The organism is Streptomyces sp. NPDC039480 (assembly GCF_055597165.1).
In genome coordinates this window covers 986,866-1,044,536 of sequence record NZ_JBVITX010000002.1, presented here as the reverse complement: position 1 = coordinate 1,044,536, position 57,671 = coordinate 986,866, and the positions used below count along the sequence as shown (strand labels likewise).

Below are 57,671 nucleotides of genomic sequence, written 5' to 3'. Positions count from 1 at the left end.
GGTGCGGGAAGGCGTTGGTGAGTCCGGCGTCGACGCCGTTCATGTACGTCTTGCGGCCTTCGAGGACCGTGTCGAAGTGGTCCCCGTCCGCGGTGATGCCGAGGGCCTGCCTCGCGGGGGCCGGCAGGGTCTCGGGATAGGCCTGGGCCAGGTGCTGCACGTAGTCCTGGCCGATCGGCCAGAAGCCGTCGGGGCCGGTGGGGTCGGAGCCGTCGGGGCCCGCGATGAAACCGTCGATGCTGACGGCGATGAAGTAGACGAGCTTTCGCATGCGGCTCCTTGGAAGCGGGGATCAGGCCACGTCGTTCGATGTACTGCAAGTGAAGTGGTCAGAACGTAGTACTTCACTTGGAGTGGTGTCAACGGTTTTCCGAAGATTGATTTTCGGAGACGGGCACTCGGACCCGCTGGGCCTGGCACGGCACGCACAAAGGCCGGGCCACCCCCGAGGGGCGGCCCGGCCTTCATGGCTTCATGGCTTCATGACTTCATGGCGTCCGAGGGATCAGCTCTGCGGCTGCCGCTCCCGGGACGACTTCTCCGCGTCGGACTCCGGCGCGTCCTGCCCGGACTCCGACGGGGCGCCCTCGCCCCGGCCCTTGCGCGGCAGCAGCGCCGCCACCAGCACCGTCCCCGCGCCGAGGATCACCGCGCCGATCAGGCTCGTGTGGGCGACCGCGTCCGAGAACGCGGAGCCGACCGCGTCCGCCATCTTGCCCGCGCCCTGGGCGAGCTGCTCGGCCTGGCCCTTCAGCTGGGCCGCCTGCTGCTGGGAGCCGGCGTGGGCCGCCTTCTCGCCCACCGCGCGGGCCTGCTCGCCGATGCCCTGGGCGACCGCGTAGCCCGCGCCGACCGAGTCCTGCGCGGTGTCCAGCGTGCCGTCGGGCAGCTTCGTGCCGGAGGCAGCGGCCGCGTCGCTCAGCTTCGAGGAGTACGAGCTGGCGAGCACCGAGCCGAGGATGGCGATGCCGAGCGAGCCGCCGAGCTCCAGCGACGTGTCGTTGACCGCGCCGCCGACGCCCAGTTCGGACTCGGGGAACGCGCCCATGATCGCGTCGGTGCAGGGCGACAGGGCGAGGCCGATGGCCAGGCCCAGGATGATCAGCGGGGCGACGAAGTCCCCGTACGAGGAGGACGCGTCCACCCGCGTGAGGAGCGCGAGCGCCGCCGTGCCCGCGACCATGCCCGCCGACACGGTGATCTTCATACCGATGCGCGGGGTCAAGTAGCCCGTCAGCGCCGAGCCGACGAAGACCGCGCCGGCGAGCGGCAGCATGCGCACGCCCGTCTCCAGCGGGTTGTAGCCGAGGACGAACTGCAGGTGCTGCGTGAGGTAGTAGAACGCGCCGAAGACCGCGAGGAAGAAGAGCGCCACCGCGAGGTTCGAGCCCGCGAAGCGGCGGTCGAGGAAGCGGCGGACGTTCAGGATCGGGTGCGGGTGGCGCAGCTCCCAGGCCACGAAGGCGAGCAGGCCGACGCCCGCGACGACCGCCGCCGAGATCGCCTTGGCGTCCCAGCCGAAGTGCGGGCCCTGGATGATCATGTAGATCAGCGCGCCGGTCCAGACGACGGAGAGCAGGCCGCCGACGTAGTCGATGCGGTTGGAGTGCCCGGCCTTGGACGGCGGGATGAGCACGAAGGCGCCGACGATCGCGAGGGCGGCCACCGGCACGTTGATCAGGAAGGTCGAGGCCCAGCCGTGGTCCTCGAGGAGCGCGCCGGCGACCAGCGGCCCGGCCGCGATCGCGAGGCCCGCCGTGGCGGTCCACAGCACGATGGCCTTGGCCCGCTCCGCGCGCGGGAACGTCGCGGCGAGCAGCGACAGCGTGGCCGGCATGATCATCGCCGCGCCGAAGCCCATCACCGCGCGGGCCGCGATGACCCCGCCCGAGCTGTCGACGAGCGAGCCCGCGACCGATCCGGCGCCGAAAACGACGAGACCGAGGACGAGCGCGCCGCGCCGGCTGTACTTGTCGCCTATCGCACCGAGCAGCAGCATCAGGGCGGCGTACGGAACGGTGTAGCCGTCGATGACCCACTGCAGGTCGGAGCTGGAGAGCCCGAGGTCCTTGGTCATGTCGGGGGCGGCCACGGTCAGCGCCGTGTTCGCCATCACGATGATCAGCAGGCTCAGGCAGAGCACCAGCAGCGCCCACCACCGGCGCGCGTACGGCCCCTTCATCTCGTCGACCGGTTGCTTCATGAGCAGAGCCACCGAAGCCTCACCCTTCCTTGTCCACATAAGTCCGTGCTCGTCGCGCCTGTCCGGTGACCTCGCACAGCACCGCCGGCTCGCACAGCACTACTGGTTACGCAGCACTACTGGTTGCACAGCACTGTGCAATTACACACGACTGTGCAACTTACGCCACTGCACACTGGTGTGCAAAACGGGCGCGTGCACAATGGAGCCCATGAGCCGAGCCGACGCCAACCGCCGCCGCATCCTGGAGGTGGCGCTCGCCGAGCTGCTGCGCGATCCGGACGCGTCCATGGACCAGATCGCCCGCGCGGCAGGCGTCGTCCGCAGGACCGTGTACGGCCACTTCCCCAGCCGGGAGGCGCTGATCGGCGCGCTCATCGACGGCGCCGTGGAGGCGGTCGCCGCGGCCCACGCCTCGGGGCGCGCCCGCTCGGACGACCCCGCCGAGTCGCTCGCTCACTCGATGGTGGCCGTCTGGGAGATCGCTGACGGCTACCGCCTGCTCGTCGCCCTCGCCCAGCGCAGCGTCGCGATGGAGGGCATCAGACAGCGCCTCGCCCCGGTCCGCGAGGAGTGCGTGAACGTCCTCCGACTCGGCCTCGGCCAGGGCGCGTTCACCTCCCCCCTGCCCCCGGCCGCCCTCGCGTACGTCCACGAACAGCAGCTCTTCGGCCTGATGGAGGCCGTCAACGACGGCCTCCTCGCCCCCGAGGCCGCAGGCCGCGCCGCCGCGTCGACGGCGCTCATGTCGGCGGGGGTTCCGGTGACACGGGTACGGGAGATCATCGCGGCGCTGCCCGAGGGCCGGTCGACCCTGCCGACTCAGTCGACGTAGAGGCGCTCCGGTGGGAAGAGGTCGAGCCCGGTGACCTGGGGGCAGTTGTAGAGCTCGATGTTGATGCTCTCGTGATGCGCCAGAGGCGTCAGGTCGAGGGGCCCGCAGTTCCCGAACGCGACTGCCGTCAGCAGCGGCAGCTCGGCGAGCGCTGCGACCCGCTCGACCTGGCGGGCGTGCCCCACGTACAGCGTGGTGAGGCCCTGGTGCGCGGAGAGCGTGGACAGATCGACGCAGGGGACGTCGAGGATCTGCAGCGTGGACAAGGGGGAGAAGTCCCCCGCCGCCAGGAAACTGCGCCACTGGTGGTCTTCGTTGACGGTGAGCCAGCGCAGGGAGGTCAGGGCCTCCAGCCCGGACAGCCTCATGTGTGCGGCTTGGCGGAAGAACCCGAGACCGCTGAGCTGCGGTGCGAAGGGGAGCTCGTCCAAGGACTTCTCCACCGGAGTGAAGTCGAACACCAGATGGCGGAGCGTGTGCAGATCTTCCAGGGGGGCCAGCGACATGGGAGCTGCCGGCCCGTACACATGAAGTCGCCGCAGGGGCAGGCTCGTCAAGGGACGCAGATCGGCGATGGCCGGACAGCGGGCGATCCCCAGGGACGTCAGGTGCGGCAGCCGACTGAGAGCCGCCGGCTCGGCGAGCGAGTGGTTGTCCGAGAACTGCAGGAACTCCAAGGCGTCGTGTTGCAGCACGACCTCGGGAAGACCGTGATCGCCCAAGAGGTTGAGGTGGGTCAGTCCCGGTAGGCGGGGCAGGCACGCCAGCTCTTCCGCACGGCTCATCGACACGACTTCGTCAGCCATCACAGTGCCCTCGAGGACGGCTTCGAAGTACTTCCGGACGTCGAAGGACGACCATGCCCGGGCGAGCGCGGAGCGCACCCTGATGCGTCGGTCGGAGCGGAAGCGGGAGATCACAGTCAGTGCCGCCGCGCCCTCGACCAGCGCGGCCGTTCTCACCACAGCTGCGGCTTCCCGGTCGGACAGCCCCTCGGGACCCGGCAGCAGTTCCAGCACCAGCTCCCCCGCTCGGGCCAGTGCTTCGGCCTGCGCGTCGGTCCGCGGTGGCATCAGCTGCTCCGTACGTTGCTCCACTTCCCGCCGCACCTGCGGATCCAGCTCCGGCGCATGCTCCAGGCTCGCCGCCGCCAGCAGTACCAGTCGCTCGCGGTGGCCACGTGTTCTGTCCGCGCGCCGCAGCAACTGCCGAAGCAGCCGGGTGCGTTCCTCCACCCTCGCGTGTCCCACGGCCATGCGCACCACGTCGTCCCACTGGTCGTCATGTGCATTGCGCACCAGTACGCCGAAGTCGCGGGCCTCGACCGCCGCCTTCGCGCCCAGATAGTCCTGGAAGGTGCGGTGCACGAAGTCGACCGAGCCGGGGACGGGCTCGCGGAGCAGGCCGCTGCGGATGAGCAGGTGGGTGAAGATCTGCTCGGCGTCGCCCTGCGCGCGCACCTGTGGCATCGCCGCGAGCCACTCGTCCAGCATGGCGATGACGTCCCGCCGGTCCGCCTCGACCTGCGCGTTGCGGATCATCCAGTACGCCAGTCGTTGCAGCAGAGCGGTCTGCTCGTCGAGCGAGAGGGACACGCCCTCGACCGAAGTGACCTCGCGCTCGGTGTCCCGTCGGATGAGCAGTAAGTCCAGGGCCGCGTCGTAGAGCTCCTTGCGGGCCCGGGGCAGATGCATGCGCCGGTCACGGTTCAGGGCGCACAGAAGCGCACACATCAGCGGGTTGGTCGCGAGTCGCCCGAGGTCGCGCCGGGTCGTCACCGCTTCGGCCAGACTCGCTTCGTACCGGGCCAGGAGTTCCCGCCCTTCGGGCTCCGCGCACTCTCGCCGGGCCGCGTCGTGCCAGTGTGCGAGGAAGGCGCGCACCTCGTCCTGTTCCATGGGCAGCAGCGTGAACGCCGTGAAGCCCTGCCCCATCGGCCAGTCCTCCGGCACCGCGGACGGGCGGGTGGTCACCACGTACCGTGCGCGGGGGAAGGCAGCGATCAAGGACTTCAGCCAGCTCTCCGTACGACCGCGGAGCTTGGCCGGCACCTCGTCGACGCCATCAACCAGCACCAGCGCCCGCCCGCTGACCAGCAGGTCCTCCACCCAGCCTGCGGGTGCCCGCAGCGGCACACCGGCCGCGGCGAGGAAGTCCTCGGGCAGCGGAAGGCCCTCGGGGAGGCGGACGGATCGGAGCCGCAGGACGAACGGCACACAGCGATTCCAGTCGGCCAGCTCCGCACCGAAGCTCTGCCGGGCGGCATTCAGCGCGAGCCACTGCACGAGAGTCGACTTGCCCGCCCCCGCCGCCCCGCGCAACACCAGCCGATCGCAGTCCGCCAGCGCCCGCTCCACCCGGACGGCGGCCTGCGCCACGCCGCCGGGCATGCCCTCACTGTCGGCATGCGGGCCGTGCTGCCGGTCCCCGCTCACCGCCAGGCTCAAGTACGCCGTGTCCAACGACCACTCGGCGCGCGCACGGCCGCCCATGGTGACGCCGAACAGTTCCAGACGGCTGTGCGTCTCGGCGACGAAGTGCGCGTACCGCTGCTCGAAGCCACACGGGGCCGCCGCGTCGGGGTGCCGGCCGCGCAACAGCTCACCTGTGCGCCGCGTCTGCTCCACCGCCGCTCGCGCCGCGAAGGACGGGTGGGCCGTCAGCTCCTCGACCACATGGGCGCAGCACAGTTCCAACAGCTCGGCATAGAGCGTCTGGGCCCGTTCGGCGAGATCCGTCACCGGACGGCGCAGACCGGCCGCCAGCCGCCGCGGATCCAGATCCACGGCGAACAGCCGCTCCGCGTCCAGTGTCCCGGCCGCCGCGAAGCCGTCCTGCACGGCGGCGACCGCTGCGAGCCGCTCGTGCCCGGGCACCTGCGCGTACTTCTCCTCGATCCGCCCGGCCAGCACTCGGGCAAGCTTCTCCGGGCCCGCGGGCCTCGGCACGGGGCGAACCCGCGCCGTGACCAGGCCGGCCCCGGGCCGGGGTGTCACCACCGCCTTGGCGACCGCCCCCAGAACCGTCGCCGCCAGCCGAACCAGAACCGTTTCGAGTCCGTGCATCCCCACCCACCGTCCGTCCTCGCTCCCTGAGACACGCTAGGGCGACGCGAGCGCCGGGGAAGCCGGTAACGGGAACAAAGCGCCGCCCGCGGCGTACGAGGAGGAATCTCCCGTACGCCGTGGGCGGCGCCCAGATTTTTTACGCCTGCACCCTTTACACCTTCACCGGCTGCTTGCCGTCGTCGCGCGGCTCAGGCACGGCGTCCGCGTCGCGGGCGTCGTCGGCGGGGGAAGGACCATGGCCGTCGTCCACCAACGTACGTTCGTCGAAGGGGAGTTGCCCGGCGAGTACCGCCGTGACCCGCTCCTTGTCGACCTCCTTGGTCCAGGTGCCGATCAGGAGCGTGGCGACCGCGTTGCCCGCGAAGTTGGTGAGGGCGCGGGCCTCGCTCATGAAGCGGTCGACGCCGATGATCAGGCCGACGCCGTCGACCAGCGCGGGCTTGTGCGACTGGAGGCCGCTCGCGAGGACCGCGATGCCCGAACCGGAGACGCCCGCGGCGCCCTTGGACGCGATCATCATGAAGAGCAGCAGCGAGATCTGTTCGCCGATGCCGAGCGGCTGGTCCATCGCGTCGGCGATGAAGAGGGAGGCCATGGTCAGGTAGATCATGGTGCCGTCGAGGTTGAAGGAGTAGCCGGTCGGGACCGTGATGCCGACGACCGGGCGGCTGACCCCCAGGTGCTCCATCTTCGCGATGAGCCGCGGCAGCGCGGACTCGGAGGAGGAGGTGGAGAGGATGAGCAGGAACTCGCGGCCCAGGTACTTGAGCAGCTTGAAGAGGTTGACCCCGGTCACGAGGCGCATCAGCGTGCCGAGCACGATCACGATGAACAGCGCGCAGGTGACGTAGAACCCGATCATGATCGTGGCGAGCGCCTTGAGCGCGTCGGCGCCGGTCTCGCCGATGACGGCCGCCATCGCGCCGAACGCGCCGATCGGCGCGGCCCACATGATCATGCCGAGCACCCGGAAGACCAGCCGCTGGATGTGCTCGATGCCGCGCAGCACCGGTTCGCCGGAGCGGCCCATGGCCTGCAGGGAGAAGCCCACGAGCAGGGCGACGAGGAGGGTCTGGAGCACCTCGCCCTGAGTGAAGGCGGAGACCAGCGTCTTCGGGATGATCCCGAGCGCGAAGTCGACGAGCCCCTTGTCGGCCTCGTCGGCCGCGTCGTGGCCCGCGCCCTTCTCGGACTCGGTGATGTCCATGCCCGAACCCGGGTGCAGGATGTTGCCGACGAGCAGGCCGATCGCGAGCGCGACGACGGACATCGCCATGAAGTAGGCGAGCGCGAGACCGCCCACCTTGCCGACCTTGGCGGCCTTGCGCACCGAACCGACGCCGAGGACGATCGTGCAGAAGATGATCGGCGAGATCATCATCTTGATCAGGTTCACGAAGCCGGTGCCGACGGGCTTCAGTTCCTTGGCGAAGTCGGGCCAGATGAAGCCGACGGCGATGCCGAGCAGCACGGCACCGATGACGGCGATGTAGAGGTAGTGCGTGCGGTCCCGCTTGGCTGCGGGCTGCGCCTGTGGGTCGGCCGTGCTGGTCACGGGGCCCTCCTTGAACGACGACGTCGGCGTTGCGGTGCCTGCGGTGCGTGCGGCTCACGTCCCGGTGATCGGCTCCCGTCCCGGGAGCTTTCACCGGCCGCGTCTGCGCAGCGGCTCTCCGTCCCGGGCGATCCCGGTGACTATCTCCCGGTCTGTGAGGGCGGTCACCCTTGCGTTCATTTAGTTCGCACTTATACGACCGCTTGTACGAGGAGGCAGACTGGCAGCATGTCCCGCACCCCTCAGGCCCGCCCGCGCCGGCTGCCGCGCAGCCTGGCGGGCCAGCTCTTCGCGATGCAGATCGTGCTGGTCACCGTGGTGGTCGCCGGGTGCGCGCTCTTCACGTATCTGAGCGACAAGCACCAGGCGGAGGAGGGCGCGCGCCACCAGGCGACCGCGGCGGCGCGGGCGGTCGCGGACTCCCCTTCGGTACGGGAGGCCATCCGCGGCAGCGACCCGTCGAGGGAGCTCCAGCCGTACGCGGCACGGGTGCAGCGGGACACCGGCGTCGACTTCGTCACGATCATGGACCCGCGCGGCATCCGCTGGACGCACCCCGACGAGCGCCGCATCGGCGAACGCTTCCTCGGCCACCGGGCGGACGCCCTGCGCGGCAGGACGTTCGCGGAGACGTACACGGGGACGCTGGGTCCTTCGGTACGGGTGGTCACGCCGATCTGGAGCGGTCCCGAGAACGGGGACGGCCGCATCGTCGGCCTGGTCAGCGCCGGCATCACCATCGAGGAGATCACCGAGAAGGCGCGCGGCCAGCTGCTCGCGCTGCTCGGGGTCGCGGCGGCGGCCCTCGTGCTGGGCGGCATCGGTACGTACGTCATCAACGCGCGCCTGCGCCGCAGCACCCACGGCATGAACGCCGCCGAGCTGAGCCGCATGCACGACTACCACGAGGCGGCGCTGCACGCCGTGCGCGAGGGGCTGCTGATGCTCGACGGGCAGCGGCGCATCGCCCTCATCAACGACGGCGGCCGCGAGCTGCTCGGGGTGGCGGACGACCCGGTGATCGGCCGCAACGTCGCCGAGCTCGGGCTCCCCGCACCGCTGACGGGGGCCCTCCTCGCGGCGGAGCCCCGGGTCGACGAACTGCACCTGACCGCCGACCGCGTCGTGGTCGTGAACACCTCTCCGGTGACGGGAGGCGAGCGCCGCGGGACAGTGGTCACCCTCCGCGACCACACAGAACTCCAGGCCCTGACTGGCGAGTTGGATTCCGAACGCGGCTTCACCCAGGCGCTGCGCTCGCAGGCCCACGAGGCCGCGAACCGTCTCCACACGGTGGTGTCCCTCATCGAACTGGGCCGCGCGGACGAGGCGGTCGACTTCGCCACCGCCGAACTGGAGCTGGCGCAGGCGCTCACCGACCAGGTGGTGGCCGCCGTCAGCGAACCCGTCCTCGCGGCCCTGCTGCTCGGCAAGGCGGCGCAGGCCAACGAGCACGGGGTGGAGCTGGTCGTCTCGGCCGACAGCAGCATCGACGACGGCATGCTTCCGTCGGCCCTGCCCGCCCGTGACCTGGTGACGGTCCTCGGCAATCTCATCGACAACGCGGTCGACGCGGCGCAGGGCTCGCCCGCCGCGCGCGTCACCGTGACAGCACGGGCCGACGAGGCGGGCCTACTCCTCCGCGTCCGCGACACGGGCCCCGGAGTCGACCCCGCACAACGCACCGCGGTCTTCGAACGCGGCTGGTCCACAAAGGCCCCCACAGGCCGCGGCCTCGGCCTGGCCCTGGTCCACCAAACGGTAACGAGAAACGGCGGCACACTGACGGTCCGGGAGTCCCCGGAGGGCGGCGCAGATTTCGAGGTGACCTTGCCACCACCAACGTCCCCCAACCCCGCTGCCCCCACTCCACCCGCTACCCCCGCTACCCCTGCCACGCCGACGGCCCCCGCTGCCCCTGCCGCACCCGCCGCACCCGCCGCACCCGCCGCACCCGCCGCACCCGCCGCACCCGCCGCACCCGCCGAGGGCTATCGCACCGCGGGCGCTCCCGTTACGGGCGGCTGTTCCGCAGGTGCTCCCACTGCGGGCGCACCCTCCGCAGGCACTCCCGCCGCGGGCACACGCCCCGCAGCCACTCCCGCCACGTACAAACACCCCACGGCCACCCCCACTTCGGGCACACGCCCCGCGGGCGCTCCCGCCGCGGGCAAACATCCCGCGGGCACTTCCGGTACAGCCGCACGCTCCGCAGGTACTCCCGCCACGGACGAACACCCCACGACCACCCCCGCCACAGGCACAGGTTCCGCGGGCACTCCCGCCACGGACAAACACCTCGCGGCCGCCCCCGCCACGGACGCACGCCCCGCAGGCGCCCCCGCCACAGGCGCACGCCCCGAAGCCACTCCCCCTGCGGACAAACACCCCACGGGCGCGCGTTCCGCGAACGCCTCTGCTGCGGGCCCACTCTCCGCAGGCACGCCCGCCACAGGCCCACTCTCCGCAGCCACCCCCGCCGCGAGACCACACCCGACAGGCGCCGCCCCCGCTGTGGGCAAACGTTCCGCATGGCGGAACGGGTGGGCACAGCCCCCGGTGCCGGGCCGGCATGGCGGGGGCGCCGACGAGGACACGGTGGGCCAACCCCCGGTGCCGGGCGCGCACGACGGAGGCGCCCGCGAGGACACGGTGAGCCAGGACCCGGTGCCGAGCACGTACGGCGGAGGCGCCGGTGAGGGCGCGGTGGGTCAACCCCCGGTGCCGGGCGCGCACGACGAGGGCGTCGGTGAGGGTCCGACGGGTCAGCCCCGGGGTGACGGAAGTGAAGACAGGAGCACCCAGTGATCCGCGTACTCGTGGTCGAAGACGACCCCGTCGCCGCCGACGCCCACGTCCTCTACGTCAACCGTGTCCCGGGTTTCGAGGCCATCGACCGCCCCGCCCACTCCGCCGCCGAGGCCCGCCGCACGCTCGACCGCACCCAGGTCGACCTGATCCTCCTGGACCTGCACCTCCCCGACGGCCACGGCCTCCAGCTGGCCCGCTCGCTCCGCGCGGCCGGGCATCCGACCGACGTCATCGCGGTGACGTCGGCCCGTGACCTGGCGGTCGTCCGCGAGGGCGTCTCCCTCGGCGTCGTCCAGTACGTCCTGAAGCCCTTCACCTTCGCCACCCTCCGCGACCGCCTCACCCGGTACGCGGAGTTCCGCACCGCCGCCGCGGAGGGCGAGGCCACCGGCCAGGACGAGGTGGACCGCGCCCTCGCCACCCTGCGCGCGCCGGGCCCCGTAGCCCTGCCGAAGGGCCTCAGCGGCCCCACCCTCGAACGCGTCATCCGCACCCTGCGGAACGCCCCGGACGGCCTCACCGCCACCGCCGCCGCCCAGTCGGCCGGCCTCTCCCGCATCACCGCACGCCGCTACCTGGAACACCTGGTCGACACGGCTCGCGCCGCCCGCAGCCCCCAGTACGGTCACGTCGGCCGCCCGGAACTGGTCTACCGCTGGCTCACCGCGGCGGAATGACCCGGAGCGACGCCCCTCCCCTCCGGGCGCCCCCCTCTGGGCGCCCCCTCGGGGCACCCCCGACACCGTACGTCCTATAACAACGTTGTCACGTTGATGACAAGCGTCAACGCCCATCCGTGGCACGGGCATTGACCTTGTTCCGAGCACGCCCTTACGTTCACCGGGCAGCCCCGCGCTGCACCCCCGCGCTGTAGGAGGTCGTGCCCGTGCGTCCCACCACCACCCCGCTGCTCCTCACCGCCACCGCCCTGCTGGCCGCCGGCACCCTCACCGCGTGCGGCGGCGGCTCGGGCGACGATCCCGACACCGTGAGGATCTCCTTCAAACAGTCCACGGACAACCAGATCAGGGTCATGGACACCTTCCTGGAGGGCGTCAAGAAGCAGTTCGAGAAGGCGAACCCCGGCAAGAAGGTCAAGCTGGTGCCGATCAAGGCGCCGGACTCCGAGTACTACACCAAGCTGCAACAGATGATGCGCTCCCCGAAGACCGCCCCCGACCTGGTCTACGAGGACACCTTCCTCATCAACTCGGACATCACCAGCGGCTATCTGAAACCGCTCGACCCCTACCTGGAGAAGTGGAAGGACTGGGACCAGTTCATCGGCACGGCCAAGACGGCGGCGAAGGCGGCCGACGGCAAGACGTACGGCGTACCGGACGGCACGGACACCCGCGGCCTCTGGTTCAGCAAGGCGATCTTCAAGAAGGCCGGCCTGCCCGCGGACTGGCAGCCGAAGACCTGGGACGACGTCCTCGACGCGGCGAGGACCATCAAGAAGAAGGTCCCGGGCGTCACCCCCCTCAACGTCTACACGGGCAAGCCCGCCGGCGAGGCGGCCTCCATGCAGGGCTTCCAGATGCTCGCGTACGGCACGGGCAAGGACCCCCTGTACGACCCGAAGTCGAAGAAGTGGGTCACGGGCAGCAAGGGCTTCAAGGACTCCCTGCGGTTCGTGGAGACCGTCTACAAGGAAAAGCTCGGCCCCGACGTCTCGGACGCGCTCGACCCCAACTTCGCCACCCGCGTACGCGGTGAGCTGCTGCCCGAGGGCAAGCTGGCGATCGACCTCGACGGTTCGTGGCTGCCGCAGGACTGGGGCGAGGGCGCGGGCCACGAGTGGCCCGAGTGGTCGCAGAAGCTGGGCCTCGCGGCCATGCCGACGCAGCACGGCCAGGCGCCCGGCAAGGTGTCCATGTCCGGCGGCTGGACCTGGTCGATCCCGGCGAAGGCGAGCAACCCCGACCTGGCCTTCAAGTTCATCGAGACGATGCAGACGAAGGCCAACGCCAAGAAGTGGTACATCGCCAACTCCGGCATCGCGGTCCGCGAGGACGTCGCGGCCGACCCGTCGTACGTGAAGGCGCAGCCCGGCCTCAAGTTCTTCACGGACCTGGTCTCCTCGACGCACTACCGGCCCGCGTACCCCGCGTACCCGAAGGTCTCCACGGCGATCCAGGAGGCGATGGAGTCGGTGACGACGGGCGACGCGTCGGTGGAGGAGGCGGCGAGCGGCTACGACGAGGAGGTCGAGTCGGCGACGGACGGCGAGGTAGTGAAGAAGTAGCGCGGAGGGTAAGGCTGGGGGGGCGGGTACGGAACATCTGCCAGTACCGGCGCATACATCCGCACCCTCCCCCCCCCCCGCTACCGCTACCGCCGCACCGTCACCGCCGCCACCAGAGAGTGAGTGCCGTACGTGACCACCGCATCCTCCGCGCCCTCCGCGGGCCCCGGCGGCGGCGCCAAGACGGCGCCGGGGCCGGGCACCCCACCCCCGCACACCCGCCGCGCAGGCGCCCACGCCCGCCGGGGCCTGCTCAGGGCCCTGCCCGTCTCCCCCGCCGTCGTCCTCCTCGCGCTCTTCCTCGCGGGCCCGATCGGCTACTGCGCGTACATCGCCTTCACCGACCTCCAGCTCACCGGCCAGGCCGAGTCGAGCTTCGTGGGTCTGGACAACTTCCGTGAGGCGTTCGGCGACGAGCGCTTCCTGAACGCGGTCTGGCTCACCCTCGTCTTCACGCTCCTCTCCTCGATCATCGGCCAGAACACGCTCGGCCTGGCCCTCGCCACTCTCATGCAGCGCGCGTCGAAGCCGGTCCGCACGCTCACGGGCGCGATCGTCGTCACGGCGTGGGTGCTGCCGGAGGTCGTCGCGGGGTTCCTCCTCTACGCCTTCTTCCGCCGCGAGGGCACCCTCAACGCCGTCCTCGACCTCCTCCATCTCCCGTCCCAGAACTGGCTGTTCACACTCCCGATCCTGGCGGTGTCGTTCGCGAACGTATGGCGCGGCACGGCTTTCTCGATGCTCGTCTACTCCGCCGCGCTCAACGAGATCCCCAAGGAGATCACCGAGGCGGCGGAGGTCGACGGCGCGGGCGGCTGGCGCCGCATGTGGCACATCACGCTGCCGATGATCCGCCGCTCGATCGGCACGAACCTCATGCTCAACACCCTGCAGACGCTGTCCGTCTTCGGCCTGATCTGGGTGATGACACGCGGCGGCCCGGGAAACGACAGCCAGACGCTGCCGCTCTTCATGTACGAGCAGGCCTTCCAGAAGAGCATGATCGGCTACGGCACGGCCGTGGCCCTGCTGCTCCTCCTGGTCGGCTCGCTGTTCTCCGTCGTCTACATGCGCCTGCTGCGTACGGAGGCCTGAGTGCCCATCAAGAGCCTTGTCGGCCGCGCCGGTTCACGCCGTACGAAACACCGCCTCGCCGCCGACGCGGGACTGCTGATCGTGGCGGCGGCGTTCGTACTGCCCCTCGCCTGGGTGGTCCTGTCCTCCTTCGACCCGAAGGCGGACCTGAGGGTGCGGCTCCCCGACGGCCTCACCCTGGACAACTACGACCAGGTCCTCACCCCCGAGATCACCTTCACCCCGCTCCTCAACAGCCTGCTGCTCTGCGGCGGCGGCACTCTGCTCACGGTCGTCTGCGCGGCCCTCGCGGCGTACCCCCTCTCCCGCTACACGTCGCGCCTCAACCGCCCCTTCATGCTGACGATCCTCTTCGCGACGTGCCTGCCGATCACCGCGATCATGGTTCCGGTCTACGCCCTGTTCGTCCAGGTCGACCTGATCGACACGATGCACGGCACGATCTTCTTCTTCGCGGCGTCCCAACTCCCGTTCGCCATTTGGCTGATGAAGAACTTCATGGACGGCGTCCCGAAGGAACTGGAGGAGGCGGCATGGACGGACGGCGCCTCATCCTTCCAGTCCCTGCTCCGGATCGTCCTCCCTCTGATGGGTCCCGGCGTGGCCGTGGTGACCGTCTTCTCCTTCGTCATGATGTGGGGCAACTTCTTCGTCCCCTTCATGCTCCTGCTCACCCCGGAACAGCTGCCGGCGTCGGTCAGCATCAACGACTTCTTCGGCAACAAGGGGACGGTGGTCTACGGCCAGCTGGCCGCGTTCTCCATCATCTACTCGACGCCGGTGATCCTCTTGTACGTCCTGGTGTCGAGGAAGCTGGGCGGGGGCTTCGCGCTGGGCGGAGCAGTGAAGGGCTGAGCCGACAACATCTGCTCGGTGGACACAGAACTGTGACATGACTTCGGCCCGATACATCCCGCCCGCCCCATTCATACCCACACATCTCCCTGGTATCGCCCCCGGGACCGCACTAGCGTGCTGAACCCGCGCCATGCCCCCCACCAGCCAGGAGCCGACAGTGACCCGCCCCTTCCGCCTCGCGACGGCCGCGCTCACCGCGTCCGCAGCCCTGCTCCTGACGGCCTGCGGCAGCGACGACGACAAGCCCAAGAACGACGACAAGATCGCGGGGGCAGAACAGGGCGACAAGGAGACCTCGGCATCGCCGAGCGAATCTCCTGCGGAGAACTCCGGCCGCCCCAAGATCAAGCTCCCGTCAGACCTCACCATGACCTTCGAGTCACCGCAGACCAGTGACCCGGTGAAGAAGGCCGTGCTCGCCGACAACGCCGAACGCATGCGCGCGGTGAATGCGGCCATCGCGGGGACGGATCCCAAGAGCGAGGGCATCGATTTCTACAACACCGGAAAGGCCCTGGAAGCCTCGGCGACGTGGGTCGCGAAGTTCAAGGACGGCGGCCTCGGTCTCACCGGAGAGATCCGTTACTACGACCGACAGGTGACACTCAAGGACCAGAAGACGGCCACGCTCTCCTTCTGCGCCGATGAGGGCGAGGGCTACACCGTGAAGAAGTCGACCAAAAAGGTCAACAAGACACCGGTGACGAAGAACAGCTACGTCGCGTACAACACACAGCTGATCAAGAACTCCGAGGGGACATGGCAGACCGCGCAGATCTTCTCCACGAGGGGGGCGGCTCAGTGCCAGCCATAAGAAGAGCTCCAGCCTTCGCCGCCGTACTGGCGGGCGCGGGCCTGCTGCTTGCCGCGAGCAGTTCACCCGCCTGGGCCGACATCGACCCGGGAGGTGGCGAGTCCGAGACGCAGGTGGGCGCGGACACCGACCAGCAGACGGTGTCCACTGTCGCGGGCGGCATCGTCTACGACCGTTCGAAGAACGGCAAGGGCGGCAACGCGGGGCCCGTCACACCGGCGACCAACTGGACACCGCCTGCCTGCTATTACGCTCCCGCCTACTCACCCGCTCAGCTGAAGAAGAAGCTCGAGCCGATCTGGGCGGTCGATTCCACCGGGCCGGAGTGGGACCTCTCGCAACGCAACCGGTACGTCAACGGAAAGCCCTACAAGGACTTCAACAAGAAGAAGGCCGGCAAGGGTTACTGGTGGGACAGCTTCATTCCCGAAGGCCGGGAGAGCGCACCGGGAGCTTTCGACTGCGACAAGCCGTATTTCTGGGTCGACGAGGGTGACCCGCCCCCGGCGGACACGCCCGAGGCCGTCACCCCTGAGCTCCTCGCACACCTCGCCTACGCGGAAATCCGGGTCCCCGACACTGAGGTCTCCCTGGCCCCCGAAGAGGCGACGAAGGTGAACCTGCCGACGTGGGCCTGGCTGGACAAGGCGGAGTTCAAGCCCGTCTCGGTCACGGCCTCGGTGCCGGTCCTCAATATTCACGCAACGGCAACTGCCGAACCCGTCTCCCTCAAGATCGACCCAGGAACGTCGGACGCCGAGACATACCCCGCATCCGGCGTCTGCGAGATCGTCGACGGCAAGATCGGCGCACCCTACGCCAAGGGCAAGGCCAAGGAGACCCCACCCTGCGGCGTGAAGTACCTCCGCTCCTCGGGCGACGGCTCGTACCCGCTGAAGGCCACGGTCACGTGGAAGATCCACTGGACGGGCACCGGCGTAACCCAGGAACGACAACTCCCCGACGGCGAGTTCGGGGCGGAGCAGGACGTAGTCGTCGAGGAGGTCCAGTCCATCAACCGCTAGGACGGCCCGAGCCGGAGAGGACGACCATGGGAGGTCCCGAACCCAGTCCGGGCACCACCACCGGCGACGCCTCTCCCTCCCCCGTGGACCTCATCCTCTTCGCCGACGAAGAGGGCAACAGCGTCCGCGTCACCGTCCTCGGCGCGTACCCGGGCCAACCGCACATGCGCTCGGCGGAGATCTCCGTCGAGACACCCTTCGTCCGCGGCCGCCTCGACCTCGCCCTGTGGCCGTCCAGGTTGACGCAGGGGCACGTCCTGGACCGGCTGGAAGCCGGAGAGGACGCCGCGTGGATGAACGCCGAACGCGGACCCACGCTCTCCGTACGGCTCCGGGGCGAACGCGACTGTCCCGAGGTGGTCGTCGAGGACGTCACCACATCCATGGTGACGGTGCGGGTTCCAGTCGACCTACCGGACGACTGGCTCGCACACCACCGAAAGCAACTGGCAAAACTGCTCACCTCATGGAACGAACGCCTAGTGATGGCTCCGGTTCTTCTGAACGGAACTGACCGGCTGATCGCCGACATTTTTCACGACGTCCCGCAGGGGTCCGGCACCGTCTGGGTGTGTGTGCGAACCGGAAAGCGGGCCCGGGGGAAAGGCTGGCAGGGCTGCTGGAGCAGCGAACATGAACCGCCCGGCGAGGGAGAAGTAGCAGAATTCCTGTCGGCCCTGAGCAAGAACTTGGCCAACCGCGTATCGGCAGAGGCCGGCGTCCCCGCCCTGACAGATCACTACTTCCATGACGGCTGGCAGACGTGGGGACCTGGAATCCCGGCTCCGCTGATCCGACCGGCAGAAGAACCGTCACCTGCCGACGAGCCGCCTCGCCGCATGCCAGCTCCGCCCTTCGACGCCGAGGGGTAGACCCCTGCCACCCCCACTTGCCTGCCCCACACTCCAAGCCCTGCCCGAGGCGGTAGGGATCGCGGTGGAACTACTCTCCACCCCGAGGCCCGACCATGCTTCAGGGAGTACGGCCACCCACTGGAACCGCTCGTGGCCCCGTAACCCTCGCCCTCACCCTTGCCCCCCCTCATAACCGCCTTCACTTGCGCGGACTCATTCGATAACTTCGCTCGTGCGTACGGTTACGAGGGGTGCGGTTGAGGCGGAGGAAGTCACATGGGGGGCCATCGGCCGACGGACTGGCACGTCCTCGACCTGGAGAAGGATCCGACGCCGGGTGATCCGCACCGGGTGCGGTCCCTCGCCAAGAACCTGCACGACTTCGCCGACGACGTCGGCAAAGTCCTCCGGGACATCAAGGGCATGGCGGGCGAGGACGCCATCCTCCAATGGGCAGGTAAGACGGCCGACGCGTTCACGGAGAAGTTCGAGGACGCCCCGGACAAGCTGAAGAAGCTCAAGAAGTCCTACGAGATGGCGGGCGACGCGCTGTCCGCATACTGGCCGGAACTGGAGCGCGCCCAGTCCCTCGCCGACAAGGCGCTGGTCAAGGGCCGCGAGGCGCAGGCCGATCTGAGCAGCGCCAAGTCCCGCCTCTCGTCGGCCGACTCCTGGGTGGACAAGGCGGGCAAGGAGGCCGACAAGTACAAGGACGGCGGCTCCAAGGGCAAGGACGTGCCCAAGCCCGACGAGGACAAGGTGCGGGCCGCCACGCGCAACGCGGCCTCGGCGGAGAAGGCGCAGAAGTCCGCGCAGGGTGATGTCGACTCGGCCAAGAGCGCGCTGGACGCGGCGAAGAAGATGGCCGAGGACGCCCGCAAGATGCGCCAGGAGGCCGCGGGCACCGCCAAGCGGAAGATCGACGAGGCGTCCGACGCGGGCATCCGGAACCGCAAGTGGTGGGAGGAGATCGGCGACTGGGTCACCGACAACTGGGACGCCATCGTCGCGGTCTGCAAGGTCGTCGTCGCCGTGGTCGGCATCATCGCGATCATCATCGGCGGCCCCATCCTCGCCGCGATCGTCATCGTCGCCGGCGCCATCGTCCTCGCCGACACCCTCAGCAAATACGCGAAGGGCCAGGCGGGCCTGATGGATGTGGCCTTCGCGGCACTGGACTGCATCCCGGGCATGAAGGGCCTGACCACCGCCGCCAAACTCGGCAAGGGCCTGAAAGGCCTCAAGGGCGGCCTGAAGGGCTTCAAGTCCGCCCGCACCGCGCTGAAAAACGGCACGAAAGGCGCGTACAACCGGGCCAAGAGCAAGATCAAGGGCTGCGGCGACCCGGTGGACGTGGCCACCGGGCAGATGTTCCTCGACGCCACCGACATCACGCTGCCCGGCACCCTGCCGCTGGCCTTCGCCCGCCGGGTCGCCTCGGGCTACCGCAGCGGCGGCTGGTTCGGCCCCACCTGGACCTCCACCGTCGACCAGCGCCTCGAAGTCGACGAGGACGGCGTCGTCTTCGTCACCGAGGACGGCATGCTCCTCGCCTACCCCCACCCGGAGGGACCGGACACCCCTGTACTGCCCGACGGCGGCCCCCGCCGACCGCTGCACCGCCTGGACGACGGCGGCTACCGCATCACCGACCCCCTCACCGGCCTCACCCGCCATTTCGCCACGCCCGATCCCGACGACGGCGTGGCCCTCCTGGCACGCATCTCCGACCGCAACCACAACACCATCGACTTCGAATACGACCCAGTCGGAGCCCCGTCGGCGATCCGTCACAGCGGCGGATACCACTTGAAGCTGACCGTCGAGGCCGACCGCGTCACCGCCCTGCACCTCGCGGGCGCCGCCGAGGACGGCTCGGACGTCGTGCTCAGACGGTACGGATACACCAGCGGCAATCTCACCGCTGTCACCAACTCCTCCGGCCTGCCCCTCAAGTTCACCTATGACGAACGCCTGCGTCTCACCGCCTGGGAGGACACCAACAACAGGCGTTACGACTACACCTACGACGAGCAGGACCGCTGCATAGCGCAGGGAGGCGAGGCGGGACACCTCGCCAACACCTTCGCTCATGGCCTGTCCGACCCCCTGTGGCCCGGCTGCCACATCACCGAAGCCACCACCGCGCAAGGGGAGACCTCCCGCTTCGTCATCGACGACCGCAGCCTGGTCGTCGCCGAGACCGACCCGCTGGGTTTCACGGTGACGACCGAGTACGACTCCTACGGGCATGTCACCGCCGTGACGGATCAGCTCGGTCACACCACGCGGTTCGTCAACGATGAGCTGGGCCAGCTCCTGGAAAGGTCCAGTCCGGACGGCACCGTGGTCCGCTATGAGTACAACGACCTCCACCTCCTTACATCCATCGCTCTGGAGGACGGCACCTCGTGGCGGTACGGCTACGACCAGCGCGGAAATTGCACGGTGCTCACCGACTCCACCGGTGCGACCTCGCGCAGCACCTACACCTCGACGGGCCACCCCCTCACTGTCACGGACGGTATGGGCCGGGTCACCACGGTGCGCTGCGATCCGGCAGGCCTGCCTGTTGAGATCACCGATCCGATGGGCGTCACGCTCTTCGAGCGCGACGCTTTTGGTCGTTCCGTCGCGCTCACCGATGAATCGGGGCGCACCGTCCGTCTTTCCTGGTCGCGAGAGGGCCTGCTCATCGGCCGTACCGCTCCCGACGGCGGGAGGGAGACCTGGACCTACGACGGCGAGGGCAACTGCACGAGTCACACGGATCAGACGGGTCACACGACCGTCTCCGAGTACACCCACTTCGACCTTCTGGCGGCCCGAACCGATGCGGACGGGGCCCGGTACGAGTTCGCCTACGACTCCTCCTTGCGGCTCACCGAGGTGAGCAACCCTTCCGGGCTGGCATGGAGATACCGCTATGACGCCGCCGGTCAGCTGGTCTCGGAGACCGACTTCGACGGCCGTGAACTCCTCTACACCCACGACCCCGCAGGCCGTCTGAGCTCGCGCACCAACGCTCTCGGCCAGACCATCGCCTTCGAGTACAGCGTCCTCGGTCAGATTCTCCGTAAGGACGCAGACGGGGCGGTCACCACCTATGGCTACGACCGGCTCGGGAACCTCACGCACGCCTCTGGCCCGGATGCCACTCTCACCATCGAACTGGACAACTCCGGTCGTCCCCTGGCGGAGACAGTCGACGGACGCACGCTCTCGTACACGTATGACGATGCCGGCCTGCCGGTGACCCGCACGACGCCCACCGGCGCGAGCAGCGTCTGGACCTACGACGACGTGGGCCGCATCGCGGCGCTGTCGGCTTCCGGTCGCGTCATCGCCTTCGAGTATGACGCCGCGGGCAGGACCGAGACACGCCGCCTGGGTACGGGCGTCACCCTGCTCCACGCGTTCGACGAGGTGGGGCGCCTCGCCGGCCAGACAGTCACCGACACCGACGGCCGCTCCCTCCAGCGTCGCTCGTACTCCTACCGCGCCGACGGTGGCCTCACGGCCATCGACGATCAGCTTTCCGGCAGCCGTCGCTTCGAATTGGACCCATTGGGCCGGGTCACGGCAGTGCATGCCGCGAACTGGACCGAGACCTACGCGTACGACACAGCCGGCAACCTGACCCACAGCGACTGGCCCCGCGCTCACCCGGGTCACGAGGCCACAGGAGCGCACGAGTACAGCGGCACCCGCATCGACCGCGCGGGCAAGGTCCGTTACGAGCACGATGCGCTCGGGCGCATGACTGTCCGCCGGAAGCGGCGCCTGTCCCGTACCCCGGACACCTGGCGTTACGAGTGGGACGTCGAGGACCGCCTCATCGGCGTCGTCACCCCGGACGGCGTGCGGTGGCGCTACACCTACGACCCGCTGGGGCGTCGCACCGCGAAGCTCCGCTTGGCACCCGATGGCGAGACGGTGGTCGAACGGGTCGTTTTCACCTGGGACGGCATCAATCTCTGCGAGCAGACGACAACATCCGATGAACTGCCGCACCAGGTCATTCTCACCTGGGACCATCAGGGCCTGACTCCTCTTTTTCAGACCGAGCGAATAACCGGGACGACAGTTCCTGACCATGAGATCGACGCTCGCTTCTTCGCCATCGTCACTGATCTGGTCGGCACACCCACCGAACTCATCGATGAAACAGGCGGCGCCGCCTGGCGCGCCCGCAGCACACTTTGGGGAACCACGGCCTGGGAGTCGGCCTCAACGGCCTATACACCGCTGCGCTTTCCCGGACAGTACTTCGACCCCGAAAGCGGCCTGCACTACAACCACCATCGCTATTACGATCCGCAGATCTCCAGGTACCTCACACAGGACCCCATGGGGATCGCGCCGGGACCGAACCCGTTCTCGTACGTCCGCAATCCTTTCACGTGGATCGACCCTCTCGGCCTGACACCTTGCGAGGAGGCGGCGAAGCAGGCTGCCGCCAGGAAGGAAACAGTCCTCGGCAAGGGAATTCCGGTGAGGAATGAGGCCTCTGTCGGCAGCGCCACGAGCCACAGCTACAAGAAGACATTCTTCGATGAGCATCCGCATCTCAAGGGCAAGGTAGTGGTTCACCATGCCATCGAGCAGCAGGTCCTGAAGCGCTACCCGAACCTCTTCTCGGCGGACGAGATCCACTCGCTCGAGAATCTGCGAGGGATACCCAAGGGCGACATCAACAGTAAAGTGCACCTCAGCGCGATACGCATCGAATGGAATAAGTTCTACAACGACAACCCCAACCCCACCCGGCAGGAAGTCCTCGACCATGTGAGCAAGGTGGATGATAGGCTGGGAAACTGGTTCAACCCGCGCGTCAGATAACCTCAAGGAGCACTATGTGGCGTGAACTTGCCGCAGAATTCTCGGACGTTCAATTGTCCGAAGGCGCGAACGATGAGTCGGTGCGCGCAATTGACAATGGTCTCGGGCAATCCGTGCCCGCTTCCCTGTCCGCACTGCTCCTGGAGACGGATGGCATCGAAGACGAATTCGGAACGGAAGTAATCTGGACCGCGGAGAAGATTCTGTCGGAGAACTTGGCATTCAGAAGTGACGGGCAATACCGCACGTTGTACATGCCGTTCGATGCCTTGCTCTTCTTCGGGGACAACGGCGGTGGTGACCAGTTCGCCTTCGTTCGGACTCCGGAGCGTGAGGAGGTATTCGTGTGGGACCACGAGACGGACTCCCGAAGCCTGATCTCGCCCGATCTCGAGAGTTTCCTTCGGAGTGCTCTCGGGAATGCCGGCGAAGACTGGTACCGCTGACGCCTCGACTCGGCGCTCAGCACAGGCCGTACCTTCCCACCAATCCGCAACCTCGTAGGAACGCACCGTAGTCGCCACCCCCCGTGGCGCCTACCGTGTGCCCGTGCAATCGAGCCAACCCAGCCAGCCGCCGCACCAACCCACGCCCCCGTTCAACTTCCCCGCCGCCCGGCGCCTGCGGGAGGCGCTGGGGATGGCCCACGGGCACGTCGCCTACGGGCTGCGGGCCAGTTACGGACTGACGTACATCACCGCCGACACCGTCGCCGCCTGGGAGCGCGGGCTCGCCTCGCCCACTTCCGCCGAGCTCACCGCGCTGGCCGCGACCCTGTGGTGCTCCCCCGGGGAGCTCATGGGGGCCGCGCGGACCCTGCGCGAGCACCGCGTCGCCCGCGGGCTCGCCCCGGAGGACGTCGCCCGCCAGGTCGGCGTGGAGATCCAGGCGTATCTCCGCATGGAGGAGACCGACACCTGGCGCGGGAACGACCGGCAGTCCGAAGCCCTCGCCCAGATCCTCCAGCTCTCCGTGCCCGACTTCGTCACCGTCACCGGCCGGGCCGAGCCCCTCGCCGAGCTGCTGCGCAGCGCCGTCACCACCCGGTGGCAGGGGTATGTGCGGCCCGTCAGCAAGCTGCTGCCCCTGGACAAGCGGCACGTCGAGGACGTGCTGCGGCAGATGCACGAGGACTACCAGTCCCGCATGGCGCGGACGCTGAGCTGGGGCGGCGGGGCCGGCTCGGACGCGTCGGGCGAAGCCGGGCGGGACTTCCTCGACCGGGTGCTCGAGCACTTCTGGGCGCTGGCCCGGGGCAGCGGCCGGCCCACCTGAGCAACATCCGGCGCCCGGTGCGGCGGCCGTACCTCACCACCGCCCGGACCGCCGCAGCCGCCGCCAATGAACCGCTAGAAAACCGACTCCGCCTCGTCCATCCGGTCCTTCGGGACCGTCTTCAACTCCGTGACCGCCTCCGCCAGCGGCACCATCGTGATGTCCGTGCCGCGCAGCGCCGTCATCTTGCCGTACTCGCCGCGGTGCACCGCCTCCACCGCGTGCCAGCCGAAGCGGGTCGCGAGGACGCGGTCGTACGCCGTGGGGGTGCCGCCGCGCTGGACGTGGCCGAGGATGACCGGCTTGGCCTCCTTGCCGAGGCGGGCCTCCAGCTCGTACGCGAGCGCCGTGCCGATGCCCTGGAAGCGCTCGTGGCCGAACTGGTCGATCGCGCCCTTGCCGTAGTTCATCGTGCCGTCCTGCGGGTGCGCGCCCTCGGCGACGCAGATCACCGCGAACTTCTTGCCGCGCGAGAAGCGCTCCTCGACCAGGGCGACCAGGTCGGCGGGGTCGAAGGGGCGCTCGGGCAGGCAGATGCCGTGCGCGCCGCCGGCCATGCCGGACTCCAGGGCGATCCAGCCCGCGTGGCGGCCCATGACCTCGACGACCATCACGCGCTGGTGCGACTCGGCGGTGGTCTTGAGGCGGTCCATCGCCTCCGTGGCCACGCCGACCGCCGTGTCGAACCCGAAGGTGCGGTCCGTGGAGGAGATGTCGTTGTCGATCGTCTTCGGGACGCCGACGACCGGCACGCCCGCGTCGGCCAGCATGCCCGCCGCCGTCAGCGTGCCCTCGCCGCCGATCGGGATGAGCGCGTCGAAGCCGCTCTTCTCGATGAGTTCCTTGGCGTTGTGGCAGGCGGCGCGGAAGCGGTCGCGCTCCAGGCGGGAGGAGCCGAGGATCGTGCCGCCGCGGGCCAGGATGCCGCTGACCGCGTTCAGGTCGAGGGCGCGGTAGCGCCCGTCGAGCAGGCCCGCGTAGCCGTCCTCGAAGCCGATGACCTCGTCGCCATAGTGCGTCACGGCGCGGTGTACGACCGACCGGATCACTGCGTTGAGGCCGGGGCAGTCGCCGCCCGCGGTGAGAATTCCGATACGCATCGCGCTGTGTCTCCTGCTCGCTGCTGGTACTTGTGAGCCGGTCCGATTGTTCCACGCCCGGAAGGGGGTCGCCGCTCACACCTGTCCGACGGATGCCTGTCCGATCCAGGGGCAGGGGTGCTGATGACCCGTTGCGCCGGGGCTTCGTCCGGCGGGCGGCCTAGCCAGCCGCAGAGGTATTGTCAAGAGGGCACAGCCGCGATATCAGGTAATTTGTCCAGCTCGATCGGGGTACCCCACAGACCCCGGCAGGCAGGGAAAGAAGGGAAGAGCACGCGTGACGCGCAGCGTGTACGTGACCGGGATCGACCGGGGCGACGGTCGCCAGGTCGTCGAACTGGGAGTCATGGAGCTCCTCACCCGCCAGGTCGACCGGGTCGGTGTCTTCCGGCCGCTCGTCCACGACGGCCCCGACCGCCTCTTCGACCTGCTGCGGGCCCGCTACCGCCTCTCGCAGGACGCCGCGACCGTGTACGGCATGGACTACCACGAGGCGTCCGCGCTCCAGGCCGAGCAGGGCACCGACGAACTGGTCTCGCAGCTCGTCGACCGGTTCCACCGGGTCGCGAGGGACTATGAAGTCGTCCTCGTGCTCGGCACCGATTTCGCCGCCACGCAGCTGCCCGACGAGCTCGCGCTGAACGCCCGCCTCGCCAACGAGTTCGGCGCCTCCGTGCTCCCCGTGGTCGGCGGCAAGAACCAGACCGCCGAGTCGGTGCGCGCCGAGACGCGGAACGCCTATCGCGCGTACGACTCGCTCGGCTGCGACGTCCTCGCGATGGTCACCAACCGGGTGGCCCCGGCCGACCGCGACGAGATCCACGAGCGGCTGAAGGCCCGCCTCCCCGTGCCGTGCTACGTCCTGCCGGACGAGGCCGCGCTCTCCGCGCCGACGGTCGCGCAGATCACCCACGCCCTCGGCGGCCGCGTGCTGCTCGGCGACGACTCGGGGCTCGCGCGCGACGCCCTGGACTTCGTCTTCGGCGGCGCCATGCTGCCGAACTTCCTGAACGCCCTGACGCCGGGCTGCCTGGTGGTCACCCCCGGCGACCGCGCCGACCTCGTGGTGGGCTCGCTCGCCGCGCACAGCGCCGGTACACCGCCCATAGCGGGCGTCCTGCTGACCCTGAACGAACAGCCGGGGCCGGAGATCCTCACCCTCGCCGACCGCCTCGCCCCCGGCACCCCGGTCGTCGCGGTCTCCGGCGGCTCCTTCCCCACGGCGGCCGAGCTCTTCGCCCTGGAGGGAAAGCTGAACGCGGCGACGCCCCGCAAGGCGGAGACCGCGCTCGGCCTCTTCGAGCGGTACGTCGACACCGCGGACCTCCTGGGGCGCGTCTCGGCCCCCAGCAGCGACCGCGTCACGCCGATGATGTTCGAGCACAAGCTCCTGGAGCGGGCCCGCGCCGATCTTCGTCGCGTCGTGCTGCCCGAGGGCACCGAGGAGCGGGTGCTGCGCGCCGCCGACGTGCTGCTGCGCCGCGGCGTCTGCGAGCTGACCCTGCTCGGCCCGGTCGAGCAGATCCGCAAGAAGGCCGCCGACCTCGGCGTGGACCTCGCCGACTCCGAGCTCATCGACCCGCAGACCTCCGAGCTGCGGGACCGTTTCGCCGCGAAGTACGCCGAGCTGCGCGCCCACAAGGGCGTCACCGTCGAGCTGGCGTACGACGTGGTCGCGGACGTGAACTACTTCGGCACGCTGATGGTCCAGGAGGGCCTCGCCGACGGCATGGTGTCGGGCTCCGTGCACTCGACGGCGGCCACCATCCGCCCGGCCTTCGAGATCATCAAGACCAAGCCGGACGCCTCCATCGTGAGCTCCGTCTTCTTCATGTGCCTCGCCGACAAGGTCCTCGTCTACGGCGACTGCGCGGTCAACCCGGACCCGAACGCCCCGCAGCTCGCGGACATCGCCGTGCAGTCGGCGACCACCGCCGCGCAGTTCGGCGTCGAGCCGCGGATCGCCATGCTCTCGTACTCGACGGGCACGTCCGGCACGGGCGCGGACGTCGACAAGGTGCGCGAGGCCACCGAGCTGGTGCGCGGCCAGCGCCCCGACCTGAAGATCGAGGGTCCGATCCAGTACGACGCCGCCGTGGAGCCGTCGGTCGCGGCCACCAAGCTGCCCGAATCGGACGTCGCGGGCCAGGCCAGCGTGCTGATCTTCCCCGACCTGAACACCGGCAACAACACCTACAAGGCCGTGCAGCGCTCGGCCGGCGCGATCGCCGTCGGCCCGGTCCTCCAGGGCCTGCGCAAGCCGGTGAACGACCTGTCCCGCGGCGCGCTCGTCCAGGACATCGTCAACACCGTCGCCATCACGGCGATCCAGTCCCAGGCCCAGCCGCCCAACCAGTAACCCCCACAGAAGGTGTCTCGATCAGTGACCGCCACGCGCGTACTCGTCCTCAACTCCGGCTCGTCGTCGGTGAAGTACCAGCTCCTCGACATGCGTGACAGCTCACGTCTCGCCGTCGGCCTGGTCGAGCGGATCGGCGAGGAGACCTCCCGGCTCAAGCACACCCCGCTGACCGGCGGCGGCGCCGAGTCCCGCGAGCGCGAGGAGCCGATAGCGGACCACGAGGCGGCGCTGCGGGCCGTCGCCGACGAGCTGGCCGCCGACGGGCTCGGCCTCGACTCCCCCGAGCTGGCCGCCATCGGCCACCGGGTGGTGCACGGCGGCCTGAAGTTCACCCAGCCGACGGTGATCGACGACGCGGTCCTCAAGGAGATCGAGCGGCTCGTCCCGGTGGCCCCGCTGCACAACCCGGCCAACATCACCGGCATCCGCACCGCCCAGGCGCTCCGCCCCGACCTGCCGCAGGTCGCCGTCTTCGACACGGCGTTCCACACGACGATGCCGGAGTCCGCGGCGCGCTACGCGATCGACGTGGCGACCGCCGACGAGCACCGCGTGCGGCGCTACGGCTTCCACGGCACGTCCCACGCGTACGTCTCCCGCGAGACCGCGAAGCTGCTCGGCAAGGCGCCCGAGGACGTGAACGTCATCGTGCTGCACCTGGGCAACGGCGCGTCGGCGAGCGCGGTGCGCGGCGGTCGTTGCGTCGACACGTCGATGGGGCTCACGCCGCTGGAGGGGCTCGTGATGGGTACCCGGTCCGGTGACATGGATCCGGCGGTGATCTTCCATCTCGCCCGGGTCGGCGGAATGTCCATCGACGAGATCGACATTCTGCTCAACAAGAAGAGCGGTCTGATCGGCCTGTGCGGCGACAACGACATGCGGGAGATCAGGCGCCGTATCGACGCCGGTGACGAAGAGGCGGCTCTCGCTTTCGAGATCTACATCCACCGTCTGAAGAAGTACATCGGCGCCTATTACGCGGTACTCGGCCGGGTGGACGCCGTCGTGTTCACGGCCGGTGTCGGCGAGAACGCCGCTCCGGTGCGGGAGGCCGCCGTGGCGGGCCTGGAGGAGCTCGGCCTCGCGGTGGACGGCGCACTCAATTCCGTACGTTCCGACGAAGCCCGGCTCATTTCGCCGGAGTACGCGCGCGTGGCCGTCGCCGTGGTGCCCACCGACGAAGAACTGGAGATCGCCGATCAGACGTATGCATTGGTCAGCGACCGCAACGCCTGAGCGCACAGCCGCCCATTTGTAGATTCCACCAGACGGAATATTCCGTAGCGAAACAAACCGATAGGATCGCCCCATGCGCCGTTCCAAAATCGTCTGCACGCTGGGCCCCGCCGTCGACTCCGAAGAGCAGCTCGTCTCGCTGATCGAGGCCGGCATGAACGTGGCCCGCTTCAACTTCAGCCACGGCACGCACGCCGAGCACCAGGGGCGGTACGACCGCGTCCGTTCGGCCGCCGCGAAGACCGGCCGTGCCATCGGCGTCCTCGCCGACCTCCAGGGTCCGAAGATCCGCCTGGAGACCTTCGCCGAGGGACCCGTCGAGCTGGTGCGCGGTGACGAGTTCACCATCACCACCGAGGATGTCCCCGGCGACAAGTCGATCTGCGGCACGACCTACAAGGGTCTGCCGGGCGACGTCTCCAAGGGCGACCAGATCCTGATCAACGACGGCAACGTCGAGCTGCGCGTCGTCGAGGTGGACGGCCCGCGCGTGAAGACGATCGTCGTCGAGGGCGGTGTCATCTCCGACCACAAGGGCATCAACCTGCCCGGCGCGGCCGTGAACGTGCCGGCGCTCTCGGAGAAGGACATCGAGGACCTCCGCTTCGCCCTGAAGATGGGCTGCGACATGGTCGCCCTGTCCTTCGTGCGCGACGCCAACGACGTCAAGGACGTCCACAAGGTGATGGACGAGGAGGGCCGCCGGGTCCCCGTCATCGCCAAGGTGGAGAAGCCGCAGGCCGTCGCCAACATGGAGGGCGTCGTCGCGGCGTTCGACGCCGTGATGGTGGCCCGTGGCGACCTGGCCGTCGAGTACCCGCTCGAGAAGGTCCCGATGGTGCAGAAGCGCCTCGTGGAGATGTGCCGCCGCAACGCCAAGCCGGTGATCGTCGCGACCCAGATGATGGAGTCGATGATCACCAACTCGCGCCCCACGCGCGCCGAGGCGTCCGACGTCGCCAACGCCATCCTGGACGGCGCGGACGCGGTCATGCTGTCGGCCGAGTCGAGCGTCGGTGCTTACCCGATCGAGACCGTCAAGACGATGTCGAAGATCGTCACGGCGGCCGAGGAGGAGCTGCTCTCCAAGGGCCTCCAGCCGCTCGTGCCGGGCAAGAAGCCGCGTACGCAGGGTGGTTCGGTGGCCCGCGCCGCCGCCGAGATCGCCGACTTCCTGGGCGGCAAGGCCCTGGTCGCCTTCACCCAGTCCGGCGACACGGCCCGCCGCCTCTCCCGCTACCGCGCGGCCCAGCCGATCCTGGCCTTCACCACGGACGAGGCGACCCGCAACCAGCTGACGCTGAGCTGGGGCGTGGACACCTACGTCGTGCCGCACGTCGACAACACCGACGCGATGGTCGAGCTCGTCGACGCCGAGCTGATCAAGCTGAACCGCTTCAACGACGGCGACACGGTCGTCATCACCGCCGGCTCGCCCCCCGGCGTCCCCGGCACCACCAACATGGTCCGGGTGCACCACCTGGGCAACGGCGAGCGCGACTGACCGTCGGCAGGACCGCACACATACGCCGAGGGCGTCCCCCTGATCCAGGGGGCGCCCTCGGCGTATGAGCCATGACCGGCTCCGGCCGACGTCAGCGGGTGATCGTCTGCTCCAGGCCCGGCACCTTCAGGGTGCCGCCGAACTGGGCCGCCTGCAGCACCTTCACCTTGGTGAAGTACGCGATGGGGACGTTCAGCGGCGGCGGGTGCTCGGGGTCGAAGACGATCGGGATCAGCCCGAACAGATTGCCCTGGAGCCGCTCCGTGTACATGATCGTCTGCCCGTCGCGGATCGTGGACGTGGAGCCCTCTTCCGCCCTGATGTGGTACTTCGAGCCGTCGGGGCCCGGGGCGATCTGGTGCAGGTCGCCGATGTCCGTGCCGTTGTCGACGGTGAACTTCAGGGCCTGCTTCTTCTTGCCGCCGGCCGTCGTGAGGTTCACGACGCCCTTGTAGTCGAGGCCCTTGAGGAGCAGGGAGCTGGCCTCCAGCTCCCACGGGTCGTCCGGGATCGGGACGGGGGTCTGCTCGGCCTCGCCGTCGACCTTCTTCTCGACCACGCACGGGAACGGCTTCTTGCCGTCCGCGTCCGGGGCCATGGGGTCGGTGACCTCGTCGTTCTCGGCCGCGTCGTCCTTGGGCTCGTCGCCCTCGGCCGTGTCGTCAGCCTTGTCCTTGGCGTCGTCCTTGAGGTCGTCGGCCGTGTCCTTGAGCTTGCCGGCGCCGTCCTCGACCTTGTCGACCGTGTCCTCGACCGGATCGGTGGCCTTGTCCTTCGTGTCCTTGGCCGGGTCCTCGGGCGACGTGGTCCTGTCGGAGCCGGAGGGCGTCGGCGTCGGGCTCGGGGACTCCTTCTCGCCGGGCGTGAAGACGTCCTTGAGCGCGTCCCCGACACCCAGCGGGTCCCAGGGGTTCTTGGTCTCGGAGGGCGCGGGGCCGGGCGCCGGCTCCTTGGCCGCGTCCTTGTCCTTCGCGTCCGAGGAAGGCGACGTGGCCCCGGCGTCGCCGCCCGATCCGGCCTTGTCGTCCGGGTCGGCCTTGTCGTCCGGGTCCGCCTTGTCGTCCGGGTCGGTCCTCGTGCCGGCGGAGGGCGAGGGGGTCGCCTCGGGCTCGGTGGTGTCCTTGCCCGGCTCGTCGCGGTCGGCCTTCTTCCCGGCGTCCTCGGCGTCCTTCGCGTCCTTCGCGTCCTTGGCGTCCTTCGCCTCCTTCTCGACGTCCTTGGAGGCGTCGTCCGGCGCCGTGACACAAGGGCCGTCCCGGAAGGGGTTCTTGGGGACGCCCGGCTTCGCCTGGGCGAGCGTCGGGGTCAGGCCCATCCCCATGAGGACCGCACTCGGCATGGCCGCGAGGGCTATCGCCTTGCCCGCGGGCATCTGCAGACGGGTGAGCAGCGGCTTCCTGGGGGCCGCGTGGCGCGGCCCGGATCTCGCACGGGGCGCCCCCGCGGCGTCCTCGTGGTGCACCTCGTCAGCCTGCACGGTGCCTCCCGTTCGTCCCGTCCACCGGGCTCGTTCCTGACAGATCGTCGGCAGCGCTCGCACCGTCCACACCGTTCGGGCCGCCCGCGACCTCGGGCTCGGGGGCCATCCCGGCCCGCCCCTTCGTGCCCTTCGCGTCCTTCGCGGGTACGGTCCCGGGCTCGCCCCAGGCGATGCCGAGGGCGCCGCCGATCAGCGCGAGCAGGAAGCCGATGAGGAAGCCGCCGATGTTGGAGACGACCAGGGAGACCAGGGCGAGCAGGATCGCCGCGACACCCGCGAAGACCCGCGTGTGCACCTGGAACCACATCGTCAGACCGAGCACCATCAGGAGTACGCCGATGATCAGCGAGCCCGCTCCCGCCGTCGTGGCCAGGGCCAGCGTCAGGTTGCCGAGCTTGATGTTGCCGTAGGGCAGGTAGGCGATCGGCACGCCGCCAAGGATGGTGAGGAGGCCTGCCCAGAACGGGCGGGAGCCCCGCCAGGCCCGGAACTTCCTGCGGTAGACCTTGAGGAAGTGCTCGTTCGGCCCCGGTGACTTGGCGCTCATGGGAAAACAGCTCCTTGGAACCGGCGGTACGTGAATTCGGTGAAGCTCTGTGGTGGCGGGCGGGAGAGACGTTCTCCGCGCCCGCCGGGCCAGTCGCTGTCCCGTGCCCGCCCTGACGGGCCGGCGGGTCAAGGACTCAGCGCGTGCTCAAGCGGGTGCTCAGAAGCACTCGTTCTTGCCCTTGTGCAGCTTCATGTTGAGGCCGCTGAGCTTGAAGGTGCCCGCGCTGGTCGCCCAGGCCGTCTGCTCGATGTCCCGCAGGATGGCGCGGTCGGCCTCCTGGGCGAAACCGTTCGGGTTCGCCTGCTCGTTGCCGCCCTTCATGCCGGGTCCCTTTTTGGAGGCCCCGGCGGCGACGCCGATGTTGATGTTCCTGAACTCGGCATCGGCCTTCAGCTGCGCCACGTCGATGTACAGGTTCTTGGCCTCGACCGGCGTCTTGCCGCCGCCCGCCCTCAGCTGCAGCGTGACATCGCCGAGCACCGGGATGTGCGTCACGACGGACTGGCACATGTTGGTGATCTTGGCCTTCTTGAAGGCCGAGACCGACACCGGGTGGGCGGCCTTCTCGCCCTTCATGTCGACGCCGACGTCAACTCCGCCGTACTGGACCATTCCACGGCCGTCGAGCTTGTCGGCCGAGACCTTGAACGACTGGCCGGACACACTGAACGATGCCGCGAGCGCGCCCTGCGAGAGGGCGACACCTATCGCGGCGGTAGCCGCGACGCTCGGCACCATGACTACGGCGAACCGCTTCCATCTGGTTCCGCCACGAGCCACAGATTCCATGACTTTCCTCCTTCTCGGACGTACATCTCCGGCCCTGACTGCTCCCTTTCGGGCGGCTCAGCCGGGCAGGGATGGGAGAAGTGCTACGTCCTCGGGAAGGAGAGCGCCCGCATCGGAGGCGCGCAACCGCACCACGTTCACCGGCGATCACCCCCGAGCGACAACCACTGGTCGCGCCTGACGCATCACGCACAACCTCACGGACAGGCCCTGCCGGGAACGGCAGAGACCCCCCTGTCCAGACCGGCGACGGCGTCACCGGCCTGCTCGGTGGGGACCCGGAAGGCCCGCTCCCGACTGGCTTTCGGGTTGGCGGGTCATCGGACCGAGCGTGGCCGATCGTGGTGCATTCTCGGCGCCCGCACAAGGGGGTTCGTTACTCGCTAGTAACGGCCCGATAACCGAAGCGCGACCGCGCGGTATCGGTCGGGCACGGACGGTGGCTCAAAGAGGCGGCACAGAACGGAACATCAGTGGGCGTAACAGCCCAGAAGGGTGCGGGTGTCTTACTCCAAGTAACAGCGGCCGCGTTTGCCAAGTTTTGGCAAAGCGCGGCCACTGTGGTGCCTCGGGTGCGGAGTTTTCACTCCTGCATCACGACGCCCCGGGTTTATGGACTGGTCGGAGAATCCCGGCTCAGAAGAGGACCCGGGCGAGCGCCGTGCGCGCCGACGTCACGCGCGGGTCCTCGCCGCCCACGACCTCGAAGAGTTCGAGGAGCCGCACCCGCGCGGCGTCCCGGTCGTCGCCCGCGGTGCGCCGCGCCGTGTCGATGAGCCGCCCGAAGGCGTCCTCGACATGACCACCCACCAGATCCAGGTCGGCCGCGGCGATCTGGGCCCGCACGTCCGCCGGGCTGTCGGCGGCGTCCTTGCGGACCGCCTGCGGGTCGAGACCCTGGACACGCTGGAGCAACTCGGCCTGCGCGAGCCCGAGTTTGGCCTCCGTGTTGGCCGGATCGTCGCTGAGCACGTTCTTGTACGCCTGGACAGCACCGGCGAGATCGCCCGCGTCCAGCGCCTGTACGGCCGCTTCGAGCAGGGCGTCGTAAGGACCGGCCGGCACCTCGGCGGGCGCGGGGGCCTGCTGACCCTGCGCGTCGGCGTCGACCACGAGGCCGGTCAGGCCGAAGCGCTCCTCGCCGACCTGGATGAGCTGGTCCAGCGTCTGGCGGATCTGCGCCTCGGGGGCGGCGCCCTGGAAGAGGGGCAGGGCCTGTCCGGCCACCACCGCGAAGACAGCCGGGATCCCCTGGACCCCGAACTGCTGCATCAGCATCTGGTTCGCGTCGACATCGATCTTGGCAAGGAGGAAACGGCCGTTGTACTCCTGCGCGAGCCGCTCCAAGAGGGGGCCCAGCTGCTTGCACGGCTCGCACCACTCGGCCCAGAAGTCGATGACGACCGGGACCTCGGTGGAGCGCTGCAGGACCTCGCTCTCGAAGCCCGCCTCGTCGACATCGATGACGAGGGAGGCCGGGGACACCGCGGCGCCTGCCGCGCCCCCGCCCTGCCGCGCCGCGTCGGCGCGCGCCTGCTCCGCCTTCGCCTTGGCCTCCTGGGCCGCCTTCACCGCGGCGAGGTCGACGACTCCGCTCATGGACATGTTCCGTGGCTGCATGAGTACATCCTCCCCCAACCCGTGCGGGAACCGCGCCCGTCCGTGGACCCCCGCCGGATTGCGGGGTCGCGGGGGATGCGGTTCGAGGCTCCGACGAAGACCGGAGGTCCGGCGATTGGCCCGGGGTCCCCACCCCGTGCCGGTGATCGTGCTGCGTGGTTGTCTCTCGTGGCTTTCGCTACGGGTCGTAGCGTAACTGTCCCAACGCGGCCCGGGGAAGCACCCGTCGGTGATCTCCCTCACTCCGCACCCCGGACGGCCGCGTACCGGCCGGTATGGTCGCGCCCATGCAGAGCCGTACGTCCACCACTCCACCCGCCCGCACCGGCGGCCGCCCGCGCAGCGCGACCGCCGACGCCGCGATCCTGGAGGCGACCCGGCAGGGCCTCGTCGAACTGGGCTGGTCCAAGCTGACGCTCGGCGCCGTCGCCACGCGTGCGGGCGTCGCCAAGACGACCCTGTACCGGCGGTGGGCGGGCAAGAGCGAGCTGGTCGTGGACGCGGTGGCGGAGCTCTTCGACGAGCTGGAACTCCCCGACCGGGGCAGCCTCGCCGCCGACATCGAGGGCGTCGTCCTGCAGTTCGCGGTGCTGCTCGGGCGCCCGGAGACGAAGACCGCACTGATGGCGGTGGTCGCGGAGTCCACGACGGACGAGCCGCTGCGGGACCGCATCCGCGCGTCCATCGTCGACCGCCAGAAGCGGCTGGTCCTCGCGGGCCGTGAGCGGGCGCAGGCGCGCGGCGAACTCCCGCCCGAACCCGACCCCCTCGCCGCGTCCCGCACCGCCGACCTCATCTTCGACGTGATCGCGGGCGCGGTGGTGCACCGCGCCCTGGTCAGCGCGGAACCGGTGGACGAGGAGTGGGCCCGCCGCTTCACCCTCCTCCTCCTGAGCGGCTTGGCGGCGGCAGCGACGCAGGGGTGAGCTCCTACGCTGAGCATGCGGTGCGGGGTGAACGGGTGGGCGGGTGGGAGCATCCGCCGCGAAGCGGCGGCACAGACCCCCCACCGGCCCGCGGAGGAAAATCAGACCTGATACCGGTCGGGAGCAAACAGCTCCAGGTTCTCGGCGACCCACGCCGACGTCAGCTTCAGCCCCTCCGCGAGGGACACCTCCGGAACCCAGCCGCCCCACTCCCGCGCCCGGGAGTTGTCCGAGAGCAGCCGCTCGACCTCGCTCCCGGAGGGGCGGAGCCGCGCGGGGTCGACGACCACGGAAGCCTCCCGCCCCGACGCCGCGATCAACGCCTCCGCGAGGTCCCCGATGGAGATCTCCCGGCCGACGCCGAGATTGACCGCGTGGCCGAGCGCCCGGTCGGCGACCGCCATCGCCATGAACCCCCGCGCCGTGTCCGTCACGTACGTGAAGTCCCGCGTGGGCGTCAGCGACCCCAGGTTGATCTCCCGGGCGCCGGAGTGCAGTTGGGCGAGGATCGTGGGGATGACGGCGCGGGCCGACTGCCGCGGACCGTACGTGTTGAAGGGGCGCACCACCGTCACCGGCAGCTCGAAGGCGTGCCAGTGCGAGAGCGCCATCATGTCGGCGCCGATCTTCGACGCGGAGTACGGGGACTGCGGCTGGAGCGGGTGCGCCTCACTGATCGGCGCCGTCAGCGCGGTCCCGTACACCTCACTGGTGGACGTGTGCACCATGCGCCGCACGGAGTGCCGTCGGCACGCCTCCGCGACGTTCTCCGTGCCGACCACGTTCGTCTGGACGTACGCGCCCGGGGAGTCGTACGAGTACGGGATGCCGATCAGCGCGGCGAGGTGGAAGACGGTGTCGCACCCGGCGACGGCGTCCATCACGCGCCCCGCGTCCCGCACGTCCCCCGCGATCATCTCGACCCGCGGGTCGCCCAGGAGATGCGCGAGGTGCCCCTTCTCGGCGTACGGCTTGTAGTGCACGAAGGCACGGACCCGCGCACCCGCCGCCAGGAGCTGGTCGACGAGCGTCGAGCCGATGAAACCCTCGGCGCCGGTGACGAGGACGGTGCGGTTCTTCCAGGAGAAGTTCTGCCGGGAAACGGTGGTCATGCGTACTCCAGGTGAGACGTGTGGTGGTGGGTGAGTCCGAGGACCCGCTCGGCGAGCAGGTCGGCCGCGCGGGCGTGCGGCCCGGGGTCCGCGGCGCCGCTCATCGCGGCGAGCCGCACCGGATCCGCGAGCAGCGGCCCGATGAGCCCCACGAGACGGTCCGCTGTGGTCTCCGCGTCGGGCAGGAGGAGGCCCGCGCCGGCGTCGGAGAGGACCCGGGCGTTGTGGGTCTGGTGGTCGCCGGGCGCGTGCGGGTAGGGCACGAGGACGGCGGGAACGCCGGTGGCGGCGAGTTCGGCGACGGTCGCGGAGCCCGCGCGGCAGACGACGAGGTCGGCGGCAGCGTAGGAGAGGTCCATGCGGTCGAGGTAGGGAACGGCGCGGGCGATCGCGCCCCCGCCCTCGAAGGCGAGCCGGGAGCGCGTCTCCTCGAGCGCCGCGGGGCCGGTCTTGATCAGCAGGTGAACGTCCCGTCGCTCCCGCCAGCGCGCCGCGAGGCCGATCGCCGCCTCGGTGAGGCGGGCCGCGCCGAGGCTGCCGCCGTTGAAGAGGACGAGCCGGGCGCCGGGCGGCACGCCCAGCTCGCGCCGCGCCTCGTCGCGCAGCGCGGCCCGGTCGAGCGCGGCGAGCGGCGCGGCGATCGGCATCCCCGTGGTGTGCGCGCGCTCGCCGCCCGGCAGGTGGGCGCGGCTGCGGTCGAAGGCGACCGCGATGTTCGGGGTGAGGCGGGCCGCGAACCGGTTGGCGCGCCCCGGCACGGCGTTGGACTCGTGGATGAGGCTGGGCAGCCCCGCCATGCGGGCGCCGACGATGACGGGGGCGCTGGGGTAGCCGCCCATGCCGACGGCGACCTGCGCGCCCTGCTCGCGCAGGATGGTCCGGCACTGGGCGCCGGACTTCAGGAGCGCGGCAGGCAGCAGATAGCGGCGGGCGCCGAGCGACGGGTCGAAGGGAATCATGTCGACGGTGTGGAGGCGGTAACCGGCGTCCGGTATCAGCCGGGTCTCCAGGCCGCGTTCGGTGCCGACGAAGGAGATCACCGCGCCCGGCACGGCCCGGCGCAGCGCGTCGGCGAGGGCGAGGCCGGGGTAGATGTGCCCGCCGGTGCCGCCCGCGCCGATGACGACGGAGAGAGTGGTTCGCATGGCAGTGGAGCTTCACGCGAGGGTCTAAGAGGGTTTTAAGAGCCGTGTTTGGCACCTTTGGTGCATGAGTTTCGCGAGCGTGACCAGCAAGGGCGGCCCGCCGGGCGCGGGCGGGGCGGCACCGCACCGGATCCTCGTCGTCGACGACGACCCCGAGGTCCGGGCCGCCGTCGAGGACGCCCTGACGGTCGAGGGCCACCACGTACGGGGCGCGGCGGACGGGCACCGGGCGCTCACGGCGGTGGCCCGCTGGCAGCCGGACCTGGTGGTCCTCGACGTCCTGATGCCGGTCATGGACGGGCTCGCGGTCTGCCGTCAGCTGCGCGCCGCGGGCGACCGCACCCCGGTCCTCGTGCTGACCGCGCTGGACTCGGTGAGCGAGCGCGTGGACGGCCTGGACGCGGGCGCCGACGACTATCTGGTGAAGCCGTTCGCCCTGGACGAGCTGGTGGCCCGGGTGCGGGCGCTGCTCAGGCGGGCGACGCCGGAGCGGGCCGCGGACGACGGCGACGACCTCTCGTACGGCGATCTCGTCCTCGATCCCGCGACGCGCACCGGCAGCCGCGGCGGGCGCCGGGTCGAGTTCAGCCGTACGGAGGCCGTCCTCCTTGAGCTGCTGCTGCGCAACGCGGGCCAGGTCCTGCCGCGGGACCTGATCCAGCAGGCAGTCTGGGGCCGGGACTTCGGCCCGGATTCCAACTCCCTGGCGGTGTACGTCGGTTATCTGCGCCGCAAGCTGGAGTCGGGCGGTGAGCCCCGCCTGGTGCACACCGTGCACGGCGTCGGCTACCGGCTGGGCTCCCCGTGAGCGCGCGGCGCAGGCTCGGCGCGCGCTGGCGGCGGCGCAGGCCGCTGCGGACCCGGCTCGCGGTGATGGCGGCGGCCGCCGTCGCGCTGGTGGCGGTCGGGGTGTGCACCGCCGCGTTCTTCGTGATCCGCTACAAGCTGTACCAGCAGCTCGACCAGAACCTCGCCCAGTCGGCCGGGCTCATCGCGCAGCAGCACCACGCGGAGGGGCCCGGCGTCATCACGGGCGAATGCCGGTTCCTCGGCGCGCCCGCCTGCTCCCAGATCGTCCCGGCCGACGCGGCGGACGATCCGTCGAAGCCGTATCTGCTGCCGGTGAACGGGCCGACCCGGGAGGTCGCCGCGGGCCGCCGCGCCCCTTACTACTCGAACTTCACGCTGCCGGGCGGCAAGCCGGGGCGCCTGTTCACCACCACCTTCGGCGCCGAGGGCGAGGCGGTGCAGGTCGCGCTGCGCGCGGACATCGCGGAGCGCGGCGTGCGGCAGGCCGCTGGGCTGCTCGCCGCGGTGGGCGGCGCGGGCGTGCTGTTCTCGGCGGCCGGCGGCTACTGGGTCTCGCGCACCGGTCTGGCGCCGATCACGCGGCTCACCGCCACGGCCGAGCGCATCGCGGCCACCCGTGACGCCCGCCACCGCATCGAGCTGCCGCCGGGGCCGCCCGGCCGCGAGGGGCACGAGGACGAGGTGACCCGCCTCGCCACCACGTTCAACACGATGCTCGCCGAGCTGGAGGAGTCCGTGGCGGCGCGCCGCCGACTGGTCGCCGACGCCTCGCACGAGCTGCGCACCCCGCTGACGGCGCTGCGCACGAACGCCGAACTCCTCGCCAGGGCGGACCGGTTGACGGACGCGCAGCGCGACCGGGCGTCCGGTGCGCTCGGCCGGCAGCTGCGCGAGGTCACCGGTCTTGTCAACGACCTGATCGAGCTGGCCAGGGACGCGGAGCCGCAGCCGCTGCTCGAAGAGGTGCGGCTCGCGCCGCTGGCCGCCCACGCGGTGGACGCGGCCCGCGGCCACTGGCCTGCCATCCCCTTCACGCTCCAGGTGGCGCCGGAGGCGGCGGAGCTCAGCGTGCCCGGCGTACCGGCACGGCTGTCCCGGCTGCTCACGAACCTCGTCGACAACGCGGCCAAGTTCAGCCCGCCCGGCGCGCCCGTCGAGGTCGCGCTGACCACCACGGAGCTGACCGTGCGCGACCACGGGCCTGGCATCGCGGAGGAGGACCTGCCGTACGTCTTCGACCGCTTCTACCGCGCGGAGAAGGCCCGCGCGCTGCCCGGCTCGGGGCTGGGCCTCGCGATGGCCCGGCAGATCGCGCACGCGCACGGGGCGGAGCTCACGGCGGAGCGGGCGCCGGGCGGCGGCGCGCTGTTCCGCCTGACCCTGCCCGCGCCCTGAGGGCCCGCCCCGTTACTTCTTGTTCCAGGCGCAGCTGCCCAGCGTGGCCTTGCCCTTGCCGACGAGCCGGTCGGCGTCGCCCGTCATCAGTACGCGGGTGTGGTCGCCCTTGCACACCACGGTGCGGTCCCCGTGCCCGGCCAGGTCGACGAGGATCTGGTCCCAGTGCCGGTACTGCACGTCGTGCCCGGAGTCCGCGTACGAGCGCACCTTCGCCTTGCCCGGCAGCGCGTCCTGCCAGGTCTTCAGCGTCGCGGGCGGCACGGTGGTGTCCTTCTTGCCGCCGTAGAGGTACACGGGGGCGTCCAGCTTCGACAGGTCGGGGCCGGGGCGCTCGCAGTACAGCTTCTGCTCGTGCACCTGGGGCGCCGGGTCGGCCTGCTGGCCGCGCTGGTTGTAGGTGCGCGCGCCTTCCTCGTACGCCGTGTCGGCGAAGCCCGGGATCGACTTCACGGGGCTGTCGTCGGGGAACGCCCACCACTTGCGCGGGTCCTTGATCTGGTCCTTCACGGCGGCGGCGAGCCGGTCGTCGGAGAGGGAGCAGTAGGCGGGCTTCGTGCCGAACGGCGGCAGGGCGGCCGCGAGGTGCAGCTGCGAGATCCGCTCGGGGGCCCGCTCGGCGAGCTCCGCGGCGTAGGGGCCGCCGCCGGATATCGCGACGACGGACACGTCGTCCACGCCGAGCCGGTCGAGGACTTCGAGGGCGTCCTTCGCGAAGTCGGCGGTACCCAGCTTCTTGTCGAAGGCGGTGTCGCCGAAGCCGTTGCGCTCCACGGAGATGAGGCGCAGGCCCAGGTCCTCGCGGGTCGTGCGGAAGAAGTCGGTCATGTGCGAGGCGCGGGCGCTCGTGCCGGTGCCGCCGATGAAGAGGACGGGCTTGCCGTCCTTGTCGCCCGTGTCCGAGTAATGGGCCGTCCGCCCGTCGGAGAGCTTCGCGGCGCGCACCTCGGGGCCGAGGGAGTCGAAGTCGTCCTGGACCTTGGGCTCGGGCGGCGGGCTCGCACTCACCTCGCCGGAGCCGCCGACCAGCAGCGCACCGAGGACGGTGGCGGTGGCGGCTCCGATGGCGATGGCGGCGGTGCGGGCGTGGCCGGTCGAGGTCACGGGGTCTCCTGGGGCGGGGGGCGGTTGACCGGCCCGGCGCCTGCCCTGGCCCCTGGGCCTTAAACCTACAAATTCGCACCGCCCGGGTGGGCGGGGGCATTTCGTCCGGTTCGTCCCCCTCTGCGGGTGGGTGGGGGTTGCTCGCGCAGTTCCCCGCGCCCCTGAAAAGACCCCGGCGCTTGCCTGTTAGGCCCCCGCCCTGCGGGCCGGCTGTGGGGCGGCCGCCGGTTCGCGTGTATCTGCGGGCCGGTGGGGGTTGCTCGCGCAGTTCCCCGCGCCCCTGAAAAGACCCCGGCGCGCCCCCGACCGCCCCCGTCAGGGTGGGGGTGGCGTGCAAGGGGCGGGGCGGAGGTGCAGGTAGGGGCGCGGGGAACTGCGCGGCCGGCCCCCACTCACCCGCAGGTGAAGGGGGACCTCAGAACCCCGGAGGCTCCACGTAGACCCCCCACTCGTCGCGAAGCACCCCGCAGATCTCTCCGAGGGTCGCCTCGGCCCGCACCGCCTCCAGCATGGGGGCGATCATGTTGGACCCGTCCCGCGCAGCGGCGAGCATCGCATCGAGCGAAGCCCGCACCCGCGCATCGTCACGCCGCCCCTTGCGCCCCGCAAGATCCCGCACCTGCTCGCGCTCGACCTCATGGCTGACGCGCAGGATCTCCAGGTCACCGGTGACGGAGCCTTCGAGGCAGTTGACGCCGACGACCCGCTTGTCGCCCTTCTCCAGGGACCGCTGGTACTGGAACGCGGACTCGGCGATCTCGCCGGTGAACCAGCCGTCCTCGATGCCGCGCAGAATGCCGGAGGTGATCGGCCCGATGGGGTGCTGCCCGTCGGGACGGGCCCGCCGCCCGCGCTCCTTGATCTGCTCGAAGATCTTCTCCGCGTCGGCCTCGATGCGGTCGGTGAGCTGCTCGATGTACCAGGAGCCGCCCAGCGGGTCGGCGACGTTCGCGACGCCTGTCTCCTCCATCAGCACCTGCTGCGTGCGCAGCGCGATCTCCGCGGCCTGCTCGCTCGGCAGCGCGAGGGTCTCGTCGAGGGCGTTGGTGTGCAGGGAGTTCGTGCCGCCGAGCACCGCGGCGAGTGCCTCCACCGCCGTACGGACGACGTTGTTGTACGGCTGCTGGGCCGTGAGCGAGACACCCGCGGTCTGCGTGTGGAAGCGCAGCCACTGCGCCTTCTCGGTCTTCGCCCCGTACTCGTCCCGGAGCCAGCGCGCCCAGATGCGGCGCGCGGCGCGGAACTTGGCGATCTCCTCGAAGAAGTCGACGTGCGCGTCGAAGAAGAAGGAGAGGCCGGGCGCGAAGACGTCCACGTCCAGGCCGCGGCTGAGGCCGAGCTCCACGTACCCGAAGCCGTCCGCGAGGGTGTACGCGAGCTCCTGCGCGGCCGTCGCCCCGGCCTCGCGGATGTGGTAGCCGGAGACCGAGAGCGGCTTGTACGCGGGGATGTCGCGCGCGCAGTGCTCCATCAGGTCGCCGATGAGGCGCAGGTGCGGCTCGGGCTGGAAGAGCCACTCCTTCTGGGCGATGTACTCCTTGAAGATGTCGGTCTGCAGCGTGCCGTTGAGGACGGCCGGGTCGACGCCCTGGCGCTCGGCCGCTACGAGGTACATGCAGAAGACGGGCACGGCGGGCCCGCTGATCGTCATGGACGTCGTGACGTCGCCGAGCGGGATGTCCTTGAAGAGGACCTCCATGTCGGCGGCGGAGTCGATGGCGACGCCGCAGTGGCCGACCTCGCCGAGCGAGCGCGGGTCGTCGGAGTCGCGGCCCATGAGGGTCGGCATGTCGAAGGCGACGGAGAGGCCGCCGCCGCCGTTGGCCAGGATCATCTTGTAGCGCTCGTTCGTCTGCTCGGCGTTGCCGAAGCCTGCGAACTGGCGGATGGTCCAGGTGCGGCCGCGGTACCCGGTGGCGTAGAGCCCGCGGGTGAAGGGGTACTCCCCCGGCCAGCCGATCCGCTCGAACCCGTCGTACGTGTCCCCGGGCCGGGGGCCGTAGACGGGGTCGACGGAGTCCCCGGAGAGCGTGGTGAAGTCCGCGTCGCGCTTGCGGGCCTTGTCGTAACGGGCCTGCCAGCGTCGGCGGCCTTCCTCGATCGCGTCAGCGTCCATACCATCGAATTTACTAGGACGTCCTAGTAAAAGTCGATGGGCAACCGCCACGGACCTGTCCGTGGCGGTGGGGGTTACGCCTTCGCGGTGACCGGGGAGCCGTCGGCGATCAGCGGCTCGACGTCCCGGGCGACCTTGCGCTCGACGAAGAAGGCGGCGGTCGGGATCGTGCCCGAGACCAGCACCCAGAGCAGCTTGCCGAACGGCCACTTCGCCTTGGAGCCCAGGTCGAAGGCGAAGATCAGGTAGATGATGTAGAGCACGCCGTGCACCTGCGACACGACGAGCGTCAGACCCTCGCCCTTGTCGAAGCCGTACTTGGCCACCATGCAGGCGCACAGGACGAGGAGCATGACGGCGGTGACGTAGGCCATCACCCGGTAGCGGGTCAGCACGCTGCGTTTCATGGCTACGAGCGTAACGGCCCTTTTCACGCGATCTTCGCCGCCCCCGCCCGTACCGGAACGACCCGATCCCACTTCCTGCCGAGCGGGCCCTACTGCTCCTCGAAATCGCGCGCCGCCACCCGCAGCGGCCGCAGCATCGCGAAGATCTCCCCGCACTCCTCCGCGTCGTACACCCCGAGCCCAAAGTCCATCGCCATCAGCTCGCGGGTGGCCGCCTCGACGACCTCGCGGCCCTTCTCCGTGATGGAGGCGAGCGTGCCGCGGCCGTCGTTGGGGTTCGGGCGCTTGTCGACCAGGCCGGACTTCACCAGGCGGTCCACGGTGTTCGTCACCGAGGTCGGGTGCACCATGAGCCGCTCGCCGATCTTCGACATCGGCAACTCGCCGGCCTGCGAGAAGGTGAGGAGCACCAGCGCCTCGTAGCGCGCGAAGGTCAGTCCGTACGGCTTGACGACCGCGTCGACCTCGGCGAGCAGGATCTGGTGCGCCCGCATGATCGAGGTGATCGCGCCCATGGCCGGGACCGATCCCCAGCGCTGCTTCCAGAGCTCGTCGGCGCGGGCGATGGGATCGAAGGGGAGGCTGAGCGGCTTCGGCACGGCATCGACCTTACCCGCCGGTCATATGGCGGTCAGCCCCGTCTCGCAATTCGGTCGTACGTACCCCTCGACGGCCACCCGCACGGTTCCGGGCCCGCACCCGGCACCGGAAGCGGTGTCGCACAAGAGCTTGAATAGTCCTTTATGTAACGATTGCCGGGCTGACTGACCGTCACTGTCACCACCGCCCAAGGGGGCTGGATGCACCGGCTGCTCCGCACGTTCACGGCACTCGCGGCCCTCGCCGCCCTCGGGCTCCCGGCAGGCTGCTCCTCCTCGGACCCGGGGCCCGAAGGGACCAAGAAGGAGGTGGGCGCACGCAAGCCCGCCACCGCGAGCGCCGGGCCCCCCGCGGGCACCTTCTGGGTCGACCCCGACAGCCCCGCCGCGCGCCAGGTCAGGCAGTGGGAGGAACAGGGCCGCGCCGAGGACGCCGAGACGCTCAGGCGCATCTCCGAGCGGGCCATGGCCGTGTGGCCGGCCGGGGACGACCCGGCACCCGACATCGCGAAGGCCACGCGGGGCGCGGTCGAGGACGACCGCACCGCCGTGCTCGTCGCGTACAACATCCCGCACCGCGACTGCGGCCAGCACTCCGCGGGCGGCGCGGCCAGTGCCGACGCCTACCGGAGCTGGGTCGACACCTTCGCCGACGCGATCGGCGACGCGCCCGCCCTGGTGATCCTCGAGCCCGACGCGATCCCGCACATCGTGGACGGCTGCACCCCGGCCGAGTACCACGCGGACCGCTACCAGCTGCTCTCCGAGGCGATCCAGCGCCTCAAGCGGCAGCCGGAGGTGAAGGTCTACCTCGACGCGGGGAACCCCGGCTGGATCACCGAGCCGTACAAGCTCACCGAGCCGCTCCAGAAGGCGGGCATCGCCCAGGCCGACGGCTTCTCGCTCAACGTCTCCAACTTCCAGAGCGACGAGACGATCAAGTCGTACGGCCGTACGCTCTCGGCGACCGTCGGCGGCAAGCACTTCGTCATGGACACCAGCCGCAACGGCAAGGGCCCCCTGTCCGGCGACCGCGAGGACGCCTGGTGCAACCCGCCGGGGCGCGGCCTCGGCACCCCGCCGACCGACCGCACGGGCGACCCGCTGCTCGACGCCGTCCTGTGGATCAAGCGGCCCGGCGACTCGGACGGCCCCTGCCGCGGCGGCCCGGAGGCCGGCCAGTGGTGGCCGGACTACGCGCTGGGCCTAGCGCGGAACGCCAAGGCGGCCTGAGCCCGGAGCGCCGTGCTCAGCGGTCCGTGCCGACGTGGATCCACTTCGCCTCGGACGACGTGCCGTCCTTGTCGGTCACGAACAGCATGTACCAGCCCGGCGGAACCAGCGCCCGGTCCTCCCGCGGCACGTCCACCGTCACCTTGTCCTTGCCCTTGCTGAGCGCCAGCGCGATCGAACGCTGTTCGACGTCCGTCGTGTGCGTCACCGCGCTCGGGCGCATCAGCCGGGCCGACGCGATGTTCTCGGGGTGTTCGGTGCGGAACGTCGCGCGGCCGTCCGCCGCCAGCTCCTGCGGGCCCTCGCCTAGCACCGGGCGGTTCTTGCCGCCCCGGTGCAGCGCGGGCGGTGTGAAGATCTCCATGCGCTGCTCGAAGTGGCCGAGCTTGGTGTTCTGCTCGTTGTCGTAGAGCGGGTCGGAGCCGAACGTGGCGACCCGGCCGTCGGGCAGCAGCAGCGCCTCCGAGTGGTAGTTGCGGCCCACCCTGGGCGCCGCGGCCTCGCGGAACTCGTTCGCCTTGGGGTCGTAGAACTGCGCCTTGTAGATGTTGCTGCCGCTGCGGCCGCGGTAGTCCTTCGAGCCGTTCGTCGTGAACACCGAGTCGTTCGGCATCAGCACGCTGTTCAGATAGCGGGTGCCCTGCGGCAGCTGGGGGCCGGTTCGGAAGGACGGGTTGTCCTCCTTGAGGTCGATCACCGCCGTGCGCCGCGTCGCCTTGTCCGACTCGCCCACGCCCCCGCCACCCATGATCATCACCTTCTGGTCCTGGGCGGGCGGCAGCAGCACGGACGCCGACGTCTCGGTCTGGTCGAGGTCCTCCAGGCCCGGGACCTTCTCGAACTTGTTCGTCTCCAGGTCCCACAGGCCCGGCTCACGGCCCTTGTCCGCGGGCCCGTACCCGGCGTTGGACGCCGGGTAGAAGAGCTTGCCGCCCTTGGTGAGGAAGAGCGCGGGGTACGTCGGGAAGTACCGCTTGGGACCGTCCGACCACTTCTTCGTCTTCGGGTCGTAGATCTCGTTGTCCCCCGGGTCGACGACACCCACGTCGTCGAGTCCGGAGACCGCGAGCACCTTGCCGTTCTCCAGGCCGACGAGCGTCGGGTACCAGCGGGCCTTGTCCATGGGCTCCACCGGGACGTACCGCTCGGCCCTGGGGTCGAACTCGTACGCCGCCTTGATCCCCTGGAAGTCCTGCTTCTCCATGTCGATCTTCTCGGCGATGCCGTACGTGTTGTCGGCCTCCTCGCCGGTCAGACCCTCGATCTCGTACTGCGCGGACTTCTCGGTGACCGACTGCTCGCCCTCCTGGACCGCCTCGACGAAGACCCGCGCCTCGCTCGCCTTGACCTTCGTCTTCCAGGGCTGCATCACCCCGGACTTGGAGTACGTGATCTCGTAATCCCGCTTCGCCTTCGGCACCTCGACGTCGAACTTGCTGACGTACTCGACGCCGGACGGCGAGCGGAACTTGGTGCCCTTCTTCAGGACCACCGGCTTGTCCGGGTTCTCGTTCTTCACGCGCATGCCGCCGCCGGCCCGCTCCACCTCGCCGTCGAGCAGCTCGTAGCGCGCGGTGCCGCCCGCCACCAGGAGCCGCCCGTCGGGCAGTTGGGCGTGCCCGGAGCAGAAGAAGTCCTCGGGCGTGGGGATCTTCTTGAACGTGTCGTTCTTCGGGTCCCACAGGACGGTGTCGAACGAGCCCGCGTCGAATTTCTTCTGCTCGTTGCCGGAGCCCGCGACGATCAGCACCTTGCCGGTGTGGAGCAGCGCGGCGTGGATGGCGTTGGTGCGGTACTCCTTGGGGATGGCGACCTGCTTCCAGGAGCCGTACTTCTTCTTGTAGCCGGGCTGGGCGATCTTGTACTCGTAGTACTGCTCCTCGGCGAAGGAGAGCGCGGCGGGAGCGTTCAGTCCGACGAGCAGCGCGCCAGCGCCGACTCCGATGGCGGTCTTTCTCGTGCGCTTCGAGGGCCGGTAGGCCATGGGTCAGTTCCCTCCTGTCGTCGTGCCGGTGGCGAACGCCGGCTCCGGCTCGCCCTCCGGGCCGTCCGCCCGCAGGCCCGGCTCGCTCTCGGCGCGCAGGCTCGGCTTCTTCGACTCCCGCTGCTGCCGGGCCGCTCTGCGCTCCTTGGCGAGACCGAAGGCCCAGACGCTGACCGGGGCCAGCGAGATGACCATCGCGAGCACCGACCAGGTGCGCATCGCCACATGCGTGTGGTCGAGCACGAAGGAGGCGGCCAGCGACGTGCCGAGCACCACCGCCCAGAAGAGATGGATACGGAAGGTGAGGAGCCGGTCCGGGCTCGTGCCGTCGCCCTTGGGCGTGACGACGAAGCGGCTGGGACGGCGCAGGACGGCCGCGCCGAGCGACTTGGCGTAGATGGGGGCGGAGAGCGCCGACATCGCCATGCCCGCGATGCCTCCGGAGCCCTCCGGCTCGTGCGGGGACACGTTGTGCCTGCGGTTCCAGAGGTAGAGGCCGATCTGGAGGGCGGCCGCGTCGCTGTAGAGCATCAGCCAGACCGACGCGGCGACCTGGGTGCCGCTGGCCCCGAACCACAGGAAGAGCACACAGCTCAGCACGCCGAGCAGCCAGTTGACGGCCGTCATCGGGTAGTACACGAGCATCAGGGAGTACGAGAAGAGGCGCCCGGGCGGCATCGTGAACGGTGCCTTCCAGTACTGCTTGAACAGCGTCTCGTACGTGCCGCGCGACCAGCGCATCTGCTGCGTGAAGAAGTCCGTCCAGGAGGCCGGCCCCTCGCCGACGGCCAGCACGTCCGGGGTGTAGACCGAGCGCCAGTGCTTCTTGGTGGCCGGGTTGCGGTGGCGGTGCAGCTCGAAGCCCGTCGCCATGTCCTCGGTGATCGAGTCGTGCAGGCCGCCGATCTGGGTGAGCGCGCTGATGCGGACGACGTTGTTCGTGCCGACGAACATGGGGGCGCGGTAGCGGTTGCCCGCGCGCTGGATCAGCGCGTGGAAGAGGAACTGCTGGGACTCCGCGGCCTTGGTGACGGGCGTCTCGTAGTTGCCGTAGACCTGCGGTCCCACGACGAAGGCGACGTCCGGGTCGCGGAAGTAGCCCATCATCCGCTCCAGGAAGTTCGGGAGCGGGACGTGGTCCGTGTCGACGGAGGCGAAGAAGTCGTACTCGGCCTGGTGCATCGCCAGCCAGGCGTTGTAGTTGCCGTGCTTGGTGCGGGCCTTGTGGGGCCCCTTCTCGCGATTCCACTCCGGCACCCCGTGCCGCGAGAAGTGCCGCACCCCGAGCTCTTCGCAGAGAGCCCTGGCCTCCGGAGTGTTCCCTTCGTCCAGAAGCCATACGTCGAGGGGGCCGGGGTGGTGTATCCGGACGGCCCCTTCGAGCGTCGCCCGGACCATCGACAGGGGCTCCTTGCCCGGCACGTACGTGGTGAGGAACGCGACGCGGGTGCCGGCCTCCGGGTACACGGGTATCGGGTCCCTCGCCACCATCGTGGCGTGCGCGATCGAGACGACGTTCACGAGCATGAAGAGCTCGATCAGCCCGATCGCCACGAGCATCGTGATGTCCAGCCCGATCAGCCAGCTGTCGGCACCCTCGCGTTCGGTCCAGTGGGTGGGCCAGACGAGGTAGACGAGGAGGAGGCCGGTGAGGAGGGGGGCGAGGGTCATGAGGAGTACGGCGCGTATTCGGTGCGGTTCACTTGCGAGCAACTTCCGGTACCGAACCCGATACGCCCCACCCCCTACCTCTCCCTCTCCTCCCTCTCCTCCCCCTTCGCCGCCGTCCGGCTCCGTGAGCGGTCCGGCGAGCGTGCTGTGGGTCTCGTAGTCGTAGCCCTCCGGCTGCCGCACAGCGCCCTCCAGGTTCTGGTAATCCAAACGAGCCGATACCCACACAAAAGTGGACTTTCCCCGGCGTGTCGAACGGGGTTCCCCCGTGCGAGCGGTTTTGGGGCGGGGGGTTGCGGTGGGGGGTGGAGTGTGTGGGGGTGGGCGGGTTCTGGCGGGGGCGCGTGCTGTTCGCCTGGCGAGGCGGGACGGGTCCTGGCGGGGGCGCCTCGGCCGGGGCCTGTGCGCTGTTCGCCTGCGGGGGCGGGGCGGATTCTGGCGAGGGTGCCTCGGGCGGGGCTGGCGTGCTGTTCGCCTGCGGGGGCGGGACGGATTCTGGCGGGGCGGGGTGCCTGGTGCGGGTCGCGCCTTCTGCCGCCCGTGGGGCGGGGCCGCGGGGGTATGTGCGTACTCGCCATCCCTGCGCCCCGCTGCCCGAACAAAGACGCCAGAGCCGGCTCGGTGCTCCGTTCGCACATACCCCCACGTCCCCTCGGGCGCGCTCGCGCCTGCGGCCCGGCGGGGGTCGTACCTTCCCCTGCGGGCCGTCGCGGGGCAATCCGCCCCCTACTCCCGCCGGATTCCGCGGGGAAACACCCCGCCCGCCCCTACTCCCGCAGGACGGCGCAGGGCAACCCCCACCCGCCCCGCAGGGCGTCGCGGGGGCGCCCCCACCCGCCCGCCCCTACTCCCGCAAGGCGTCGCGGGGTGAACGGGTGGGTGGGTGGGGAGCATCCGCCGCGGAGCGGCGGGCTTGGGGCTCCTACCCCGGCGGGACGACACAGGGCGAACCCCCACCCGCCCGCCCCCACCTCACAGGACGTCGCGGGGGAACACCCACCCGCCCCCACCCCCACTGGGCGGTGCAGGGGCGAACCCGCCCACCCATGCCCACACCCCCGCTGGGCGGTGCAGGGGTCGCGCCGGCGCCCCCGGGAGGAGCGTTACGGACGGGTGCGGCGTAGGTGGTGGCGGACTGCCCGCTGGGCGAGTGGGCCCAGCCCCTCGACCGCCGTGACGAGGACAGCGAGCTGCTCGAGGGAGTCGAGCGCCCGCTCCGCGCCGACCGCGTCGACCCCCTCGTACAGCTCCACCCCCACGAACGACGCCCCCACCGCCCGCGCAAGCCCGACGGGATCGACGAACTCCCCCAGCGGGGAGGCAGAGAGGACCCGCGTCAGGACCTGCTCGATCTCCGCGATCCAGAGGGCAAGCCCCGCCCCCGTAGCGGCAGCCAACCGCGGCTGAGTCTGCGCCCCGGCAAGCAACTGCCCCAGGACAGCCACATGCCCCGCCTCACGCTCCTCCTCGTGCATCTCCCGCCCGAAGGCGAGCAGCTCGGAGAGGGAACCGATCCCGGCGAGGCGCTCGCGGTAGCGGGACACCCGCTGCTCCGTCCCGTACCGGCACGCCTCCGCGAGGAGATCGTCGACCGAGCCGAAGTGGTAGAAGACGAGCGCCTGGTTGACGCCGGCCGCCGCCGCGATGCTCCGCGCGGACGTCTTGGCGATGCCCTGCTCCGTGAGGGTCCGCAGCGCGCCGTCGAGGAGCTTGGTCCGGGTCTCCTGGGCCTTGGAGGGGTCTTTCGCGGCACTCACGCCCGCGCCTCCTCGCGGACGGGGCGCAGCCCGGGCCTGATCCCGCACGTCCGGACGTCGGTGTACGTCGCCGCGAAGGACCCCTCGTACCCGAAGAGCGGCCCGAAGTGCCGGTTCGTGACCCGGACCCGGATGCGGAAGCGCCCCGACGCGTCGTCGAAGGACTCCCGCACCTCCGCGTCGCCGCCGATCAGCGACGGAACGCGGCAGTCCACCGGGCCCTCCCGGAACCGGTGTTCGCCGGAGCGGATCAGGAGCGAGCCGTCGGGCTCGGCCCGGAAGTGCAGGTCACTGGCGAGGTGCTGGTGCGTGCCGAGGTAGTCGAGCACGCGGTCGCCCCCGGGGCCGAGGACCATCTGGGCGTCGAAGCGGCGGGGCCCGCCGGGCAGATCGAAGGTGCGCACGAAGGTCACCGTCTCACGGCCGTACGTGTCGGTGTACGGCACGTTCTCGATGACGAAGGGCACGTTCCTGCCCTGGCGCGGGACGAGGATGTTGCGCGTACCGCCCGCCGCGAGGAACGGTTTCACGAAGCCCCTGCCGTGCCAGACACGGTCCATCACGCCCTGCCCCGTGCAGGCCTCGCCGCTCGCGAGGCCGACGGAGAAGCGGCGCCGCAGCTGCGGGTGCAGCCGGTCGAAGTCGGCGCCCATGGCGGTGCGGAAGATCGATGCGGGCTGCTTCACGGGTGCTGCTCCTTGGGTGCGGCGAGCGGGGCGAGTGTGGCGAGGAGCCGTGGGTCACGCGCGCGTGCCGGTGGGGTGCGCAGGCAGCGGCGGGCGGCAGGCGTCGTGGGCAGCGGCGGCAGCATCAGCATCAGGGCCGCTGTCGCCAGGGCCGTCATGGGGGCGAGGACGACCGCGGCGACGACGAGGAGGATGCGGGCGGTGAAGTCCGCGACGGCGTGCAGCAGGGCGCGTTCCGGGGTGATGCCCCGCTCCAGCCAGAGCCTGAGGCGGTCGAAGGACCAGGCCGTCGCCCAGCCCATGAGGGGGCGCAGGACGGCCCGGTCGGCGAGCTTCCCGAAGCGGCCCCAGCGCGGGCGGTAGTCGTACCCGGTGAGGAAGCGGATGTCGCCGTCCGGCGTCGGTACGTAGCGCCAGTAGCCGCTGCCCTCTTCGAGGAGGGAGAGCGGGTGCGGGCAGGCGAAGCGCAGGGCGGAGGTCCTGGTGCCGTCGGGGCGCCGCTTCTCCCCCGCGGAGACTCCGGTGCCGGCGATGGTCAGGAAGGGCAGCACGCGCGTGGCGTACCGGAAGTGCCGCGGCTCGCCCTCCCGGCACGGCAGGTAGTCAATCTCGGTGAAGCGGAGGTCCCAGCGCTGGTGCGAGCCGGGCTCCTGGGTGCGTGCCCAGAGGTCGTCCAGATCGGCGCGTATCCGTGCCTCGATGTACAGGCCCACGGCGAACCCCCACGTCAACGTGTTTTTGAGCGACTGCTCAACACAAAGTACGGCTATTTGAGCAGTCGCTCAAGTCGCCCGCCAAAAAAGAAGCCCCCGCCCAAAGGGCGGGGGCTTCCAGGAGCGCGAGAGGGCTAGGCGGACAGGTGGCGCTCCACCGTTTCCACCTTGGAGGTGAGGCCGTCGGTCACGCCGGGGCGGATGTCCGCCTTCATGACGACGGAGACGCGCGGCGCACGCGCCTCGACCGCGGCGACGGCGCGCTTCACGACGTCCATCACCTCGTCCCACTCGCCCTCGACGGACGTGAACATGGCGTCGGTCCGGTGCGGCAGCCCGGACTCGCGGACCACGCGGACCGCGTCGGCGACGTACTCACCGACGTCCTCGCCGACCCCGAGCGGGGTCACGGAGAAGGCGACGATCATGCGTTGACGACACCTTCCTTGCGGGCGCGCGAGGCGATCACCGCGGCCTCGGCCTCACGCTTCAGCTTGCGCTCGGCCATGAAGCCGCCGCCGGGGATGATCGAGAACGCGAAGTAGAGGATGCCGGTCTTGGCATCCCACTTCGTGCGGTTCCAGGCGTCGAGCCAGAAGAGCACGTAGAGGATGAAGAGCACACCGTGGATCGGGCCGAGCACCGGCGCGACGTTGAACCCCTCCGCGACCGTGTACTTGATGATCGTGCAGACCAACAGCACGATCCAGGAGATGCCCTCGGGCACGGAGACCAGGCGGAGGCGGCGGAGTGCGGAAGCGGTTTTGATGTCCACGGGTCACCTTCGGTGGGACGGACGGCAGGCACGGGCGGGGGCTCGTCGGCGTCGATCTTGTGAACGGACGCACAAGCGACCCCCATTGTGACATCGGGGTGTTCTCCGGGTTCCCTCAGGGCCCTTCACCCTGTTCTGGGCGGGTACGCGGCGGCTACCGTCGATTCGTGGCTACATTTCGGCTCCAAGGGAGCAGAGTGCTCGCCGTCGACATGACGGGCGACGCCGTCAAGGCGAAGAACGGCTCGATGGTCGCGTACGACGGCCAGATGGCCTTCAAGAAGATGTCCGGCGGCGGCGAGGGCATCAGGGGCATGGTGACCCGCCGCGTCACCGGCGAGCAGCTGACGGTGATGGAGGTGAAGGGGCACGGCACCTGCTGGTTCGCCGACCGCGCCACGGAGATCAACCTGGTGCGACTGCAGGGCGAGAAGTTGTACGTCGAGGCGAGCAATCTGCTCTGTACCGAAGCCGGCCTGCGCACCGGCACCAGCTTCACGGGCCTGCGCGGCGCCACCCAGGGCGGCGGACTGTTCACGACGACCGTCGAGGGCACCGGCCAGGCGGCGATCGTCTCCGACGGCCCCGCGGTGGCCCTCCGCGTCTCCCGGCAGTATCCGCTGACGGTCGACCCGGGGGCGTACATCGCGCACCAGGGCGACGTCCAGCAGAGCTTCCAGTCCGGTGTCACCTTCCGCACCTTCATGGGTGAGGGCGGCGGCGAGGCCTTCCAGATCCGCTTCGAGGGCGAGGGCCTCGTCTATGTCCAGCCCAGTGAGCGCACCACGATCGCCGGGGATGTGTGACATGCCCTTCCGTGAGATCAATTCGAAGATGGTCGAGGCCACCGTGCGGCCGGGCGCCAAGATCTTCAGCCAGCGCGGCGCCATGCTGGCCTACAAGGGAGATGTCTCCTTCACCCCGAACCTCCAAGGCGGCCAGGGCGGCCTGGCGTCGATGATCGGTCGCCGGGTCGCGGGCGAGGCGACACCCCTGATGACCGTCGACGGCAGCGGCACGGTCCTCTTCGGGCACGGCGGCCACCACATCCAGGTGATCGCCCTCTCCGGAGACACCCTGTATGTGGAGGCGGACCGCCTGCTCGCCTTCGACGGCACGCTCCAGCAGGGCACCATGTTCATGGGCTCACAGGGCGGCGTCATGGGCATGGTGCGCGGCCAGGTCAGCGGCCAGGGCCTGTTCACCACGACCCTGAAGGGCCACGGCTCGGCCGCCGTCATGGCGCACGGCGGCGTCATCGAGATCCCCATCACCCCGCAGCGCCCCGTCCACGTCGACCCCCAGGCGTATGTCGCGCACCACGGCGACGTGCGCAACAGACTCTCCACCGCGCTCGGCTGGCGGGACATGGTGGGTCGCGGCTCCGGCGAGGCCTTCCAGCTGGAGTTGTCGGGGACCGGCGCGGTCTTCGTCCAGGCATCGGAGGACAAGCTGTGATTCCGAACGTCTCGACCGCCGCGGGAGCCCCCGCCGTGTTCGACCCCCAGACCCTGCCGAGCGACGACAATGTGAACGCGCACACCTTCTGCGTGGAGCTCAAGGGCTCCCAGTGGTTCCTGCAGAAGGGAAAGATGATCGCCTACTACGGCCGGATCGACTTCAACGGCATCGGGCACGGCCGCCTCGACCGTTTGGTCCGGACCAGTTTCCATTCGCCGCTGCACGCGAGCGACTGGGTCGTGGCGGACGGCCAGGGCAAGATGCTCCTCGCCGACCGGGCCTTCGACGTGAATTCGTATGACTTGGAAGAGGGCAACCTGACCATTCGCTCCGGCAACCTCCTCGCTTTTCAGCCAACTCTCGCGCTCAAGCAGTCGATCGTTCCGGGTTTTCTGACGCTGATCGGCACGGGCAAGTTCGTCGCCGCGTCGAACGGCCCGGTGGTCTTCATGGAGCCGCCGATCCGCGTCGATCCGCAGGCGCTCGTGGGCTGGGCGGACTGCCCCTCACCCTGCCATCACTACGACCACGGCTACCTCACCGGCGTGATCGGGGGCGTGCGGGCGCTGACCGGCATCGGCGGCACATCCGGCGAGGAGCACCAGTTCGAGTTCGTGGGGGCCGGCACGGTCCTGCTGCAGTCCACCGAGGCACTGCTGCCCGAGCAGGCCACGGGCGAGGTGCCGCACCAGGGGGGCGTTCCCGGCGGACGGGGCACTCCGGGGCAACCGGGTCACCAGCCGGGGGCACCGCGCCTTCCCGGACAACTGGGGGACCTCCAGCGTCGCTTCGGGCTGTGAGCGGTAGTCTGCGGAGTGTGACGGCGAACGCCTGTGCCCCTCCGAGAGGCAGGTGGTGCGAGGCGCGTCACATCCCACCATTCGTTCACCTTTCAACTTCTTAGGTAGAATCGATTCCATGGAGACCGAGACGGCCCCGCAGTGGCTGACCGACGAGGAACAGTGCGCCTGGCGTACCCACGTGGAGGTCAACAGGATGCTGACTTATCAGCTCGAAAAGGACCTTCAGCCGTTCAACCTGACCATGAACGACTACGACATTCTCGTTTACCTCTCCGAATCGGAAGAGCGGCGGATGCGCATGAGCGATCTTGCCGCCGCCACCCTGCAGTCCAAGAGTCGCCTGTCCCACCAGATCACCCGCATGGAGAACGCGGGCCTGGTGCGCCGGGAGAACTGCGAGTCCGACCGGCGAGGGCTCTACACCGTCCTCACCGAGGAAGGCATGGAGACCATGCAGAAGGTGGCTCCGCACCATGTCGCCTCCGTCCGGCGGCACTTCGTCGATCTCATCTCCGCCGAGTCCCTCGACGAGTTGCGCAAGGCCCTGACCCCGATCGCGGAACACCTGCGCTCCCAGCGCGGAAAGCCCTGACCCGCTCCGCCACGGCCGGCCGCACCGATCCTCACTCCGCCGACGACTGAGGGCAGGGCAGCCGGAGCTCGAACAGCGCACCACCGGACGGCGCCTCACACACCACGAGCGTGCCGCCGTGCCGCACCGCCACGTCCCGCGCGATGGCGAGGCCCAGACCGGCCCCGCCCTCGTCGCGGGTCCGCGCGTCGTCGAGCCGTACGAACCGCTCGAAGATCCGCTCCCGTTCGCTCTCCGGCACGCCGCTCCCGTCATCGGACACCTCGAGGACCGCCCAGGCACCATCGTTCCGGGTGGTGACCGTGACGCGGGAGCGCGCGTGCCGCTGGGCGTTGTTCACGAGGTTGCCGAGCACCCGCGCCAGCTGGCCGCGGGACCCCGCCACCTCTACGCTCTTCAGCTCCGTGTGCACGTCGACGCGGTCCCGGGTGCGCTGCGACAGCTCCTCGCGGACGAACGCGGCCAGGTCGACCCGCCCCTCGGCCGGCTTCTCCCCCGCGTCAAGGCGGGCCAGGAGCAGCAGGTCCGCGGCGAGCTCCTGAAGCCGCACGGTGTCCTCGACGGCGCCGTCGACATCCAGCAACTCAGGGTGGGCGGCGCCCACTTCGAGCTGCGTCCGGAGTGATGCGATGGGGCTGCGCAGCTCGTGCGAGGCGTCCGCCACGAAGCGGCGCTGGCGCTCCACCGAGGTCTGGAGGGCGGTGAGCGTCTCGTTCGTGGTGCGGGCGAGGCGGGCGATCTCGTCGTGCGTGTCCGGCTCGGGCACCCGGCGCGCGAGATCCTCCGACGCGGTGATCGCGGACATCTCCGCGGTGATCGCCGCCACCGGACGCAGGGCGCGCCGCGTCACCAGCCAGGTGACCCCGGCGACGACCGCGAGGAGCAGCGGGAAGCCGATCAGCATGGACGTCAGCGCCGTCGATGTGGCGCTCTGTTCGTCGGCGAGCGAACCGCCCGCGTAGACCTTGAAGTCGCCCCTGGCCTCCGTGCTCACCTCGACGGCGGCGAACCGGAAGTCGGCGCTGTCGCCGTCGACGGTGGCGGACCCGGAGCTGTACTTGACGTCCTCGTCGACCTCTCCGAGCTCGGGCGCCTCACCAGGCTCTGCCGCCTCACCGGCCTCTGCCGCCTCGTCCTTGTCTTCCTTTTCGTCCTCGTCGTCGTTCCTCTGCTCGCCGCCGGAGCGCGCGGTGGCCCCAACCGGCTTGACCGCGCCGGTCCCGGTGCCGCTGATCCGCTCCAGGTCGTCACTGGCGGCGACCAGCCTGCCCCGCTCGTCGAGGACCTGCACCGGACTCTCGTCCTCCTCCGGCAGGTCGAGGTCGTCGAACGCCCGGCCCGCCACCAGCTGTGCGGCGACATCGCGGGCCGCCGAGTCGGCGCGCCCGTCCGCCTGGCCGGTGAGGTTGGCCCGCAGCGCGAACAGCACGGCGGCGCCCGCGGCGACCAGCGCGAGGGCGACGACCAGGCTCGCGCCCAGCGTGGCCCTGGCCCGCACCGACCCGAACAGCCTGCTCATCGCGGGGCCTCCAGGCGGTATCCGGCGCCGCGCACGGTCTTGATGAGGGCCGCGCCCAGCTTGCGCCGCAGCGTGCTCACGTACACCTCGACGATGTTCGGATCGCCTTCGTACGCGAAGTCCCAGACGTGCTCCAGGATGTCGCCCTTGGAGACCACCTCGCCGGCCCGCAGCACCAGCTGCTCCAGGACCGCGAACTCCTTGGCGGTGAGGGTGATCTCGTCCTCGCCGCGGAAGACGCGGCGGGCGGCCGTGTCGACCTTGAGGTCACCGAGGATGTGGACCGGGGACGGGCCCGCGGCGCCGCGGCGGCGCAGCAGCGCCTTCACGCGGGCGACCAGCACGACGTACGAGAAGGGCTTGGTGAGGTAGTCGTCCGCGCCCGTGTCGAGGCCCTCCGCCTCGTCGTACTCGCCGTCCTTGGCGGTGAGCATCAGGATCGGCACCTCGTTGCCCGCCGCGCGCAGCGTGGAGCAGACGCGGTAGCCGTTCATGCCGGGCAGCATGATGTCGAGGATCACCAGGTCGTACGTGCCCTCGCTCGCCCAGTGCAGCCCGTCCACGCCGTCGTGGACGACGTCGACGGCGTAACCCTCGGCGGTCAGGCCCCTGGCGAGCGACAGGGCGAGCCGCTTCTCGTCCTCCACGATCAACAAACGCATGCGCTCAGGGTGGCAGAGCGAAGCTGAAGAGTTCTTCAGGCGGCTTCAGCGTGCGTTCAGGATCGCTCCGCCAG

At 70.1% G+C, this 57,671-nt stretch carries 46 protein-coding genes and 1 pseudogene (1 of these 47 running past the window's edge); 23 read left to right on the top strand and 24 right to left on the bottom strand.

Annotation, left to right across the window (positions count from 1 at the left end):
• Together ACZ56E_RS10610 and ACZ56E_RS10605 are read right to left on the bottom strand one after the other, a co-directional pair.
• On the bottom strand, window positions 1–271 hold the beginning of the coding sequence (locus tag ACZ56E_RS10610) for a dihydrofolate reductase family protein (protein ID WP_471213050.1). 335 nt of this gene lie to the left of the window's left edge; 271 of the gene's 606 nt are visible here — the first part of the coding sequence; it begins with the start codon at window positions 269–271; the stop codon falls past the left edge of the window.
• A gap of 234 nt (window positions 272–505) precedes the next feature.
• Window positions 506–2,203 (bottom strand): MFS transporter, encoded by a 1,698-nt coding sequence (locus ACZ56E_RS10605; protein WP_471213048.1) that lies wholly within the window; start codon window positions 2,201–2,203, stop codon window positions 506–508.
• Window positions 2,204–2,405: 202 nt separating this feature from the next.
• Between ACZ56E_RS10605 and ACZ56E_RS10600 the strand changes: the two genes are divergently transcribed.
• Window positions 2,406–3,038 carry a TetR/AcrR family transcriptional regulator gene (locus ACZ56E_RS10600; RefSeq protein ID WP_471213046.1) on the top strand — a complete coding sequence of 211 codons (633 nt, stop codon included), beginning with the start codon at window positions 2,406–2,408 and terminating at the stop codon, window positions 3,036–3,038.
• Here ACZ56E_RS10600 and ACZ56E_RS10595 read toward each other — a convergent pair.
• Together ACZ56E_RS10595 and ACZ56E_RS10590 are read right to left on the bottom strand one after the other, a co-directional pair.
• On the bottom strand, window positions 3,026–6,103 hold the full coding sequence (locus ACZ56E_RS10595) for an NACHT domain-containing protein (RefSeq protein WP_471213043.1): 3,078 nt from the start codon (window positions 6,101–6,103) through the stop codon (window positions 3,026–3,028). The two genes, ACZ56E_RS10600 and ACZ56E_RS10595, sit on opposite strands and share 13 nt — an antisense overlap.
• Before the next feature lie 154 nt (window positions 6,104–6,257).
• Window positions 6,258–7,661 carry a cation:dicarboxylate symporter family transporter gene (locus ACZ56E_RS10590; protein ID WP_471213041.1) on the bottom strand — a complete coding sequence of 468 codons (1,404 nt, stop codon included), beginning with the start codon at window positions 7,659–7,661 and terminating at the stop codon, window positions 6,258–6,260.
• A gap of 294 nt (window positions 7,662–7,955) precedes the next feature.
• Between ACZ56E_RS10590 and ACZ56E_RS10585 the strand changes: the two are divergent.
• The 11 genes and pseudogenes from ACZ56E_RS10585 to ACZ56E_RS10535 all read left to right on the top strand — a co-directional run.
• Window positions 7,956–9,497, top strand: a pseudogene (locus ACZ56E_RS10585) (sensor histidine kinase); the annotation flags it as partial.
• Between the two features lie 968 nt (window positions 9,498–10,465).
• Window positions 10,466–11,149, top strand: coding sequence for a response regulator (locus ACZ56E_RS10580; protein WP_468608739.1), 684 nt, complete (start codon window positions 10,466–10,468; stop codon window positions 11,147–11,149).
• 203 nt (window positions 11,150–11,352) lie between these two features.
• The gene (locus ACZ56E_RS10575; RefSeq protein WP_471213039.1) at window positions 11,353–12,720 is read left to right on the top strand and encodes an extracellular solute-binding protein; all 1,368 of its coding nucleotides are present in this window, start codon (window positions 11,353–11,355) and stop codon (window positions 12,718–12,720) included.
• 132 nt (window positions 12,721–12,852) lie between these two features.
• Window positions 12,853–13,815, top strand: a complete 963-nt coding sequence (locus tag ACZ56E_RS10570) for a carbohydrate ABC transporter permease (RefSeq protein WP_471213036.1) — start codon at window positions 12,853–12,855, stop codon at window positions 13,813–13,815.
• 6 nt (window positions 13,816–13,821) lie between these two features.
• The gene (locus ACZ56E_RS10565; RefSeq protein WP_471213160.1) at window positions 13,822–14,670 is read left to right on the top strand and encodes a carbohydrate ABC transporter permease; all 849 of its coding nucleotides are present in this window, start codon (window positions 13,822–13,824) and stop codon (window positions 14,668–14,670) included.
• 160 nt (window positions 14,671–14,830) lie between these two features.
• On the top strand, window positions 14,831–15,487 hold the full coding sequence (locus tag ACZ56E_RS10560; protein WP_471213034.1) for a hypothetical protein: 657 nt from the start codon (window positions 14,831–14,833) through the stop codon (window positions 15,485–15,487).
• Window positions 15,475–16,512, top strand: coding sequence for a hypothetical protein (locus ACZ56E_RS10555; RefSeq protein ID WP_471213032.1), 1,038 nt, complete (start codon window positions 15,475–15,477; stop codon window positions 16,510–16,512). Before ACZ56E_RS10560 ends, ACZ56E_RS10555 begins: the two co-directional genes overlap by 13 nt.
• A gap of 26 nt (window positions 16,513–16,538) precedes the next feature.
• Window positions 16,539–17,384, top strand: a complete 846-nt coding sequence (locus tag ACZ56E_RS10550; protein ID WP_471213029.1) for a DUF5959 family protein — start codon at window positions 16,539–16,541, stop codon at window positions 17,382–17,384.
• Between the two features lie 258 nt (window positions 17,385–17,642).
• Window positions 17,643–22,208, top strand: a complete 4,566-nt coding sequence (locus ACZ56E_RS10545) for a DUF6531 domain-containing protein (RefSeq protein ID WP_471213027.1) — start codon at window positions 17,643–17,645, stop codon at window positions 22,206–22,208.
• A 14-nt stretch (window positions 22,209–22,222) separates the two neighbouring features.
• Window positions 22,223–22,654: an SMI1/KNR4 family protein gene (locus ACZ56E_RS10540; protein ID WP_398301468.1), complete on the top strand. Its 432-nt coding sequence runs from the start codon at window positions 22,223–22,225 to the stop codon at window positions 22,652–22,654.
• A 97-nt stretch (window positions 22,655–22,751) separates the two neighbouring features.
• On the top strand, window positions 22,752–23,483 hold the full coding sequence (locus ACZ56E_RS10535; protein WP_471213024.1) for a helix-turn-helix domain-containing protein: 732 nt from the start codon (window positions 22,752–22,754) through the stop codon (window positions 23,481–23,483).
• 74 nt (window positions 23,484–23,557) lie between these two features.
• On the opposite strand, the gene ACZ56E_RS10530 is transcribed toward ACZ56E_RS10535, so the two are convergent.
• Window positions 23,558–24,583, bottom strand: a complete 1,026-nt coding sequence (locus tag ACZ56E_RS10530) for a 6-phosphofructokinase (protein WP_471213023.1) — start codon at window positions 24,581–24,583, stop codon at window positions 23,558–23,560.
• Between the two features lie 277 nt (window positions 24,584–24,860).
• Here ACZ56E_RS10530 and pta point away from each other — a divergent pair, with 277 nt between their 5' ends.
• The 3 genes from pta (at window position 24,861) to pyk (ending at window position 29,688) form a co-directional block, all read left to right on the top strand.
• The gene (gene pta, locus ACZ56E_RS10525; protein WP_471213020.1) at window positions 24,861–26,942 is read left to right on the top strand and encodes a phosphate acetyltransferase; all 2,082 of its coding nucleotides are present in this window, start codon (window positions 24,861–24,863) and stop codon (window positions 26,940–26,942) included.
• Between the two features lie 24 nt (window positions 26,943–26,966).
• Complete coding sequence (locus ACZ56E_RS10520) at window positions 26,967–28,184, top strand: acetate kinase (RefSeq protein WP_468608761.1); 1,218 nt, start codon at window positions 26,967–26,969, stop codon at window positions 28,182–28,184.
• Window positions 28,185–28,257: 73 nt separating this feature from the next.
• Window positions 28,258–29,688: a pyruvate kinase gene (pyk, locus tag ACZ56E_RS10515; RefSeq protein WP_468608763.1), complete on the top strand. Its 1,431-nt coding sequence runs from the start codon at window positions 28,258–28,260 to the stop codon at window positions 29,686–29,688.
• 91 nt (window positions 29,689–29,779) lie between these two features.
• On the opposite strand, the gene ACZ56E_RS10510 is transcribed toward pyk, so the two are convergent.
• From ACZ56E_RS10510 to ACZ56E_RS10495, 4 genes are all read right to left on the bottom strand, one after another.
• Window positions 29,780–31,165, bottom strand: a complete 1,386-nt coding sequence (locus ACZ56E_RS10510) for a hypothetical protein (protein ID WP_471213019.1) — start codon at window positions 31,163–31,165, stop codon at window positions 29,780–29,782.
• Window positions 31,155–31,715: a DUF6114 domain-containing protein gene (locus ACZ56E_RS10505; protein ID WP_471213016.1), complete on the bottom strand. Its 561-nt coding sequence runs from the start codon at window positions 31,713–31,715 to the stop codon at window positions 31,155–31,157. The genes ACZ56E_RS10510 and ACZ56E_RS10505 overlap by 11 nt, the downstream gene beginning before the upstream one ends.
• Window positions 31,716–31,874: 159 nt before the next feature.
• Window positions 31,875–32,507 carry a DUF6230 family protein gene (locus tag ACZ56E_RS10500; protein ID WP_468608769.1) on the bottom strand — a complete coding sequence of 211 codons (633 nt, stop codon included), beginning with the start codon at window positions 32,505–32,507 and terminating at the stop codon, window positions 31,875–31,877.
• Window positions 32,508–33,143: 636 nt separating this feature from the next.
• The gene (locus ACZ56E_RS10495) at window positions 33,144–34,127 is read right to left on the bottom strand and encodes a tetratricopeptide repeat protein (protein ID WP_471213013.1); all 984 of its coding nucleotides are present in this window, start codon (window positions 34,125–34,127) and stop codon (window positions 33,144–33,146) included.
• A gap of 287 nt (window positions 34,128–34,414) precedes the next feature.
• On the opposite strand from ACZ56E_RS10495, the gene ACZ56E_RS10490 reads away from it, so the two are divergent.
• Window positions 34,415–35,053, top strand: a complete 639-nt coding sequence (locus ACZ56E_RS10490) for a TetR/AcrR family transcriptional regulator (protein ID WP_468089642.1) — start codon at window positions 34,415–34,417, stop codon at window positions 35,051–35,053.
• A 101-nt stretch (window positions 35,054–35,154) separates the two neighbouring features.
• Here the strand turns inward: ACZ56E_RS10490 and ACZ56E_RS10485 are convergent, their stop codons facing one another.
• Both ACZ56E_RS10485 and ACZ56E_RS10480 read right to left on the bottom strand, forming a co-directional pair.
• Window positions 35,155–36,165, bottom strand: a complete 1,011-nt coding sequence (locus tag ACZ56E_RS10485; protein ID WP_471213011.1) for an SDR family NAD(P)-dependent oxidoreductase — start codon at window positions 36,163–36,165, stop codon at window positions 35,155–35,157.
• Window positions 36,162–37,310: a UDP-N-acetylglucosamine--N-acetylmuramyl-(pentapeptide) pyrophosphoryl-undecaprenol N-acetylglucosamine transferase gene (locus tag ACZ56E_RS10480; protein ID WP_471213010.1), complete on the bottom strand. Its 1,149-nt coding sequence runs from the start codon at window positions 37,308–37,310 to the stop codon at window positions 36,162–36,164. Before ACZ56E_RS10480 ends, ACZ56E_RS10485 begins: the two co-directional genes overlap by 4 nt.
• A gap of 64 nt (window positions 37,311–37,374) precedes the next feature.
• Between ACZ56E_RS10480 and ACZ56E_RS10475 the strand changes: the two genes are divergently transcribed.
• Together ACZ56E_RS10475 and ACZ56E_RS10470 are read left to right on the top strand one after the other, a co-directional pair.
• Window positions 37,375–38,118 carry a response regulator transcription factor gene (locus ACZ56E_RS10475; protein ID WP_468089647.1) on the top strand — a complete coding sequence of 248 codons (744 nt, stop codon included), beginning with the start codon at window positions 37,375–37,377 and terminating at the stop codon, window positions 38,116–38,118.
• On the top strand, window positions 38,115–39,515 hold the full coding sequence (locus ACZ56E_RS10470) for a sensor histidine kinase (RefSeq protein ID WP_471213008.1): 1,401 nt from the start codon (window positions 38,115–38,117) through the stop codon (window positions 39,513–39,515). Before ACZ56E_RS10475 ends, ACZ56E_RS10470 begins: the two co-directional genes overlap by 4 nt.
• A gap of 12 nt (window positions 39,516–39,527) precedes the next feature.
• Here the strand turns inward: ACZ56E_RS10470 and ACZ56E_RS10465 are convergent, their stop codons facing one another.
• The 4 genes from ACZ56E_RS10465 to ACZ56E_RS10450 form a co-directional block, all read right to left on the bottom strand.
• Entirely contained in the window at window positions 39,528–40,619 is a 1,092-nt protein-coding gene (locus tag ACZ56E_RS10465; protein ID WP_468608779.1) for an alpha/beta fold hydrolase, read from the bottom strand.
• 415 nt (window positions 40,620–41,034) lie between these two features.
• Window positions 41,035–42,735: an acyl-CoA mutase large subunit family protein gene (locus ACZ56E_RS10460; RefSeq protein ID WP_468608781.1), complete on the bottom strand. Its 1,701-nt coding sequence runs from the start codon at window positions 42,733–42,735 to the stop codon at window positions 41,035–41,037.
• 74 nt (window positions 42,736–42,809) lie between these two features.
• Window positions 42,810–43,142 carry a DUF3817 domain-containing protein gene (locus ACZ56E_RS10455; protein WP_362990342.1) on the bottom strand — a complete coding sequence of 111 codons (333 nt, stop codon included), beginning with the start codon at window positions 43,140–43,142 and terminating at the stop codon, window positions 42,810–42,812.
• An 89-nt stretch (window positions 43,143–43,231) separates the two neighbouring features.
• Window positions 43,232–43,741: a MarR family winged helix-turn-helix transcriptional regulator gene (locus ACZ56E_RS10450; RefSeq protein ID WP_362990340.1), complete on the bottom strand. Its 510-nt coding sequence runs from the start codon at window positions 43,739–43,741 to the stop codon at window positions 43,232–43,234.
• Window positions 43,742–43,942: 201 nt separating this feature from the next.
• On the opposite strand from ACZ56E_RS10450, the gene ACZ56E_RS10445 reads away from it, so the two are divergent.
• Complete coding sequence (locus ACZ56E_RS10445) at window positions 43,943–44,974, top strand: glycoside hydrolase family 6 protein (protein ID WP_471213004.1); 1,032 nt, start codon at window positions 43,943–43,945, stop codon at window positions 44,972–44,974.
• A 16-nt stretch (window positions 44,975–44,990) separates the two neighbouring features.
• On the opposite strand, the gene glxA is transcribed toward ACZ56E_RS10445, so the two are convergent.
• The 7 genes from glxA to ACZ56E_RS10410 form a co-directional block, all read right to left on the bottom strand.
• The gene (glxA, locus tag ACZ56E_RS10440; protein WP_471213002.1) at window positions 44,991–46,958 is read right to left on the bottom strand and encodes a radical copper oxidase GlxA; all 1,968 of its coding nucleotides are present in this window, start codon (window positions 46,956–46,958) and stop codon (window positions 44,991–44,993) included.
• A gap of 3 nt (window positions 46,959–46,961) precedes the next feature.
• Entirely contained in the window at window positions 46,962–48,812 is a 1,851-nt protein-coding gene (locus ACZ56E_RS10435; RefSeq protein WP_471213000.1) for a glycosyltransferase family 2 protein, read from the bottom strand.
• 920 nt (window positions 48,813–49,732) lie between these two features.
• Complete coding sequence (locus ACZ56E_RS10430) at window positions 49,733–50,386, bottom strand: TetR/AcrR family transcriptional regulator (RefSeq protein ID WP_471212997.1); 654 nt, start codon at window positions 50,384–50,386, stop codon at window positions 49,733–49,735.
• Complete coding sequence (locus ACZ56E_RS10425) at window positions 50,383–51,039, bottom strand: DUF4166 domain-containing protein (RefSeq protein WP_471213158.1); 657 nt, start codon at window positions 51,037–51,039, stop codon at window positions 50,383–50,385. Before ACZ56E_RS10425 ends, ACZ56E_RS10430 begins: the two co-directional genes overlap by 4 nt.
• Window positions 51,040–51,068: 29 nt before the next feature.
• Window positions 51,069–51,785 carry a hypothetical protein gene (locus ACZ56E_RS10420; protein ID WP_471212995.1) on the bottom strand — a complete coding sequence of 239 codons (717 nt, stop codon included), beginning with the start codon at window positions 51,783–51,785 and terminating at the stop codon, window positions 51,069–51,071.
• Between the two features lie 134 nt (window positions 51,786–51,919).
• Window positions 51,920–52,213 (bottom strand): MTH1187 family thiamine-binding protein, encoded by a 294-nt coding sequence (locus ACZ56E_RS10415; RefSeq protein WP_362990328.1) that lies wholly within the window; start codon window positions 52,211–52,213, stop codon window positions 51,920–51,922.
• On the bottom strand, window positions 52,210–52,560 hold the full coding sequence (locus ACZ56E_RS10410; protein WP_362990326.1) for a DUF3817 domain-containing protein: 351 nt from the start codon (window positions 52,558–52,560) through the stop codon (window positions 52,210–52,212). The genes ACZ56E_RS10415 and ACZ56E_RS10410 overlap by 4 nt, the downstream gene beginning before the upstream one ends.
• A gap of 167 nt (window positions 52,561–52,727) precedes the next feature.
• Here ACZ56E_RS10410 and ACZ56E_RS10405 point away from each other — a divergent pair, with 167 nt between their 5' ends.
• From ACZ56E_RS10405 to ACZ56E_RS10390, 4 genes are all read left to right on the top strand, one after another.
• Window positions 52,728–53,366, top strand: a complete 639-nt coding sequence (locus ACZ56E_RS10405) for an AIM24 family protein (RefSeq protein ID WP_471212993.1) — start codon at window positions 52,728–52,730, stop codon at window positions 53,364–53,366.
• Window position 53,367: 1 nt separating this feature from the next.
• Window positions 53,368–54,018, top strand: coding sequence for an AIM24 family protein (locus tag ACZ56E_RS10400; protein ID WP_468608797.1), 651 nt, complete (start codon window positions 53,368–53,370; stop codon window positions 54,016–54,018).
• On the top strand, window positions 54,018–54,821 hold the full coding sequence (locus ACZ56E_RS10395; RefSeq protein ID WP_468609295.1) for an AIM24 family protein: 804 nt from the start codon (window positions 54,018–54,020) through the stop codon (window positions 54,819–54,821). The genes ACZ56E_RS10400 and ACZ56E_RS10395 overlap by 1 nt, the downstream gene beginning before the upstream one ends.
• Before the next feature lie 118 nt (window positions 54,822–54,939).
• Entirely contained in the window at window positions 54,940–55,416 is a 477-nt protein-coding gene (locus ACZ56E_RS10390) for a MarR family winged helix-turn-helix transcriptional regulator (protein WP_468608799.1), read from the top strand.
• A gap of 31 nt (window positions 55,417–55,447) precedes the next feature.
• Here the strand turns inward: ACZ56E_RS10390 and ACZ56E_RS10385 are convergent, their stop codons facing one another.
• Window positions 55,448–56,935, bottom strand: a complete 1,488-nt coding sequence (locus ACZ56E_RS10385) for a sensor histidine kinase (RefSeq protein WP_471212989.1) — start codon at window positions 56,933–56,935, stop codon at window positions 55,448–55,450.
• Window positions 56,932–57,597 (bottom strand): response regulator transcription factor, encoded by a 666-nt coding sequence (locus ACZ56E_RS10380; protein WP_471212987.1) that lies wholly within the window; start codon window positions 57,595–57,597, stop codon window positions 56,932–56,934. Before ACZ56E_RS10380 ends, ACZ56E_RS10385 begins: the two co-directional genes overlap by 4 nt.
• Window positions 57,598–57,671: the final 74 nt, after the last annotated feature.

Bases quoted from the DNA above. Each gene is read 5' to 3' on its own strand.
- ACZ56E_RS10505 (WP_471213016.1), bottom strand. From the start codon at position 31,715: ATGAGCGCCAAGTCACCGGGGCCGAACGAGCACTTCCTCAAGGTCTAC.
- ACZ56E_RS10455 (WP_362990342.1), bottom strand. From the start codon at position 43,142: ATGAAACGCAGCGTGCTGACCCGCTACCGGGTGATGGCCTACGTCACC.
- ACZ56E_RS10380 (WP_471212987.1), bottom strand. From the start codon at position 57,597: ATGCGTTTGTTGATCGTGGAGGACGAGAAGCGGCTCGCCCTGTCGCTC.
- ACZ56E_RS10495 (WP_471213013.1), bottom strand. From the start codon at position 34,127: ATGCAGCCACGGAACATGTCCATGAGCGGAGTCGTCGACCTCGCCGCG.
- ACZ56E_RS10480 (WP_471213010.1), bottom strand. From the start codon at position 37,310: ATGCGAACCACTCTCTCCGTCGTCATCGGCGCGGGCGGCACCGGCGGG.
- glxA (WP_471213002.1), bottom strand. From the start codon at position 46,958: ATGGCCTACCGGCCCTCGAAGCGCACGAGAAAGACCGCCATCGGAGTC.
- ACZ56E_RS10595 (WP_471213043.1), bottom strand. From the start codon at position 6,103: ATGCACGGACTCGAAACGGTTCTGGTTCGGCTGGCGGCGACGGTTCTG.
- ACZ56E_RS10600 (WP_471213046.1), top strand. From the start codon at position 2,406: ATGGAGCCCATGAGCCGAGCCGACGCCAACCGCCGCCGCATCCTGGAG.
- pyk (WP_468608763.1), top strand. From the start codon at position 28,258: ATGCGCCGTTCCAAAATCGTCTGCACGCTGGGCCCCGCCGTCGACTCC.
- ACZ56E_RS10490 (WP_468089642.1), top strand. From the start codon at position 34,415: ATGCAGAGCCGTACGTCCACCACTCCACCCGCCCGCACCGGCGGCCGC.
- ACZ56E_RS10475 (WP_468089647.1), top strand. From the start codon at position 37,375: ATGAGTTTCGCGAGCGTGACCAGCAAGGGCGGCCCGCCGGGCGCGGGC.
- ACZ56E_RS10605 (WP_471213048.1), bottom strand. From the start codon at position 2,203: ATGAAGCAACCGGTCGACGAGATGAAGGGGCCGTACGCGCGCCGGTGG.
- ACZ56E_RS10390 (WP_468608799.1), top strand. From the start codon at position 54,940: ATGGAGACCGAGACGGCCCCGCAGTGGCTGACCGACGAGGAACAGTGC.
- ACZ56E_RS10485 (WP_471213011.1), bottom strand. From the start codon at position 36,165: ATGACCACCGTTTCCCGGCAGAACTTCTCCTGGAAGAACCGCACCGTC.
- ACZ56E_RS10415 (WP_362990328.1), bottom strand. From the start codon at position 52,213: ATGATCGTCGCCTTCTCCGTGACCCCGCTCGGGGTCGGCGAGGACGTC.
- ACZ56E_RS10460 (WP_468608781.1), bottom strand. From the start codon at position 42,735: ATGGACGCTGACGCGATCGAGGAAGGCCGCCGACGCTGGCAGGCCCGT.
- ACZ56E_RS10550 (WP_471213029.1), top strand. From the start codon at position 16,539: ATGGGAGGTCCCGAACCCAGTCCGGGCACCACCACCGGCGACGCCTCT.
- ACZ56E_RS10425 (WP_471213158.1), bottom strand. From the start codon at position 51,039: ATGGGCGCCGACTTCGACCGGCTGCACCCGCAGCTGCGGCGCCGCTTC.
- ACZ56E_RS10545 (WP_471213027.1), top strand. From the start codon at position 17,643: ATGGGGGGCCATCGGCCGACGGACTGGCACGTCCTCGACCTGGAGAAG.
- ACZ56E_RS10530 (WP_471213023.1), bottom strand. From the start codon at position 24,583: ATGCGTATCGGAATTCTCACCGCGGGCGGCGACTGCCCCGGCCTCAAC.
- ACZ56E_RS10445 (WP_471213004.1), top strand. From the start codon at position 43,943: ATGCACCGGCTGCTCCGCACGTTCACGGCACTCGCGGCCCTCGCCGCC.
- ACZ56E_RS10385 (WP_471212989.1), bottom strand. From the start codon at position 56,935: ATGAGCAGGCTGTTCGGGTCGGTGCGGGCCAGGGCCACGCTGGGCGCG.
- ACZ56E_RS10540 (WP_398301468.1), top strand. From the start codon at position 22,223: ATGTGGCGTGAACTTGCCGCAGAATTCTCGGACGTTCAATTGTCCGAA.
- ACZ56E_RS10500 (WP_468608769.1), bottom strand. From the start codon at position 32,507: ATGGAATCTGTGGCTCGTGGCGGAACCAGATGGAAGCGGTTCGCCGTA.
- ACZ56E_RS10400 (WP_468608797.1), top strand. From the start codon at position 53,368: ATGCCCTTCCGTGAGATCAATTCGAAGATGGTCGAGGCCACCGTGCGG.